Source organism: Saccharopolyspora sp. NPDC050642 (assembly GCF_040654735.1).
GTDB lineage: Bacteria > Actinomycetota > Actinomycetes > Mycobacteriales > Pseudonocardiaceae > Saccharopolyspora > Saccharopolyspora elongata.
In genome coordinates, this window is sequence record NZ_JBFAIN010000002.1 from 113,962 (window position 1) to 170,169 (window position 56,208).

The 56,208-nt window shown below is 70.5% G+C and carries 52 protein-coding genes and 1 tRNA gene (2 of these 53 cut by a window edge); 22 read left to right on the plus strand and 31 right to left on the minus strand.

The genetic code is table 11. The features are described 5' to 3' along the window. The 3 genes from AB0H93_RS04235 to AB0H93_RS04245 form a co-directional block, all read right to left on the minus strand. Window positions 1-262, minus strand: partial view of a PrsW family intramembrane metalloprotease gene (locus AB0H93_RS04235; RefSeq protein WP_358567188.1) — the 5' portion only. 1,022 nt of this gene lie to the left of the window's left edge; only the first 262 of its 1,284 coding nucleotides appear in the window; its start codon is at window positions 260-262; its stop codon lies beyond the left edge, outside the window. Between the two features lie 50 nt (window positions 263-312). After that, window positions 313-1,182, minus strand: a complete 870-nt coding sequence (locus AB0H93_RS04240; RefSeq protein WP_358567191.1) for a DUF6779 domain-containing protein — start codon at window positions 1,180-1,182, stop codon at window positions 313-315. A gap of 109 nt (window positions 1,183-1,291) precedes the next feature. Next, on the minus strand, window positions 1,292-1,777 hold the full coding sequence (locus AB0H93_RS04245; RefSeq protein WP_358567194.1) for a DUF3180 domain-containing protein: 486 nt from the start codon (window positions 1,775-1,777) through the stop codon (window positions 1,292-1,294). Window positions 1,778-1,868: 91 nt separating this feature from the next. Here AB0H93_RS04245 and AB0H93_RS04250 point away from each other — a divergent pair, with 91 nt between their 5' ends. Next, window positions 1,869-2,816 carry a MerR family transcriptional regulator gene (locus AB0H93_RS04250; protein WP_358567197.1) on the plus strand — a complete coding sequence of 316 codons (948 nt, stop codon included), beginning with the start codon at window positions 1,869-1,871 and terminating at the stop codon, window positions 2,814-2,816. 137 nt (window positions 2,817-2,953) lie between these two features. Here the strand turns inward: AB0H93_RS04250 and folK are convergent, their stop codons facing one another. From folK to dacB, 9 genes are all read right to left on the minus strand, one after another. Beyond that, window positions 2,954-3,448 carry a 2-amino-4-hydroxy-6-hydroxymethyldihydropteridine diphosphokinase gene (gene folK / locus AB0H93_RS04255; protein WP_358567200.1) on the minus strand — a complete coding sequence of 165 codons (495 nt, stop codon included), beginning with the start codon at window positions 3,446-3,448 and terminating at the stop codon, window positions 2,954-2,956. Between the two features lie 118 nt (window positions 3,449-3,566). Further along, on the minus strand, window positions 3,567-3,956 hold the full coding sequence (gene folB, locus AB0H93_RS04260; RefSeq protein WP_132484506.1) for a dihydroneopterin aldolase: 390 nt from the start codon (window positions 3,954-3,956) through the stop codon (window positions 3,567-3,569). Next, entirely contained in the window at window positions 3,949-4,797 is an 849-nt protein-coding gene (gene folP / locus AB0H93_RS04265) for a dihydropteroate synthase (protein WP_358567203.1), read from the minus strand. Before folP ends, folB begins: the two co-directional genes overlap by 8 nt. Next, window positions 4,797-5,369 carry a GTP cyclohydrolase I FolE gene (gene folE / locus AB0H93_RS04270; RefSeq protein ID WP_358568444.1) on the minus strand — a complete coding sequence of 191 codons (573 nt, stop codon included), beginning with the start codon at window positions 5,367-5,369 and terminating at the stop codon, window positions 4,797-4,799. Before folE ends, folP begins: the two co-directional genes overlap by 1 nt. Before the next feature lie 120 nt (window positions 5,370-5,489). Beyond that, complete coding sequence (gene ftsH / locus AB0H93_RS04275; RefSeq protein WP_358567206.1) at window positions 5,490-7,853, minus strand: ATP-dependent zinc metalloprotease FtsH; 2,364 nt, start codon at window positions 7,851-7,853, stop codon at window positions 5,490-5,492. A 229-nt stretch (window positions 7,854-8,082) separates the two neighbouring features. Continuing rightward, window positions 8,083-8,637, minus strand: a complete 555-nt coding sequence (hpt, locus tag AB0H93_RS04280; protein ID WP_132484498.1) for a hypoxanthine phosphoribosyltransferase — start codon at window positions 8,635-8,637, stop codon at window positions 8,083-8,085. A gap of 89 nt (window positions 8,638-8,726) precedes the next feature. Then, window positions 8,727-9,716: a tRNA lysidine(34) synthetase TilS gene (gene tilS, locus AB0H93_RS04285; protein ID WP_358567210.1), complete on the minus strand. Its 990-nt coding sequence runs from the start codon at window positions 9,714-9,716 to the stop codon at window positions 8,727-8,729. 62 nt (window positions 9,717-9,778) lie between these two features. Then, window positions 9,779-10,906 carry a zinc-dependent metalloprotease gene (locus AB0H93_RS04290; protein WP_358567213.1) on the minus strand — a complete coding sequence of 376 codons (1,128 nt, stop codon included), beginning with the start codon at window positions 10,904-10,906 and terminating at the stop codon, window positions 9,779-9,781. 212 nt (window positions 10,907-11,118) lie between these two features. Next, a complete protein-coding gene (dacB, locus tag AB0H93_RS04295; RefSeq protein ID WP_358567216.1) occupies window positions 11,119-14,874 on the minus strand; it encodes a D-alanyl-D-alanine carboxypeptidase/D-alanyl-D-alanine-endopeptidase in 3,756 nt (1,251 codons plus the stop codon). A 146-nt stretch (window positions 14,875-15,020) separates the two neighbouring features. On the opposite strand from dacB, the gene AB0H93_RS04300 reads away from it, so the two are divergent. Then, a complete protein-coding gene (locus tag AB0H93_RS04300; RefSeq protein ID WP_010308085.1) occupies window positions 15,021-15,509 on the plus strand; it encodes an inorganic diphosphatase in 489 nt (162 codons plus the stop codon). Window positions 15,510-15,781: 272 nt separating this feature from the next. Here the strand turns inward: AB0H93_RS04300 and AB0H93_RS04305 are convergent, their stop codons facing one another. Together AB0H93_RS04305 and AB0H93_RS04310 are read right to left on the minus strand one after the other, a co-directional pair. Beyond that, the gene (locus AB0H93_RS04305) at window positions 15,782-17,401 is read right to left on the minus strand and encodes an MDR family MFS transporter (protein ID WP_358567219.1); all 1,620 of its coding nucleotides are present in this window, start codon (window positions 17,399-17,401) and stop codon (window positions 15,782-15,784) included. 173 nt (window positions 17,402-17,574) lie between these two features. Beyond that, window positions 17,575-17,826 carry a hypothetical protein gene (locus AB0H93_RS04310; RefSeq protein ID WP_358567222.1) on the minus strand — a complete coding sequence of 84 codons (252 nt, stop codon included), beginning with the start codon at window positions 17,824-17,826 and terminating at the stop codon, window positions 17,575-17,577. Between the two features lie 157 nt (window positions 17,827-17,983). Between AB0H93_RS04310 and AB0H93_RS04315 the strand changes: the two genes are divergently transcribed. Continuing rightward, window positions 17,984-20,599, plus strand: a complete 2,616-nt coding sequence (locus AB0H93_RS04315) for a PEP/pyruvate-binding domain-containing protein (protein ID WP_358567225.1) — start codon at window positions 17,984-17,986, stop codon at window positions 20,597-20,599. 134 nt (window positions 20,600-20,733) lie between these two features. Here AB0H93_RS04315 and AB0H93_RS04320 read toward each other — a convergent pair whose 3' ends face one another. The 4 genes from AB0H93_RS04320 to AB0H93_RS04335 form a co-directional block, all read right to left on the minus strand. After that, window positions 20,734-21,423, minus strand: coding sequence for a hypothetical protein (locus AB0H93_RS04320; protein WP_358567228.1), 690 nt, complete (start codon window positions 21,421-21,423; stop codon window positions 20,734-20,736). A 162-nt stretch (window positions 21,424-21,585) separates the two neighbouring features. After that, the gene (locus tag AB0H93_RS04325; RefSeq protein ID WP_358567231.1) at window positions 21,586-22,398 is read right to left on the minus strand and encodes an SLATT domain-containing protein; all 813 of its coding nucleotides are present in this window, start codon (window positions 22,396-22,398) and stop codon (window positions 21,586-21,588) included. Between the two features lie 260 nt (window positions 22,399-22,658). Then, on the minus strand, window positions 22,659-23,246 hold the full coding sequence (locus tag AB0H93_RS04330) for a M23 family metallopeptidase (RefSeq protein WP_358567234.1): 588 nt from the start codon (window positions 23,244-23,246) through the stop codon (window positions 22,659-22,661). Between the two features lie 478 nt (window positions 23,247-23,724). Then, complete coding sequence (locus AB0H93_RS04335) at window positions 23,725-24,267, minus strand: YceI family protein (RefSeq protein ID WP_358567237.1); 543 nt, start codon at window positions 24,265-24,267, stop codon at window positions 23,725-23,727. A gap of 100 nt (window positions 24,268-24,367) precedes the next feature. Here AB0H93_RS04335 and AB0H93_RS04340 point away from each other — a divergent pair, with 100 nt between their 5' ends. Beyond that, window positions 24,368-25,222, plus strand: coding sequence for a helix-turn-helix transcriptional regulator (locus AB0H93_RS04340; protein ID WP_358567240.1), 855 nt, complete (start codon window positions 24,368-24,370; stop codon window positions 25,220-25,222). Between the two features lie 101 nt (window positions 25,223-25,323). On the opposite strand, the gene AB0H93_RS04345 is transcribed toward AB0H93_RS04340, so the two are convergent. Then, a complete protein-coding gene (locus AB0H93_RS04345) occupies window positions 25,324-25,968 on the minus strand; it encodes a TetR family transcriptional regulator (protein WP_358567243.1) in 645 nt (214 codons plus the stop codon). An 89-nt stretch (window positions 25,969-26,057) separates the two neighbouring features. On the opposite strand from AB0H93_RS04345, the gene AB0H93_RS04350 reads away from it, so the two are divergent. Beyond that, window positions 26,058-26,984: a zinc-binding dehydrogenase gene (locus AB0H93_RS04350; RefSeq protein ID WP_358567246.1), complete on the plus strand. Its 927-nt coding sequence runs from the start codon at window positions 26,058-26,060 to the stop codon at window positions 26,982-26,984. Window positions 26,985-27,005: 21 nt separating this feature from the next. Beyond that, window positions 27,006-28,184 (plus strand): FAD-binding oxidoreductase, encoded by a 1,179-nt coding sequence (locus AB0H93_RS04355; RefSeq protein WP_358567248.1) that lies wholly within the window; start codon window positions 27,006-27,008, stop codon window positions 28,182-28,184. 87 nt (window positions 28,185-28,271) lie between these two features. Here the strand turns inward: AB0H93_RS04355 and AB0H93_RS04360 are convergent, their stop codons facing one another. Continuing rightward, window positions 28,272-29,987, minus strand: a complete 1,716-nt coding sequence (locus AB0H93_RS04360) for a 2-isopropylmalate synthase (RefSeq protein ID WP_358567250.1) — start codon at window positions 29,985-29,987, stop codon at window positions 28,272-28,274. 175 nt (window positions 29,988-30,162) lie between these two features. Between AB0H93_RS04360 and AB0H93_RS04365 the strand changes: the two genes are divergently transcribed. Beyond that, window positions 30,163-30,846 carry a FadR/GntR family transcriptional regulator gene (locus AB0H93_RS04365; protein ID WP_358386428.1) on the plus strand — a complete coding sequence of 228 codons (684 nt, stop codon included), beginning with the start codon at window positions 30,163-30,165 and terminating at the stop codon, window positions 30,844-30,846. Between the two features lie 59 nt (window positions 30,847-30,905). Here the strand turns inward: AB0H93_RS04365 and AB0H93_RS04370 are convergent, their stop codons facing one another. From AB0H93_RS04370 to AB0H93_RS04385, 4 genes are all read right to left on the minus strand, one after another. Then, window positions 30,906-33,035 (minus strand): MMPL family transporter, encoded by a 2,130-nt coding sequence (locus AB0H93_RS04370; RefSeq protein ID WP_358567253.1) that lies wholly within the window; start codon window positions 33,033-33,035, stop codon window positions 30,906-30,908. A 193-nt stretch (window positions 33,036-33,228) separates the two neighbouring features. After that, window positions 33,229-33,462 (minus strand): hypothetical protein, encoded by a 234-nt coding sequence (locus AB0H93_RS04375; RefSeq protein WP_132484466.1) that lies wholly within the window; start codon window positions 33,460-33,462, stop codon window positions 33,229-33,231. Then, window positions 33,459-33,791, minus strand: coding sequence for an ArsR family transcriptional regulator (locus tag AB0H93_RS04380; RefSeq protein ID WP_358567257.1), 333 nt, complete (start codon window positions 33,789-33,791; stop codon window positions 33,459-33,461). The genes AB0H93_RS04375 and AB0H93_RS04380 overlap by 4 nt, the downstream gene beginning before the upstream one ends. A 134-nt stretch (window positions 33,792-33,925) precedes the next feature. Next, a complete protein-coding gene (locus AB0H93_RS04385; RefSeq protein ID WP_358567260.1) occupies window positions 33,926-35,095 on the minus strand; it encodes an MFS transporter in 1,170 nt (389 codons plus the stop codon). 87 nt (window positions 35,096-35,182) lie between these two features. Here AB0H93_RS04385 and AB0H93_RS04390 point away from each other — a divergent pair, with 87 nt between their 5' ends. From AB0H93_RS04390 to AB0H93_RS04400, 3 genes are all read left to right on the plus strand, one after another. Next, entirely contained in the window at window positions 35,183-36,067 is an 885-nt protein-coding gene (locus AB0H93_RS04390; RefSeq protein WP_358567263.1) for a LysR family transcriptional regulator, read from the plus strand. Window positions 36,068-36,421: 354 nt separating this feature from the next. After that, on the plus strand, window positions 36,422-38,590 hold the full coding sequence (locus AB0H93_RS04395) for an N-6 DNA methylase (protein ID WP_358567266.1): 2,169 nt from the start codon (window positions 36,422-36,424) through the stop codon (window positions 38,588-38,590). Beyond that, a complete protein-coding gene (locus AB0H93_RS04400; RefSeq protein WP_358567269.1) occupies window positions 38,590-38,793 on the plus strand; it encodes a hypothetical protein in 204 nt (67 codons plus the stop codon). Before AB0H93_RS04395 ends, AB0H93_RS04400 begins: the two co-directional genes overlap by 1 nt. 236 nt (window positions 38,794-39,029) lie before the next feature. Here the strand turns inward: AB0H93_RS04400 and AB0H93_RS04405 are convergent, their stop codons facing one another. Then, a complete protein-coding gene (locus AB0H93_RS04405; RefSeq protein WP_358567271.1) occupies window positions 39,030-39,929 on the minus strand; it encodes a LysR family transcriptional regulator in 900 nt (299 codons plus the stop codon). A gap of 123 nt (window positions 39,930-40,052) precedes the next feature. On the opposite strand from AB0H93_RS04405, the gene AB0H93_RS04410 reads away from it, so the two are divergent. Continuing rightward, window positions 40,053-41,420, plus strand: coding sequence for an MFS transporter (locus AB0H93_RS04410; RefSeq protein ID WP_358567274.1), 1,368 nt, complete (start codon window positions 40,053-40,055; stop codon window positions 41,418-41,420). Between the two features lie 143 nt (window positions 41,421-41,563). Further along, on the plus strand, window positions 41,564-42,481 hold the full coding sequence (locus AB0H93_RS04415; RefSeq protein WP_358567277.1) for a LysR family transcriptional regulator: 918 nt from the start codon (window positions 41,564-41,566) through the stop codon (window positions 42,479-42,481). A gap of 16 nt (window positions 42,482-42,497) precedes the next feature. Here AB0H93_RS04415 and AB0H93_RS04420 read toward each other — a convergent pair whose 3' ends face one another. Further along, entirely contained in the window at window positions 42,498-42,956 is a 459-nt protein-coding gene (locus AB0H93_RS04420) for a DinB family protein (RefSeq protein ID WP_358568447.1), read from the minus strand. A 163-nt stretch (window positions 42,957-43,119) separates the two neighbouring features. Between AB0H93_RS04420 and AB0H93_RS04425 the strand changes: the two genes are divergently transcribed. Both AB0H93_RS04425 and AB0H93_RS04430 read left to right on the plus strand, forming a co-directional pair. Beyond that, window positions 43,120-43,494 carry a VOC family protein gene (locus tag AB0H93_RS04425; protein ID WP_358567280.1) on the plus strand — a complete coding sequence of 125 codons (375 nt, stop codon included), beginning with the start codon at window positions 43,120-43,122 and terminating at the stop codon, window positions 43,492-43,494. Window positions 43,495-43,533: 39 nt separating this feature from the next. Then, window positions 43,534-43,794, plus strand: a complete 261-nt coding sequence (locus tag AB0H93_RS04430) for a hypothetical protein (protein ID WP_358567283.1) — start codon at window positions 43,534-43,536, stop codon at window positions 43,792-43,794. On the opposite strand, the gene AB0H93_RS04435 is transcribed toward AB0H93_RS04430, so the two are convergent. Then, window positions 43,743-44,663 (minus strand): SMP-30/gluconolactonase/LRE family protein, encoded by a 921-nt coding sequence (locus tag AB0H93_RS04435; protein ID WP_358567286.1) that lies wholly within the window; start codon window positions 44,661-44,663, stop codon window positions 43,743-43,745. The two genes, AB0H93_RS04430 and AB0H93_RS04435, sit on opposite strands and share 52 nt — an antisense overlap. A 25-nt stretch (window positions 44,664-44,688) precedes the next feature. Between AB0H93_RS04435 and AB0H93_RS04440 the strand changes: the two genes are divergently transcribed. The 3 genes from AB0H93_RS04440 (at window position 44,689) to AB0H93_RS04450 (ending at window position 47,367) form a co-directional block, all read left to right on the plus strand. Beyond that, a complete protein-coding gene (locus AB0H93_RS04440) occupies window positions 44,689-45,195 on the plus strand; it encodes an Lrp/AsnC family transcriptional regulator (RefSeq protein ID WP_358567289.1) in 507 nt (168 codons plus the stop codon). Between the two features lie 250 nt (window positions 45,196-45,445). Beyond that, the gene (locus AB0H93_RS04445; RefSeq protein WP_358567292.1) at window positions 45,446-46,861 is read left to right on the plus strand and encodes an MFS transporter; all 1,416 of its coding nucleotides are present in this window, start codon (window positions 45,446-45,448) and stop codon (window positions 46,859-46,861) included. A gap of 17 nt (window positions 46,862-46,878) precedes the next feature. Further along, window positions 46,879-47,367, plus strand: coding sequence for a pyridoxamine 5'-phosphate oxidase family protein (locus AB0H93_RS04450; protein WP_358567295.1), 489 nt, complete (start codon window positions 46,879-46,881; stop codon window positions 47,365-47,367). Between the two features lie 171 nt (window positions 47,368-47,538). Here AB0H93_RS04450 and AB0H93_RS04455 read toward each other — a convergent pair whose 3' ends face one another. Continuing rightward, complete coding sequence (locus tag AB0H93_RS04455; RefSeq protein ID WP_358567298.1) at window positions 47,539-48,072, minus strand: hypothetical protein; 534 nt, start codon at window positions 48,070-48,072, stop codon at window positions 47,539-47,541. 301 nt (window positions 48,073-48,373) lie between these two features. On the opposite strand from AB0H93_RS04455, the gene AB0H93_RS04460 reads away from it, so the two are divergent. Both AB0H93_RS04460 and AB0H93_RS04465 read left to right on the plus strand, forming a co-directional pair. Further along, window positions 48,374-48,811, plus strand: coding sequence for a methyltransferase domain-containing protein (locus AB0H93_RS04460; RefSeq protein WP_358567301.1), 438 nt, complete (start codon window positions 48,374-48,376; stop codon window positions 48,809-48,811). A gap of 256 nt (window positions 48,812-49,067) precedes the next feature. After that, complete coding sequence (locus AB0H93_RS04465) at window positions 49,068-49,577, plus strand: GNAT family N-acetyltransferase (protein WP_358567304.1); 510 nt, start codon at window positions 49,068-49,070, stop codon at window positions 49,575-49,577. A 374-nt stretch (window positions 49,578-49,951) separates the two neighbouring features. On the opposite strand, the gene AB0H93_RS04470 is transcribed toward AB0H93_RS04465, so the two are convergent. Continuing rightward, window positions 49,952-50,025, minus strand: a tRNA-Thr gene (locus AB0H93_RS04470). 231 nt (window positions 50,026-50,256) lie between these two features. Here AB0H93_RS04470 and AB0H93_RS04475 point away from each other — a divergent pair. Then, complete coding sequence (locus AB0H93_RS04475; RefSeq protein WP_358567307.1) at window positions 50,257-51,639, plus strand: hypothetical protein; 1,383 nt, start codon at window positions 50,257-50,259, stop codon at window positions 51,637-51,639. A 107-nt stretch (window positions 51,640-51,746) separates the two neighbouring features. Here the strand turns inward: AB0H93_RS04475 and AB0H93_RS04480 are convergent, their stop codons facing one another. Beyond that, on the minus strand, window positions 51,747-54,092 hold the full coding sequence (locus AB0H93_RS04480; protein WP_358567310.1) for a helix-turn-helix domain-containing protein: 2,346 nt from the start codon (window positions 54,090-54,092) through the stop codon (window positions 51,747-51,749). A 191-nt stretch (window positions 54,093-54,283) separates the two neighbouring features. Between AB0H93_RS04480 and AB0H93_RS04485 the strand changes: the two genes are divergently transcribed. Both AB0H93_RS04485 and AB0H93_RS04490 read left to right on the plus strand, forming a co-directional pair. Continuing rightward, window positions 54,284-55,360, plus strand: coding sequence for an alpha/beta hydrolase-fold protein (locus AB0H93_RS04485; RefSeq protein WP_358567313.1), 1,077 nt, complete (start codon window positions 54,284-54,286; stop codon window positions 55,358-55,360). Between the two features lie 81 nt (window positions 55,361-55,441). Next, complete coding sequence (locus tag AB0H93_RS04490) at window positions 55,442-55,681, plus strand: hypothetical protein (protein ID WP_358567316.1); 240 nt, start codon at window positions 55,442-55,444, stop codon at window positions 55,679-55,681. Between the two features lie 102 nt (window positions 55,682-55,783). On the opposite strand, the gene AB0H93_RS04495 is transcribed toward AB0H93_RS04490, so the two are convergent. Next, on the minus strand, window positions 55,784-56,208 hold the final stretch of the coding sequence (locus AB0H93_RS04495) for a DNA polymerase III subunit delta' (protein ID WP_358568450.1). 799 nt of this gene lie beyond the right edge of the window; 425 of the gene's 1,224 nt are visible here — the last part of the coding sequence; its start codon lies beyond the right edge, outside the window; it ends in the stop codon at window positions 55,784-55,786.

Sequence of the window (56,208 nt, forward strand, 5' to 3'; positions counted from 1 at the left end):
GCATCGGCGGCTCCGGCTCCCAGCGGTCGATCCAGATGATCGCGGCGAACACCACGCCCACCGGGAGCAGCGCGGCCACCGCGCCGACGAGCGCCGCCGCCACGCCGACCTTCGAGGTGGTGACGCCGACCATCACCAGCCCGCACATTCCGAGCACGATCAGGCCGGCGACGGGCCATCCGACGGCGTGGTTCTTGCGGGTCTGCAGCCTGCGCGCGCCGGAAAGATCGGCGGGCTGCCTCCGAAGGTCAGGACTCGACACGGACAAAACCCTAGAGAACGGCCTCAGGGCATGCCCGGATAGTCACCTTCTCAGGCGCGTCGGCGGCGCCGGCGCTGCGTGTCGGAGGGCCCTCCGTACGCGGCGAGCAGGTCATTCACCGAGGTCCCCTCGGCGTGCGCGCCCGCCGGGTCCGGCTCCGGCGGCGGTGCGGCGGCCGGTTCGGGCTTGGGCTTGGGCGGCGGCTCCGGCCGCTCGTACTGCGCCCGGTCGGGCCGCCGGGCCGCGGCCTGGCGGGCCGGATGGGCCTGCGTCGGCTGCTGCTTCGGCCGCTGGCGCGGCTTGGGCCGCCGCTCCGGCTGCTCCCCGGCCAGCTTCGTGATCAGTTCGGTGTTGGGTTGGACGACGTTCTGCGGCTGCGGTTGCGGCGGCGCGGCGGGCAGTTCGCGTCCGGTCGGCGGCTGCACGAGCTGACCCTCGACCTTGCCGCGTTCGGGCAGCGAGCGAACCCGGGTGGACTCGGCGCGCAGGGCGACCCGCTCGAACAGCACGTCGCCGCCGAGCACCTGCTCCAGGCTCTCGCGCAGCCGGCGCAGCTCGGCCTGCAGCTCCTTGATCTCGCCCTCGGACTCCTCGGCCGCCTGCCGACGCGCCTCTGCCTCCGCCTCCAGCTCGAACTCGTGCCGGGCCGCGATCTCCCGCTCCAGTTCGAGTTCGTAGATCCGCTGCCGGTCCGCGACGAGCTCCTCGCCCTGCACCACCCGGTGCCGCAGCTTGGCGACGGCGAACGCGCCGATCAGCGCCGACCACAGCGCGGCGACCAACCCGAGCCGCAGGTAGCGGACGTCGTTGCTGACCACCAGCACCGCCGTGGCGGCCGCGGCGAGCACCAGCGCTCCGACCCACAGGGCCGTCGATCGCCCCTTGCCGGATTCGGTCTCGGTGCCGCCGCGTTCGGACATGCCCACCACGGTACCGGGCGGTTATCAGTTCGAGATCTCAAGGCGAGCGACCCGACTCCACTTTGGGCGGTGTGGCGCAGCCCACCGACCGCCGAACGGCCGAGCGACGTCACTCGTCTTCGTAGGGTTCTTCCGGCTCATCGGGATTGCGCAAGCAGTTCTCCAACCAGAGCCCGGCGGCGATCAGCGCGCCGGCGCTGATCAACCCGACCACCGCGGAGGCCGTGTCGGCCCGGGCGGCCTCGACCCTGCCGTACAGCGGCAGCAGGTAGGCGATCAGCCCGATCCACACGCCGGCCATGATCGCGCCGGCCAGCGACGACGCCTTGGCCAGCGCGACGGCGCGCGCGGCGGTCAGCCCGTCGACCGGTTCGGTGCCGGGCTTGCGCTGCACCCGCGGCCGCATGTTCAGCGCCAGCAGCACGTCGACGAGCGCGATCAGCAGCAGCGTCGCCCCGGCCAGCACCGGCAGCTGCGGCAGCTCGCCGTACAGCAGCCGGGTGAGCAGGTAGACCACGACTGCCGCTGCCAGCCCGCCCGCGATGAGGTGCCGGGGCTTGGTGAAGGTCAAGTGCTCTGCCTGTCGCGGTGCCACGGTTCCAGCATGGCACCTCGCGGCACCGGCACCATCCGCGGGCGAAAATCATCTTGAGTCTCCCCTGACTGGAGGGTCCAAGGTGAATCGCGTGGACGACACCGCGCTCTACACGATCGGCGAGCTGGCCCGGCGCACCGGGCTGAGCGTGAAGACGATCCGGTTCTACTCCGACAGCGGTGTGGTGCCGCCCACCGACCGAACCGCGGCGGGCTACCGGCGTTACGACGTGACTGCCATCAGCCGGCTGGAACTGGTGCGCACCCTGCGCGAACTGGGCGCCGGGCTGGACGAGGTGCAGCGGGTGCTCGCCCGCGAGACCACGCTCTCGCACCTGGCCCGGACGCACCTGGAGCTGCTGGAGGAGCAGATGCGCCTGCTGCAGACCCGGCGCGCGGTGCTGCGGGCGGTCGTGAAGCTGGACCGTTCGACCGAGGAGGTAAGACTCATGCACAAGCTGGCGCAGATGTCCGACGAGGAGCGCAACCGGCTGATCGACGAGTTCTGGGACGAGGTCAGCGCGGACCTCAACATGACGCCGGGGTTCACCGAGTGGATGCGCTCGGCCAAGCCGAACCTGCCGGAGGACCCGACGGCGGAGCAGCTGGAGGCCTGGATCGAGCTGGCGGAACTGGTGCGGGACACCGACTTCCGGCGCGCGGTGCGGGCGCTCTCCCAGGAGCACTCGGACCGCCGCGACGCGGGCGAGTCGATGGCGGTGGCGAACCCCGAGGACGCGCGGAAGTGGTGGGCGATCACCGACGAGGCGCGGGTGTCGGTCGAGGCGGGCACGCCGCCGGAGAGCGCCGAAGCGCAGGCGCTGGTCGAGCGGATGGTGGCGATGGCCGCCGTGGATTGGGACCGGCCCGACTCCGCCGAGTTCCGCCACGAGCTGGCCGAGCACTACGACAACGACACGGACGAGCGGATGTCGCGCTACTGGGAACTGCTGGGGATCATCAACGGCTGGCCGACGCACCCGGTGACGGCGGCCAGCACCCGCTGGCTGGCCGCGGCGATCCGCGCGTCGATCAAGTAGCCGCCTTCCGTTGCGCCAGAGGCCTTTCGGGACGCCGATTTCGCGCGAAACCGGCGTTCTCCACGCCTGGCTGCGACGTTTTCGCGCGAAATCGTCGCAGCCGCCGGGCAGGGCTCGACCGCGGGGACTGATCGTCCTCAGTGGAGTTTCAGATCGGCCCGGAGGTGGACGTCGGCGATCTCGTTGGCGGGCAAGGCATCCAGCAGGTCGGCGACGCGGCCGTGCCCGGGCAGCTCGGCGCCCGGGTCGATCGCCAGCCACGGGATCAGCACCGTGGCCCGGCTCGGCGTGCCGGGGTGCGGCAGCAGCAGCTCCGGGTCGTCGCTGCGGACACCGTCCACTGCGACCACGTCGACGTCCAGGGTCCGCGGGCCCCACCGCTGTTCGCGGCGGCGCTCCGCCTCCTGCTCCAGCGCCTGGCCCCGGCGCAGCCAGCCCCACTCGTCGAGCTCGGGGGACTCCACGATGAGCACCGCGTTGAGGAAGTCCGGCTGGTCGGTGACGCCCCACGGCGCCGTCTCGTACACCGGGGACGCCGCGACCAGCACGTCCGACAGGCCGTCGACGGCGAGCCGGAGGTACGCCAACCGGTCGCCGAGGTTGGACCCCAGCGAAAGCACCGCCCTGCTCATCGCACCCTCCCGAACTCGCACGGCCCCGAGGGGGACGTCCGATTTTGCCTGGAACTGGGAACTCCCGCCCGCGACCGCGCGGCAGCGGGGTGCCCGATCTCGCCTGGAACCGGGCGTCTCACGCCGGGACGACGCTGCCGCGACCGCCTCGGCGGGAGCGGCGGATCGTCACCGCCACGTCCCCGAAGGTCAGTGGGATCGGCGCGCTCGGCTTGTGGATCGTGACCTCGGCGGCGTGCACCCGCTCGTCGGTCATGACGTCGTCCGCGATCTCGCCCGCCACGCTCTCGATCAGGTCGCGCGACGGCCCGGCGACGATCGCCGCCGCCCGCTCGGCGAGCTCGCCGTAGTGCAGCGTCTTCTGCAGGTCGTCGCTGGCGGCGGCCTCGCCCAGGTCGATCCACACCGTGATGTCGACGAAGAAGTCCTGGCCGTCGCGCTTCTCGTGGTCGAAGACGCCGTGGTTGCCGCGAACCTTCAGACCCGTCAACGTGATCCGGTCAGCCACCGAGTTCCCCTCCGCTGCGCCACGCCGCGGTCACCGCGACCGCGTCCAACGACTGCAAGACGTCGTGCACCCGCACGCCCCAGGCGCCGCGATCCGCCGCCAGCGCCGACACCACGGCCGTCGCCGTCTCCCGCCCGGCGGGCGGTCGCGGCTTGCCGTCCGCGTCGGCGAGCAGCCGGCCGAGGAACCGCTTGCGCGAGGCCCCGACCAGCACCGGGAAGCCCAGGTCGACGAAGACGTCGAGCCGCTGCAACAACTGCCAGTCGTGCGCGCCGGTCTTGGCGAACCCGAGCCCCGGGTCCAGCACGATCGCGCCCTCTGCCACGCCGGCGGCCAACGCCACGTCGACCTGCCGCAGCAGCTCGGCGCGCACCTCCGCGACGACGTCCTCGTAGACCGCGAGGCTGTTCATGTCCTTGCTGTGGCCGCGCCAGTGCATCAGCACCCACGGGAGCCCGGTGTCCGCGGCGACGTGCGCCATTTCCGGGTCTGCCAGGCCGCCCGACACGTCGTTGATCACCGCCGCGCCGGCCTCCGCCGTCACCGCCGCGACCTTGGCGCGGGTCGTGTCCACGCTCACCGGAACCCCGGCCGCGACCAGCTCCCGCACCACCGGCAGCACGCGCTCGATCTCGGTGGCCGCGTCGACCCGCTGCGAACCCGGCCGCGTCGACTCGCCGCCGACGTCGATGATGTCCGCGCCCAGCCGGTGCATCTCGACGCCGTGCGCGACGGCCGCCGCGCGGTCCAGGTAGCGCCCGCCGTCGGAGAACGAATCCGGCGTCACGTTGAGCACGCCCATCACCGCGCAGCGCTGCGGATGGGGCAGCAGCGAATGCATCAGCGTCCCCTGATCAGCGACAGCGCCTCGGAACGCGAGGACGCCGAGCTGCGGAAGATGCCGCGCACGGCGGACGTGGTGGTCGTCGAGCCCGCCTTGCGGACGCCGCGCATGCCCATGCACAGGTGCTCGGCGTCGATCACCACGATCACCCCGCGCGGGTCCAGCCGGCGCACCAGGGCGTCCGCGACCTGCGAGGTGAGCCGCTCCTGCACCTGCGGACGCTTGGCGTAGAGGTCGACCAGCCTGGCCAGCTTGGACAGCCCGGTGACCCGGCCCTGCTCGTTCGGGATGTAGCCGACGTGCGCGTTGCCGTGGAACGGCAGCAGGTGGTGCTCGCACTGCGAGTAGACCGGGATGTCGCGGACGAGGACCAGTTCCTCGTGCGCCTCGTCGAAGGTCCGGTCCAGGACCTCGTCGGGGTTCGTGTACAGGCCCGCGAACAGCTCGCGATAGGCGCGGGCGACACGGGCCGGGGTGTCCCGCAGGCCCTCCCGGTCCGGGTCTTCGCCTGCCGCGATCAGCAGTTCCCGGACGGCCGCTTCAGCGCGGGCGTGGTCGAACTGGGGAATGTGGAAAGAGCCGTCGGGACGGAAGTCGCCTTCCGCCCCGATCGGCTCGTCGACCGTGCTGGTCAATTGTCTTTCCTCCACCGGCTGAGGCGCCCGGAGGCGCCGAGTGCACCGGAGTGTTCAGCGGCTGGTGTTGCCGCTGCCGTTGTCCTGAGCCTGGTCCTGGCTCGGCTCGGGGTTGGACCGCTGGTCGTCCGCCTTCGGCTCGCCCGGCTGCGGTGCCGGGTGCTCGGCCGGGGTCTGCTGCCCGCGTTCCCAGGACGGCGTCCAGTTGTACTGGCCGCCACCACCCGGGTAGCTCGAACCGGACGGCGTGGTCGCCGGGGTCCACCCGGGCGGCGCGCCGTAGTTCGGCGGCACCGCCTGCGGCACCTGCCCGTGCTGACCCTGCTGCTGCGGCTGACCCTGGTTCGGGTTCTGGAACTGCACCGTGCCCTGGTGGGCACCGGCACCGGCACCGGCCGGGGTCGGCTGCTCGTGGTGCGGCGGGGCGCCGTTCTGACCGGCCGGCGAGGGCGCCGGAGCCGGCTCCGGCTCCTCCTTGACCGGGGGCCACGGCTCGCCGCGCTCCTTGGCCAGCTCGCCCCGGGTCTTGATCGGCGGCTTGTCCGACGGCGTCCGACCACCGAAGTCGTTGAACGCGGTGATGCGGGGCCGCTTCTCCACCCGGGCGAAGATCCGCTCCAGGTCCTTGCGGACCAGCGTCTCCTTGTCGATCAGCTCCAGCACCAGGTCGTCGAGGACGTCACGGTAGGTGTTCAGGATCTCCCACGCCTCGGTGTGCGCGGCCTCGATCAGCCGGCGCACCTCCTCGTCGATCTCGTGCGCGACCTCCAGCGAGTAGTTCGGCTGCTGACCGGCGGTGCGGCCGAGGAAGGGGTCGCCCTCTTCCTTGCCGTACTTGACCGCGCCCAGCCGGGCCGTCATGCCGTACTCGGTGACCATCGCGCGGGCGATCTTGGTCGCCTGCTCGATGTCGCTGGACGCGCCGGTGGTCGGCTCGTGGAAGACGAGCTCCTCGGCGGAGCGGCCGCCGAGCGCGAACACCAGGCGGGCGATCATCTCCGAGCGGGTCATCATGTCCTTGTCGTCCTCGGGGACGACTAGGGCGTGACCGCCGGTGCGACCGCGCGGCAGGATCGTCAGCTTGTACACCGGCTCCAGGTCGGGCATCGCCCAGGCGGCCAGCGCGTGCCCGCCCTCGTGGTAGGCGGTGATCTTCTTGTCGCGCTCCGAGATGATCTTGCTCTTCCGGCGCGGGCCGCCGATCACGCGGTCCACCGCTTCTTCCAACGCGGCGGCGGTGATCAGCTGGCCGTTCTCGCGGGCGGTGAGCAGCGCGGCCTCGTTGACCACGTTCTCCAGGTCCGCGCCGGAGAACCCGACGGTGCGCTTGGCGAGGCTGTCCAGGTCGGCGTCCTGCGCCAGCGGCTTGCCCTTGGAGTGCACGCCCAGGATCGCGCGGCGGCCGCGCATGTCCGGCGCGGACACCGGGATCTGCCGGTCGAACCGGCCCGGGCGCAGCAGCGCCGGGTCCAGGATGTCCGGCCGGTTGGTCGCGGCGATCAGGATGATGCCACCGCGCGAGTCGAAGCCGTCCATCTCGACCAGCAGCTGGTTGAGGGTCTGCTCGCGCTCGTCGTGCCCACCGCCGAGGCCGGCGCCGCGCTGGCGGCCGACCGCGTCGATCTCGTCGACGAAGATGATGCACGGCGCGTTCTGCTTGGCCTGCTCGAACAGGTCGCGGACGCGGGAGGCACCGACACCGACGAACATCTCGACGAAGTCGGAACCGGAGATCGAGTAGAACGGCACGCCGGCCTCACCGGCGACGGCTCGCGCGAGCAGCGTCTTACCGGTGCCGGGCGGGCCGTAGAGCAGGACGCCCTTCGGGATCTTGGCGCCGAGGGCCTGGTAGCGGCCGGGGTTCTGCAGGAAGTCCTTGATCTCGTGCAGTTCCTCGACGGCTTCGTCGGCACCCGCGACGTCGTTGAACATCGTCTTGGGCATGTCCTTGGTGAGCTGCTTGGCCTTGGACTTGCCGAAGTTCAGGACGCGGTTCCCGCCGCCCTGGACGTTGTTCATCATCCACATCAGCAGCAGCACGAGCAGGCCGATCGGAACCAGGTAGAACAGCATCTGCACCCAGAGCGAGTCCTGGGTGACCTTGGTGTTCCAGACCGGCACGTGCGCGTTGCGGATCTCGGTGACCATCGTGTCGGTGGCACCGGCCGGGTACTGCGCGATCAGCTGGTTGCTGCCCTGGAAGTTCTGGCCGTCGTTAAGGGTCAGCCGGACCCGCTGCTCCTTGTCCTCGATGGTCGCTTCCTTGACCTTGCCCTGGGCGATCTGCTCCAGGGCCTGCGAGGTGGAGACTTCGCGGTAGGAGCGAGTCTCGTCGAAGAGCACGCTGAAGGCCCAGATCAGCAGAAACGCTGTCAGGATCCACAGCAGCGGGTTGCGGAGCAGGCGCTTTCGGTCCATTCACTTGCGGCCGGCGGGCGGCCTCGACCCTCCCTGACTGTCACTTCGGGCAAACGGCTGTCGACAGACACAATTCGCCATCGCCGTCAACCCCTTCAGACCAGCGTACCGGCCGATGCGAGGACACGACCATGTCGAGCTCGACGCAGGACGCCCAGCGTACTCGGCCACCCGACCGCAATGGGGCGGGAGGGCCGAACCGGACACGCCTGCCCGGCCACTCCCAGGCTCACACCCCGGACGTGTAGACCTTCGGATCCAGCGTGCCGATGTAAGGCAGATCACGGTACCGCTCGGCGTAGTCCAGCCCGTACCCGACCACGAACTCGTTCGGGATGTCGAAGCCCACGTACTTCACCGGGACGTCCACCTGCACCGCGTCGGGCTTGCGCAGCAGGGTGCAGACCTCCAGCGACGCCGGGTTGCGCGAGCTCAGGTTCTTCAGCAGCCAGGACAGCGTCAGCCCGGAGTCGATGATGTCCTCGACGATCAGCACGTGCCGGCCCGCGATGTCCCGGTCGAGGTCCTTGAGGATGCGCACCACGCCGGACGACGAGGTGGACGAGCCGTACGAGCTGACCGCCATGAACTCCAGCTGAGCGGGCTGGGGCAGCGCTCGCGCGAAGTCGGTCATGAACATCACCGCGCCCTTGAGCACGCCGACCAGCAGCAGATCACCACCGACGTGCTGGTAGTCGTCGTCCACCTGCTTGGCGAGCTCGGTGACCTTGTCGTTGATCTGCTGCTCGGAGATGAGCACAGAAGCAATGTCGCCGTCGTACACGGCCCGGCTTCCCCTCTATCGAATCGACGCGAACACCGGTCCTCCGGCGCCGGTATCCCACCGCCCGAGCCGAACGCCTCGGCATCCCGTCAACCATCCGGCGGCTTGCGGCCCGCCGCTTCCACCAGAAGCGTGCCATGCGCCCGGCGCAGCACAAAGTCACCCGGCAAGGCCGGTCCGCCCTGACCCCGCCAATCCGCCACCAACGCGTCCGCGGCGCGCAGGTGCTCGTCGGTGATCTCCGGAACCCCGCGCGCCAGCAGCCACGCGCGCAACACCCGGCGCCGCAGCGAACCCGGAACTTCCCGCAACGCCAAGGCATCCAGCGTCCCGCCCGACTCGACGCGCCCGCGCACCCCGGCGGCCAACTCGTCCAACGCGTCGGCGTCCTCGCGCAGCTGCCGCGCGGTGCGCGCGAGCGCCTCGCGCACCCCGCCCTGCAACACATCTTCCAGCAGCGGAAGGACTTCTGTGCGCAACCGCACACGTGTGAAACGCGCATCCGAGTTGTGCGGGTCCTGCCACGGAACCAGCCCGAGCGCCGCGCAAGCGGCCTCCGTCGTCGCCCGGCGAACGCCCAGGAACGGTCGCGCCCACGGCGGATCCAGCGGCCGCATCCCGGCGATCGACCGGGACCCCGAACCCCGCCCGAGCCCGAGCAGCACGGTTTCGGCCTGATCGTCGAGGGTGTGCCCGAGCAGCACGAGCGAACCCGGCGGGCGCTCCGCGAGCAGCGCCGCGTAGCGCGCGCGCCGGGCAGCGGCCTCCAAACCACCACCGCGGCCGACCTCCACCGCGATCACCCTGGCGGAACACCCCAGCTCGCGGAGCTGATCGGCGGCCCGGGCGGCGACGCCGGCGGAGCCGGCCTGGAGCCCGTGATCCACCACCAGGCCGTGCACCGCGACGCCCTCGCGGCGAGCGGCGTGCGACGCGGCAGCGGCGAGCGCCAGCGAGTCCGCGCCGCCGGAGCACGCGACCGCCAGCGGAGCGCCCCGGAACGGGGCCGCCTCGGCGGAGCCGAGGAGGCGCCGGACGGCGGAGCGGACGGCGCTGACGGCGGGATCGGGCGGCGGCACGGCGTCATTCTCCCGTTCCGCGCTCGTGAGCGGTCGTGCCGGTGAGAACCGGCGTTCGCGGGTCAGCCGTGGACGCGGCGGATCCAGGCCTCCGGGTCGACGATCTCGGCGCGGGTCGGCAGGGTGTCCGGGGACGTCCAGATCGCGTTGAAGTCGGCCATCCCGATCGCGTCCACGACGTGCCGGGTGAACGCCGCGCCCTGCGCGTACTGGCGGATCTTCGCGTCCACCCCGAGCAGGCTGCGCAGCACGCGGTCCAGCAGACCGCCGCCCTTGCGCCGCTCGGTGAAGCGCTGGCGGATCGTCGCCACGCTCGGCACCACCCGCGGGCCCACCGCGTCCATCACGTGGTCGGCGTGGCCCTCCAGCAGCGTGGAGATCGCGATGATCCGGTCCAGCGCGGCCCGCTGGCTCGGCGTCTGCAGCAGCTCGATCACCCCGAGCATGCCGGGGCTGGAGTCACCGCTGCTGGAGCGCGCCGAACGGGCCTCCCGCAGCACCGCGGGCAGCCGGCCCAGCAGCTCGCCGGTGGTGCCCTCCATCTCGGCCAGCAGCGTGCCCAGGCTCTCCGCGAAGTGCTCGCGCAGCCACGGCACCGCGTTGAACTGCAGCCGGTGCGTCGACTCGTGCAGGCACACCCACATCCGGAAGTCGTCGCCCGGCACGCCCAGCGACTTCTGCGCCGCGACGATGTTCGGCGCCACCAGCAGCAACCGGCCGCGCTGCCCGGCCACGCGGGATTCGCCGTACGGGTCGAACTGGCCGAGCACCTTGCCGCCGAGGTAGGCGAGCACGACGCCGGCCTGCACCCCCGCGCTGCGCGCGCTGACGCCGCCGAGGAGGTCGTTGCCCCGCAGCACCTGCGAGTCCGCTGTGGACAGTGCGGCATCGGTGAGCTCGGCGAGGCCGTCCGCCGCGCCGCGCACCCAGGCCGGCCGGTCGACGACGTCGCCCTCGGCGATCGGCAGGTCCAGGCCGAGGCCCGTCTGCTCGCGGACGTGCGATTCGGCTTCGACGCTGAACCGCCGCAGCGAGCGCACCGCCTGCTCTGCCTCGGACCGCGGCACCTCGGGTCCCGGCTTCATCAACCGGACCGCGGTGGCGACGGCGACGTTCCAGTCCAGCGCCCGATGCTCCCCGGCGGCGCCCCGGTCCTGCGGCGTGGGCAGGGTGGAAGGTCGGGCGTTCACACGACTGACCGTACCCGCTCGTCACCCCGGCAGGTACCTCACTTTCGAGCGCCCACCGCCCGCGCTCCAGGACGTCCCCGGCGCCGCATCCGAAGCTCCGCGATGCGGAACTCCGGTACCGCCAAGGCCGATCTCGCCTGAGCCCGGACACCCGTTCCCGAGCGGGAAAGTTCCCGATTTTGCCGGAAATCGGGAACTCCTGACCGGCCTCGCTAGCAGCCGCAGGTGCTCAGGGCTCCGGCCAGCTTGTCCAGGGCCGGTCGGGCCGCCGCCGAACTCGTTCCGTTGGAGACCAGCGCGAACACCAGCAGGCGGCCGTCCTTCGTCACCACCGTTCCGGCCAGGCTGTTCGCGCCGTCCAGGGTGCCGGTCTTCGCCCGCACCCAGCCCTGTCCCACACCGTCCTGGTAGCGGCTGGCCAGGCTGCCGCTGCCGCCTGCGATCGGCAGGCCGGGCAGCAGCGCCCGCAGCTTCGCGGCCTGCGGCGGCAGCCCGCCCTCCGGGCTCGCCGGGGCGGTCGCCGACGCCAAGAGCTCGGCGAGCAGTTTCGGCGTGACCCGGTCCTCCAGCGACAACCCGCTGCCGTCGGCCATCGTCGATCCGCCCACGTCGAAGCCGTTCTGCCGGAGCACGTCGAACACCGCCTTGGTGCCGCCAGCGAACGACGGCTCGTTCCCGGTGGCGATGGCGACCTCGCGAGTCAGCGCCTCGGCGAGCATGTTGTCCGAGCGCTGCAGCGTGGTTTCGACCATGTCCTGCACGGTCGCCGACTGCACCTGCCCGAGCACCTGCGCGTTCGGCGGCGCCGTGCCCTCCGACACGTACGCCAACCCGAGGCCCAGCCGGGTCGCCAGCTCCTGCGCGGTCTCCATCGCCGGGGTCTGCGAGCGCGGGCTGGTGTCCCGCGCCGGGTCGGCCCGGCCGCCGTCGAGCATCGCCGACTGCATCGGCGAGTAGAACCCGGCCGCCACGTCCTGCGGCAGCCAGCCCCGGGCGACCTCCGGTCCGGTGTACCGGCTGGTGTCGACCTGCACGGACGTCACGTTCCCGCCGGTCGCGGCCATGACCTGAGCCGCCAGGTCGTCGAGCCGCGGCGCGCCGTCGTACACCGACTCCTCGCCCGCCGGGAGCTTCGACAGCGTCGGGTCGCCTCCGCCGACCAGCACGACGCTGCCCGGCGTGCTGCCGCGAACGACCTTGGTGGTGAAGCGGTGCTGGTGGTCGAGCGCGAGCAGCGCCGCGCTGGTGGTCAGCAGCTTGCCGGTGGACGCGGGCATGAGCGCCTGGCCCTGGTTCTGCTGCCACAGCACCGAGCCGGTCTGGGCGTCGAGCACGACGCCGCCGAGCGTGCCCAGGGATTGGGTGTCGGAGAGCGGACCCGCCAGCACCGAGCGGATGCCGGACTGCTGCGGCAGCTGCGCGTTCCGGTCGAGCGGCTTGATCGACGGGTCGAGCCGCACCGGTGCGGGCGGCTCCGCGATCTGCGTCTTCATCAGGGCGTCGACCAGCTGCGGGCCGAACGCGATGCCCGCCCCGAGCAGCACGACAACGGCCACGGCGACCGCGATCAGCGTCTTGCGCCGCCGCGGCGGCTCGGCCTTCGGCGGCTCCGCCCTCACCGGCGGCATGGGCGGCGGCCCGGGCGGCGGGATCCGCTGCGGCTGCGCCCGCGAGCCGGTCAGGCCCGCGAAGTCCTCGGGGGCTGCCGGTTGCGGCGCGGCGAGACCGGCGAAGTCCGCAGGCGTTGCGGACTGCGGCTCGATGCGCTGCGGCTGCGCCCGGGGCGGGGTCAGGCCCGCGAAGTCATCGGGAGACGCGGTCGGCCCGGGCGGCGGGAGCGACCGGCCGGTGGGCTTGGCGTGCGGCGCGGTCAGGCCCGCGAAGTCCGCCGCCGACGCGGCGCGCGGCGGCGGACCGTCGAAGTCGGGCCGGGCGAACTGCTGCGTCTGCTCGGCGGGGGCGACCGGCGGCACTGCCTTGATCTGCTGCGTCGCGGGCCCCGGGTCGGCGGCGCGCAGTGCTTCGAGGTCCTTGAGATCGATCCGGGTGGTCTTCTCGGACTCGGTCTCGGCCGGGATCCTCGCGATCTGCTGCGTCGACTCGATGGGCGCGGACTGCTCGGGCGCGTCGATCCGCGGGATCTGCTGCGTCTCGTGGACCTGCGGCTGCCCGGCGAGACCGGCGGCCTCGACCCGGCTGATCTGCTGCGTCTGCTCGACGCCGCTGGGCGGCGGTGCCGCCGGGGTGCCGCTCGGCGGCGGTGTCGCGTCGGTGATCGGCGAGAACTGCTGGGTCTGCTCGACCGGCGCGACCGGCGGCTCGACGACCCGAGCTTTTTCTTCGGTGCCGGCCGAGCGCTCGGATTCCGGCTCGGCGGAGTCTTCGCCGGGCGAAGCCGGCTCGGCGGCACCGGTCTCCGCCTCGGGCGTCGTCGCGGTTCCGGCATCCGCTTCGGCCTCGGCGGTCGCCGTGGTCTCCGCGTCGTCCGTTCCGGCTTCGGCCGCATCGGTTGCCGTGTCAGCGGCGGCTTCGGCCTCGGCGGCGTCTGCCGACTCGGTGTCCTGAGCAGCCTCTTCGGACTCGGTCGCCGAGGACGACTCGGTCTTGGTGTCGGCCTGCTCCGGGGCGGAGTCCGCAGTCGTCGCGGTAGCGGCCTCGGTGTCCGCAGATTCCGCATCGGGCTCGGAGTCGCTCGACTCGGCTTCCGCTTCTCCCTTGACCGGAGCACCGGATTCGGCGGGCGTCCCGGCCTCTTCCGACCCGTCGGCGGGCGAGCCGGATTCAGCAGCGGTTCCCGACTCCTCTTCGGCGTCGGTCGTCCCGCCCTCGGCTTCCGCCGCGGCTTCGGTACCGGTCGTCCCGACCTCGGGCTCCGCTTCGCCGGCGGATTCGGATTCGGCCTCGCCGGATTCAGCCTCGCCGGATTCAGCCTCGCCGGATTCGGCCTCGGGCTCACCAGCGGATTCAGCGCCGGATTCGGCTGCCTCGCCCGCATCCGCCGCCTCGTCGGGTTCGGCAGCGGGTTCATCGCCCGCCGGCTTCTCCGATTCGGCGGGTTCGGCTTCGGCCGCAGGTTCGTCGGGCGCGGAGTCGGCTTCTGCTTCGGCGTCGGTGCTGGGGAAGACCGGTTCGGCTTCGTCGCCGGGCTCGGCAGCACCGGATTCCGCGCCAACGGCACCTTCCTCGGCCGCCGGCTCTGGCTTCGCTCCGGGCTCGGCAGCCGGATCCTCGTCGGCTTCCGCCTCGTCGTCGGTCTGCGCTGCCGCATCCGACGCGGGTTCCTCGCCGAGGCTTCCGGCGACGCGCTTCGTCGAGCTCGCAGCCTCTTTCGCCGCCCCGCCAGCGGTGATCGGCATGGTCTCCTGGACCGCGCCATCCTCGGCGGCCTGCGAAGACGCATCAGCGGCGGCCGTCTTCAGCCGCGCGGTCTGCTGCACGCCGGCCTCGTCGTCGTCCGAAGCCTGGACCTGCGAGTCGCTGTCCGGCTCTTCGCGATCGACGGTCTTCAACCGCGCCGTCTCCGGCTCCGGAGAAGGCTGCTCCTCGCTCCCGGCGGCGGTCTTCAGCCGCGCGGTCTCCGGCTCTTCCGAAGGCTTCTCGTCGTCGACGGTCGACAGCCTCGCGGTCTCCGCCTCGGCGTCGTCCTCGTCAGGCTCTTCGAGGCTGCCCGCGACCCGCTTCGACGCGGTCGCCGACTGCTCGGCCGATGTGTCGTTGATCTCATCACCGGCGGATTCGCCGGAATGCTCGGAATCCGCGGCGTCCGACGAGGTCACGGCCTCGGTCGCCGGGTTCGGGTCGTTCCGGGGCGGGGTGCTCTTCGACGGCTCCGCGTCGTCGGCGGGCCGGTCCGGCGGCGTGCCGTCCTGGGACGACGCAGCGGTTCGGGTCGGGCTCTCGCTATCCGGTGTTGACGCGCGGACGTCGGTTTCGGCCACCTCACCCCCGGTGTTCTGGGGTTCGGGCACGTGCTCCTCCTCGACGGATCGCCAGCCTGCCAGATTGCGAGCTCCCACACTGCGGTGGGGCCCGGTGAGCCACCGTGGTCCACACTAGACGTGGTCGCGCGCGCGAGTGGGCGGCCGCATCCGACGCAAGACGAGTGAGGAACCGCGTGGACTTCGACGTCACGATCGAGATCCCCAAGGGGAACCGGAACAAGTACGAGGTGGACCACGAGACCGGACGCATCCGTCTCGACCGGACGCTGTTCACCGCCACCCAGTACCCGGCGGACTACGGGTTCGTCGAGGACACCCTGGGTGAGGACGGCGACCCGTTGGACGCGCTGGTCCTGGTGCAGGAGCCCACGTTCCCCGGCTGCCTGATCAAGTCCCGCGCCATCGGCATGTTCCGGATGCGCGACGAGAAGGGCGGCGACGACAAGGTCATCTGCGTGCCCTCGGATGACCCGCGGCAGGAGCACCTGCGCGACATCCACCACCTCGCCGAGTTCTACAGGCTGGAGATCCAGCACTTCTTCGAGGTGTACAAGGACCTGGAGCCGGGCAAGAGCGTGGAGGGCGCGACGTGGGTCGGCCGCACCGAGGCCGAAGCGGAGATCAAGCGCTCGTACGAGCGGGCCAAGGAACAGGGGCACTGAACCACCGCCCCGCAGGAGGGCCCCCACCGCGCTGGATGCGGTGAGGGCCCTTCGCATTTTCGGGGTGAACGTTTCCGCAGGTGATCGCCCGTGCGCGGTGGGGGCGCTATATCACCCCACCGCACTCACGGGCCCTGACCAGCGACTCGGCAAACTTATCCACAGGCTTGTGGATAACAGGGTTTTCTGTGGATAAGTCGCCGTCCTGTGGATAACTTGTGCAATTTCAATGGAAATCGACGGTCCGATTTCCATTGAAATTGCGGCGCCGGTCAGTCCAGGCGGATGTCGCGCAGGAACCAGGTGAGCGCGAAGGCCACCAGCACCACGCAGCCGCCGACGAAGAACACCGTGTCCATCGAGCTGGCGAAGCCCTCCAGGACCGGCCGCGCCAGGCGCGGGTCCAGGCCGTACAGGAACGACGTGTCGTTGATGTCGATCCCGGCCGCGCCACCCGACTGCAGCGCCTCGGCGAACCTCCGGTTCACCGGGTTCGCCAGCACCTCCGGGTCGCGCAGCGCGGCGGCGAACTCCGGCGTGGCGAACGCCGCGCGCGTCGAGTCCGCGATCCGCCCGCCGACCGTGCTGAACAGCACCGACAGGAATGCCGCCGCGCCGACGGTGCCGCCGGTCTGCCGGAACAGGTTCACCGACGCGGTCGCCACGCCCATGTCGCGCGGGGTGGCGCCGGTCTGCACGACGAGCGTCAGGGTCTGCATCAGCATGCCCAGGCCGCCGCCCATGACCACCGCCGTCAGCCCCACCTGGACCAGCGAGGTGTCCACGCCGATCAGGCTGAACAGGAACAGCGCGGTGGCCATGAACGCGGCGCCGACGATCGGGAACACCTTCAGCCGGCCGGTCTTGGAGATCAGCTTGCCGACGACGCCGGTCGACACCATGATCCCGGCGGTCATCGGCAGCAGCATCATCCCGGCCTCGGTCGGGTTCAGGCCCTTGACGATCTGCAGGTACAGCGGCACGGAGCTCAGCCCGCCGAACATGCCGATGCCGACCAGGAAGTTCAGCAGGTTGCCCATCCGGAACGACGGCTGCCGGAACATCCGCAGCGGCAGCAGTGCCTCGGCGCCCGCCCGGTTCTCGGCGAACACGAACAGCAGCAGCCCGACCGCCCCGATGCCGTACATGGTCAGCGAGGTCGACGACAGCCAGCCCCACTCGCGGCCCTGCTCGGCGACGGTCAGCAGCGGCACCAGCAGCACGACCAGCGCCGCTGCGCCCAGGTAGTCGATGCGGTGCCGGACCCGCTCGGTGGTCACGTTGAGCACCTTGGCGACGACGGCCAGCGCCGCCAGCCCGACCGGCAGGTTCACCAGGAACACCCAGCGCCAGCCGTCGATGCCGAGGAAGCTGTCCAGGCCGGCGAACAGGCCGCCGATCACCGGGCCGATCACGCTGGCGGTGCCGAACACCGCCATGAAGTAGCCCTGGTAGCGGCTGCGCTGCCGGGCGGGGACCATGTCGGCGATGATCGTCAGCGCCAGCGACATCAGCCCGCCGCCGCCGAGGCCCTGGATGGCGCGGAACGCGGCGAGCTCGTAGATCGAGTTCGCCATCCCGCACAGCAGCGAGCCGACCAGGAACAGCGAGATCGCGGTCAGGTAGAGGGGCTTGCGGCCGTAGATGTCGGAAAGCTTGCCGTACAACGGCGTGGTGATCGTGGCCGTGATCAGGTAGGCCGTGGTCACCCAGGCCTGCGCGGTCTGCCCGTGCAGCTGGTCGGCGATGACCCGGATCGCCGAGCCGACGATGGTCTGGTCGAGCGCGCCCAGGCCCATGCCCAGCATCAGGCCGGTGAGCACGGTCAGGATCTGGCGGTGGGTCAGTGCGGGTGCCGGGGCCTGCGCCGGGGGCACAGCCGTTTCCGACATGGCTTTCCCTTCCAGGGGTTGCTCCTCGGGATGGGCCGGCGTGCGAGGCCGGCGGGAGCGCTGCGGCACGAACATCCCCAGAAATTTGCTTGCAGCACTCAACTAGTTGGCGCGGTCAAGCATGACCTCGGATCAAATGCGAAGCAACTTCGTTTCCTGTGCCCTGGGCCACGTCAGCGCCGCCGCGACGAGCGGCCCATCCCCAGCGTCGTGCCGTCGGCCCGGCGGAGCACGACGACCGGAGCCGTCGCGGCGTGCTTGCCGCTGCCCGGCGTGAACCGCTCGCGCGGCGAACGCGGTTGGTAGAACCAGGCGAGCTCGGTCCGCGCCCGCGCCACCGCGCGCCGCCGGCGCAGCTGCCTGCAGATCGCCGGGGCGAGCACCGCCAGGCCGGACATCGTCGCTACCGCCATCCACCAATGCATCCCCGCTCCCTTCCTTGGGAGGAGGAATGGCGCTCGCCCCGGCTCGTGATGCGACGGCCATCGATACCCCCCGAATGGCCTAGCGAAAAATTCAACACATGTTGATTTCTTGGTCATCGGCGAGCTACCTTGCTCCCAACGGCGAGGGAGGTATGCGATGAGCACCCTGGAGACCCGAACCCTGCTCGACCTCGGCGAGATCGGCGCCGGCGACGGCGAGCTCGTCGGCGGCAAGGCCGCGAACCTGGGCGAGCTGTCGGCGGCCGGCTTCCGGGTGCCACCCGGCTTCTGCATCAGCACGCACGCCTACGACGAGGTCTGCCGGGAACCGGCCGAAGACCTGCTGGACCGGCTGCCCGGCTCGGCCGCCGAGATCCGCTCCCGCCTGGCCGGCGCCGAGCTCCCGGCCGGGCTGGCCGCCGCGATCGCCGCCGCCTACGCGGAACTCGGCCCGGACGCGCCGGTGGCGGTGCGCTCCTCCGCAACCGCCGAGGACCTGCCGCACGCCAGCTTCGCCGGCCAGCAGGACACCTACTTGAACGTCGTCGGCGAGGCCGCACTGCTGGACGCGGTGCGACACTGCTGGAGTTCGCTGTGGACGGACCGGGCCGTGGCCTACCGCGCCGCCAACGGCATCGACCACCGCACGGTGCGGCTGGCCGTCGTCGTGCAGCGCATGGTGAACGCGACCGCGGCAGGCGTGCTGTTCACCGCGAACCCGGTCACCGGGCGGCGGTCCGAGGCCGTGATCGACGCGAACACCGGGCTCGGCGAATCGGTGGTATCGGGCTCGGTCACCCCGGACCACTTCGTGGTGGAGTCCGGCCGGGTCACCGCGAAGCGGCTCGGTGACAAGCCCGCCAGCATCCGGCCGAAACCCGGCGGCGGTACGGAATCCGTTGTGCAGCAAGCCGATCTGCCGTCGATCACGGACGACCAGGCCGGGGCGCTCGCCGCGCTGGGCGCGGAGGTAGCGCGGCACTACGGCGCGCCGCAGGACATCGAGTGGGCCATCGACGGCGACGGCACCGTCTGGCTGACCCAGTCGCGGCCGGTCACCACGCTGTTCCCGCTGCCCGCCGAGCCGCTCGGCGGCCTGCACGTCTACCTGTCGATCAACGTGGTGCAGGGCGTCTACCGGCCGATCACGCCGCTGGGCGCGGCGACGCTGGCGCTGATGCTCACCAACCTGATGCGCAACATCGGCATCCCGGCCGACGGCCACCGCCCGAAGCTGTGGCGGCAGGCCGACGGCTGGCTGTTCGCCGACATCACCGGCATGACCCGCAGCAGGATCGGCCGCGCGATCGGCCCCCGGGTGTTCGCGGTGGCCGAAGCCCGCACCGGCAAGGTATTCGAATCGCTGCTCGACGATCCGCGACTTCCCCTGGACCCGAAGATCCCGTGGCCGCTGCTGCGCCGGATCGGCGGAATCCTGTTGCACACCAAGGCGCCCATCCACCTGGCACGCACGCTGCGCGATCCCTCGCGCGCCCGCGAGCAGCTCTTCGGCGTGGTGCCGGAGATCCGGGCGGCCCTCGCGAGCGACGAGCCGTCGTCCGCGCGCGAGCGGCTGGCGGCGGCGCGGCGGGGCATCGCGGAGGTCGCGGTCCCGCGCATCGCACAGATCCCGCCGCGGATGCTGCCCGTCCTCCTCCTCAGCCGGCTGCTGCCGAAGCTGGTCGGCCGGGCCGCCACCGCCGAGGAGGTGCAGATCGTGCTGCGCGGCATCCCGCACAACGTCACCACCGAGATGGACCTGGAGCTGTGGGGCATCGCGCAGCTCGCCCGCCGGGATCCCGGAACCGCCCGGCTGTTCGGCGAATCCTCCCCCGACGAGCTCGCCGCGCGCTACCGGGCCCGGGCGCTGCCCACTGATGTCCAAAGTGGACTCGATGACTTCCTGGCGCGCAACGGGCACCGGACGGTGGCGGAGATCGACGTCGGCGTGCCGCGCTGGTCGGAGGACCCGACGCACGTGCTCGGGCTCGTCGCGAACTACGTGCGGACGGGCCAGAGCGGGCACGATGCCGACGAGCAGTACCGGCGCGGCGTGGCCGAGGCGGAGCGGACGGCCGCCGAGATCGTGTCCCGGCTGCGGCGCCGGAACCCGCTGCGCGCACGGGTCGCCGGGTTCGTGGTGGACCGGGTGCGGCAGCTCGCCGGGCTCCGCGAACTGCCGAAGTACTGCATCGTGCTGGCGATCGCGAACGCCCGCCGCCACCTGCAGGCCGTGGGCGAGGAACTCGCCTCGAAGGGCCTCCTGGAACGCGCGGACGACGTGTTCTTCCTGGAATACGAGGAGATCGACGCGGCCATCTCCGGCGCCGACCACCGGGATCTGGTGGCCCGGCGCCGCGAAACGCACGAGAGGGAGCTGCGACGCCGGAACCCGCCGCGCGTGCTGCTCTCCGACGGCACCGAGCCCGAGGCGGCGCTGCCGGTGGCGACGGTCGACGGCCAGTTGACCGGGACTTCGGCTTCGGCGGGCACCGTGACCGGGACGGCGCGCGTGGTGCACGATCCGGTCCGCGCGCAGCTCGCGCCCGGCGAGATCCTGGTCGCGCCGTCCACCGATCCGGGCTGGACGCCGCTGTTCCTGACCGCGGGCGGCCTGGTGATGGAGATGGGCGGGCCGAACTCGCACGGCGCGACGGTGGCCCGGGAGTACGGAATCCCCGCGGTGGTGGGCGTTCCCGACGCCACCACCCGCATCGCCGACGGCCAGCGGATCACCGTGCACGGCTCGGCCGGGACCGTCGAGCTCGCCTGACGACGATGGCCCCCGCCGGTTCGGCGGGGGCCATCGAGTCGTCATCGGGGGCGCCGTCGGCGGAAGCGTCCGCCGGTGCAGCGGTGCAGTCGATCGCGTTCTTCTGTTGTCGACTTCCGGTGTGGCAGGCGCGGTCAGGCGCCGAGCTGGTTGACGCCGCCGAGCGGGCCGTGGCTGACCACGTCGTTGACCTTGTCCAGCGCCGTGGTCGGGTCGGTCTTGCCGACCGGGAGGTTGCCGGCCAGGCCGCCCAGCGGGCCCTGCGGGCCGGCGATGCCGCCGAGCGCGTCGCCGCTGCGGGACAGCGGCAGCTGGCTACCGGCGAGCGGGGTGCTGGACGCCACGCCGTGGACCGCCTCGCCGACCACGTCGACGTCCTGCTGCGCGGGCTTGGTCTGCGCCCCGCCCGGCAGCGCCGAGTCCGCGCCGATCGGCAGCAGGTCGTTGGTCGGGCCGCCGGTGCGGGCCACGGGCGAGGCCTGCAGGGCCGGGACGACGCCGCCGACCGGCGTCGCGCCGAGCACGTTGTTCGGGTCGAGGTTCTTGCCGCCGGTCACGCCGCCGAGCGCACCGGTGACGCCGCCGAGCGGGTCGCCGCCGCTGCGGCCGGCGAGGTGCTCCTCGACCGGGACGACGTCGCCCACGGTCTGCTGCGCGGAGTGCAGCGTGCCCCCGAAGTGGTACGCCGTCTGCGCGAGGTTGTTGTCCGTGGGCAGCTCCGCGGGCAGCTGCGGGGTCTCGGCCGCGTTCGCGGTAGCTGCGAAGCCGACCGCGCCGGCGCCGCCGACCAACACAGCGGCCGCTGCGGTAAGGGTGCGCTTCATCGCAATGCTCCTCTCTGCACAGGCCGATTCCTGTGCGCCGGGCCGGAGATTACGGAAGGATCACCCACCACCATTCAGCGATCACATAAGTGGGAAATGTGGACAGTCAGTAATCGTTTCCCGCTAAATAACTTCACTTTCGTGTACATGACGCGGAAGTGATTACTGGCCGATCCCCTCCGTCGATGCCGACGGCAACCGGCGCGCCCGCTCGGCCCGCAGCGACTCGACCGCGTCGGCGAACTCCGCGTAGGCCTCGCTCTCGCTGTCGAACCGCCGGTACCGGCCCACCCGCAGCTCCACCGACTCGTACTCGCGCTCCAGCGCGTCGCCGGCCTGCTGGCACGCGGCCGACCGGTCGCGGTACTTGGCGTGCCCGGCGAACGCCGCCGCCACCGCCACCAGCAGGCACAACGCCACCGCGACCCACCGGAAGTCCACAGCGGACATCGAGGCCGCCGTCGCGGTCGCGGCGACGATCGAGCCGCCGATGATCACCGTCTGCAGGACGTTGTCCTTCCAGCGGTCCCGCCGGGCCTCGCTCCGGTAGCGCTCGATGAGCTCCGGCAGCTGCGCCCGGTAGCGCTTGTGCGCCCCCAGCAGATCCCCAGGCCCCAGTTCGTCCAGCAGGTGCTCGCGGTGCGCGTACTCCAGCGCGCGGAGTTCTGATTCCACCGCGCGAACCTTAAAGTGCTGCTGGTAGAGGAATTTCGCCGACACCGCCAGCGAGGCCAGTGCCAGCGCGAACACGATCGCGGCCGGCAGTGCGGACGTCCATAACCACAGCGCGGCCGCGGCCGCGCCGATCAGCAACAGGTTGCCCGGCACCGCCCAGACCAGCAGCAGCCGCTGCACCAGCCGCGCCCGGTAGTGCTCCTCGGACCGCTCGGCGATCCGGCGTTCCCAGTCCGCCGGCCGACCGCCCCCGGCGAGCACTCCACCGCCGACGATCCCGGCCGCATCCACTCGCTCCATCACATCGATCCTTCCAGCGCGTTAGTGCGATCGAAGTAGCTCCCAGAGCACCACGACAATCGGCCAGGAGGGTGATGATCCATTCGGCCGATCGGTCCACTGCCGGATGTGCCGGGTGATCGTCGCTGAGTTCGCGCGACGCTGCACGATCGATAACGCGCAGTAATAACAGCGAATGCTGCCGCGTCCGACGCCGTGGGCGGTTTCCAGGGCCTGCCACTCTGACAGCGGCCACGGCGCGCCGGTCGGCCGGGGGCGCACTACCGGTGCGTCAGCTCGGCGTCCACGTCGCGGTAGAACTGCTCCGGATCCACCGGCTGCCCGGCAACCTCGATCTGGAAGTGCAGGTGCGGCCCGGTGGATTCGCCGCGATCGCCCATGGTCGCGATCTGCTCCCCGGCGCGCACCTGTTCCCCGACCTCGACGAAATCCTCGTCGATGTGGCCGTAAATCGAAACGACGTCGCCGCGGTGCGCAATTCTGATCCACATGCCGTATCCGGAGGCCGGGCCGGAATCGATGACGGTGCCCCGGGCGGCGGCGCGGATCGGCGTGCCGATGTCGTTGGCGATGTCCACGCCGTTGTGCATGGTGCCCCAGCGGCCGCCGAAGCCGCTGCTGATCTCGCCGTCCGCCGGCGACACCCACGAATCGTCGGACTCGTCCGCTGGCGCGGGCTTGCCGGGCGAGCGCGCGGCGAAGTGCGCGGCCAGGTCGGGTCCGGGCTTCGGGGGCTGCCGGTGGGCATCGTGCACAGCCGGGGCGGCAAGGGCTCCTGCGGTGCAAAAAGCGCCGCCGAGGAGCAAGCCGGTCAACACGGCGGCCGCGGTCTTCTCTCGCATTGCCATTGCGCTTTTCCACTCCTCCCGCCGCCGCGGTATTCACGCGGCGGCCGGGCCGAATTCCGCACCTGATCGCCGGTCATTCGAATCCGGCAGGCGAGCGGTTCCGGGCAAGATTGGAGCCGAACTGCGGCGAAAATGCATTGGGAACTGGCTCAATGGCATGAATTCCGGGCAATTCACGGTGTCCCGCACGCAGGTGTCCGCGAATCCACCACAAGGAATCGCCGCCGACACCGAGCGTCCACAGTGGTCACAAGTCCCGGTGAACGGCGCGCGGCCCGGACCCGAAGCCCCTTCACCCGACCACGGAGGGTGCCGGGCGCGTCCGTTCCTCCCGGTCACCTCCCCGGTCGGCACACCACCCGACCGGCAGTCACTCGATCGAGTTAGGAACGGGCCTGGGCGGCGGCGCGGGTAGCGGACCCGGCCGCCGGGTGCGCGACCGCGAGCCTCCCGGGCCGCCCGGGAGGCTCGCGCCCGGTCACTTCGGCTCGACGAACTGGACGTCGAGCTGGATCTTCACCACGTCGCCGAGCAGCGCCTCGCCGGGGCCGAAGTTGATGCCGTAGTCGCGGCGCCGGATCTCGCCGTTGGCCTCGAACCCGGCGTGCCGGCTGCCGTCGGGGAGGTCCTGCACTCCGCCGAACTCGACGTCGAAGGCGATCGGCCTGGTCACCTCGCCGATGGTCAGCTCCCCTTCGAGGGTCCAGTCCTCGCCTTCGCCGCTCAGCCGGGTGGAGCGGAAGGCCAGCGTCGGGCGCTTCTCGACGTCGAGCAGGTCGGGGGCCAGCACGTGGGCGTCGCGGTCGGCGTTGCCGGTGTCGATGGACGCGACGGCCACAGTGGCGTTGATCGCGCTGCCGTCGAGCGTCCCGCCGACCACCAGCTCGGCGTCGACCTCGGCGAAGCGGCCTCGCACCTTCGAAACCCCCAGGTGGCGGATCGCGAAGCCGACCGAGGAGTGCAGCGGGTCCAGCGCCCAGCGGCCGGTCTTGAGGGGCAGTGCGGTCGTTTCAGTCGTCATGGTTCGAACCTGCCCGGCTCGCCGCCGCGGAGGGAGACCGCGCTGAGACTGTCCCTCGCAGGGCCACCACCGGCGCGCCGCGGGCAGGTAGGTTCCGATCGTGCGCGACAACGAGTTCGGGGCCTTCCTGCGCGCCCGGCGGGAGGCCATCACCCCGGCCGAGGTGGGCCTGCCCACCGGGCCCCGCCGGCGGACGCCCGGGCTGCGGCGCGCCGAACTGGCCACGATCGCCGGGATCAGCGTCGAGTACCTCACCAGGCTGGAGCAGGGCCGGGACCGCCACCCGTCCCCCGAGGTGCTGGGCGCCATCGTCGACGCCCTGCGGCTGTCCACCGATGATCGCGAGCAGCTGTGGCTGATCCTCGGCCACGACAAGCCGGCCGCGCTGTGCCCGCGAGTGGCCGAGCCGCCCGGCCAGGCCGTGCGCCCGAGCGTGCAGGCGATCCTCGACCGGCTCGAACCCGGCCCGGCACTGGTGATCAACCGGGTCTGCGACGTGCTCGCGTGCACCGGCGGCTACCGGCGGCTGGCGGGGCCGCTCGGCGTCCTGGACGCCGATTCGCCGAACCTGCTGCGCTACGTGTTCACCGACGACCGCGCCCACGTCGCGCATCCCGAGTGGGCGCGCATCGCCGACGGCCTCGCCAACTTCCTGAAGCTCGGGTTCCGCCTCGACGACCCGCACTCCACGGGCCTCGCCGCGGAGCTGACCGATGCCGCCGGGGCGTCCTTCACCAGCCGGTTCGAGACGCCCGCCGCCGTGCTCCAACGCACCGGCGCGGAGCGCTGGGTGCATCCCGAGGTCGGCGAGCTGCTGCTGGGCTTCGAGATCGTGGAACTGCCGGACGTCGACCAGCGGATGATCATCTACCTGCCGGCCGACGAAGAGACCTCCGCGGCGCTCGACCGCCTCGACGGCCGCCAGCCCGGCGCCCTCCGGGCGGTCTCCGGCTGACCTGCTCGTGAGTGCCGAGTCCGGTTCTTACCGGACTGAGCGCTCACGACAGCGCGTCCCGGCTCGTGAGCGAAGGCTCCGGTTCTTACCGGACTGAGCGCTCACGAGCGCCACTCGCCCGGCGACAGCGTGAGGACGCCCGGGATCGCGGCGAAGGCACGCCGGGCGCAGTCGACCAGGTCGTCGCGGGTGTGCGAATCCTCCCGCGCCAGCCACATCTCCATCGCGCAGTGGAACGCGGCGACCAGCAGGTCCATCACCAGGCGGGCGCGCACGTCAGCCTGATCGGGCAGCCCGAAGCGGCGGTGCAGGGTCTCCATCGCGGAACGGGTGGTCCGGCCGCAGAACTGCAGGCCGTGCGCGTCCATCGACGGCGTCGCGGCGGCCAGCCGCCTGCTGAGCAGCACCCGCTCCGACCAGCCTTCGGCGGGCATCCGCTGCAGCGCCGCGAGCAACCCGTCCTGCGCGACCTCCAGCAGCGGGCGGTCGTCCGGCTCGCGGGTTTCGAGGTCGGCCAGGAACTCGGTCCAGAGGTCTTCGGTCGGTGCCAGCGCCACGTCTTCCTTACAGCCGAAGTAGCGGAAGAACGTGGTCTTGGAGACCTCGACCGCCTCGCACAGCTCGTCGACCGTCGTGGCGTCGAAGCCCTGCTCGGTGAACTTCGCCAGGGCGGTGTCGATCATCGCCTGCCGGGTGCGCAGCTTCTTGCGCTCGCGCAGCGAGACGGGGCGGGACGGGGCGCTCATCGCGGACAGATTACCCGAGCCCTAGTGCGACTCGGAAACTTATGGTACTCAGTTACATAAGCTACTGGATCACATTCATGCGAGGAATCATGCGCGCACTGCTCGTCGACCGCTCGGCACCCGGCGGCCTCCGCCTCGGCCAGGCCCCGGACCCCGTTCCCGCGCCGAACCAGGCGCTGGTGCGGGTCACGGCGACTTCCCTGAACTACGGCGAGGTGCGGCACGTCCTGGAGGAATCCCCGGACGGCAGCGTCCTCGGCTGGGATGCGGCGGGAGTCGTCGAGCACGCGGCGGCCGACGGCTCCGGCCCGGCCGAAGGCACGCCGGTCGTCACCCTGGCCCCGGACGGCGCGTGGGCCGAACTCCGAGCCGTCGACACCCACCTGATCGGCACCGTCCCGCAGGGCGCCGACCTCGGCGCGATCAGCACCATTCCGGTGGCCGGCGCGAGCGCACTGCGCGCGCTGCACCGGATCGGGCCGATCCTCGGCAAGCGGGTGCTGGTCACCGGCGCCACCGGCGGGACCGGGCGATATGCCGTGCAGCTGGCGCGGATGGGCGGCGCGCACGTCACCGCGTCCACCGGGAATCCGGCCGCGCACGGCGACGGGCTGCGCGCGCTCGGCGCGCACGAGGTGGTGTCCAACCCGGCCGAATCGGCCACAGTGGACGGTGTGGTCGACCTGGTCGGCGGTGAGCAACTGGTGGCCGCCCACGACCGGCTCGCCGAGGGCGGCACGCTGGTGGCGGTCGGGCACATCACCGGCAAGGGCGAGAACTTCCCGTTCGGCGCGCTCTTCGGCGCACCGGCCCGGCACGACCGCGCGATCGCCACGTTCTTCCTGCTCCGCTGCACCGGCCTGGCACCGGACCTGACCTGGCTGGCTGAGCGCATCGCGACCGGCGACTTGGACCCGCAGGTGTCCTGGCGCGGCGCCTGGGACCGCGCCCCGGAGGCGATCGAGGCGCTGCTCGGCCGGACCCTGCACGGCAAGGCGGTCCTCGAAATCTCTTGAGGACCACGTAGGTTCGTTGCCATGGCAAGGAAGACCGTGGTCATCGGGGCGGGCATCGTCGGGGCATCGATCGTGGCGCAGCTGCCCGAGGAGGTCTCGGTGACGGTGCTCGACCAGGGCCCGTCCGGCCGGCTGCGGGGTTCGACCGGGCATGCGCCCGGTTTCGTGGGCCTGCTCAACGAAGTACCGGTGTCGACGGAGCTGGCGCGGGCGAGCGCCGAGCTGTACGACGACCTCGAACTGGACGGCGTGCGGGGCTTCGACCGGGTCGGCGGCGTGGAGGTCGCCAGCACGCCGGAAACCGCCGCCAAGCTGGAAGAACGGGCGGAACTCGCGGCGCGGGCCGGACTTCCGCACCGGCTGCTCGACGCCGCCGGGACCGCGGCCCTGGCGCCGGAGCTGATCGATCCGGCGCATTGCCTCGGCGGCCTGCACTACGTCCAGGACGGCACCGCGCGTGCCGGTGTCATCACCGCGGCGCTGCGGAAGCGCAGCCGCGCCCGGTTCGTCGACGACGCCGCGGTCGTCGGCATCGAGCTCCGCGGCGCCCGCGTGTCGGCGGTGCGGACCGCGACGGAGTCGTTCCCGGCGGACGACGTCGTACTGGCCTCCGGCATCTGGGGGTCGCTGGTGGCATCGCTGGTGGACCAGCGGATTCCGCTCACGCCCGTCGCGCATCCGTACGTCTACGGCCCGAAGCGGGCGGAATCCGCGACGCGGACGCCGTTCGTGCGCTGGCCCGAGCAGCACGTCTACGCGCGCGACCACGGCGATCGCCTCGGCCTCGGCACCTACGACCACACCCCGCAGCCGGTCCCGCTCGACCGGCTCGGCCGGACCGCGGAACAGCCGTGGCCCGGCGAGCTGTTCGACGACGCCGTCGGACGCGCGATGGAGCTGCTGCCGGAGGCGAACCGCTTCCCCATCGCCGAGCGGCTCAACGGGGTGTTCTCGATGACGCCCGACAACCTCCCGTTCCTCGGCGCCTTCCCGGACATCACCGGTCTCTGGTCGGCGGTGGCGATCTGGGTGACCAGCGCCGGAGGCGCGGCGCGCGGGCTGGTGGAGCTCATGTGCGACAAGCCGTCGAGCTTCCCCGGCCTGGACAGCCTCCGCCCGGACCGCTTCGCCGGTCAGGACCCGGCGGACCTCGAAGCCCGGGCCCTGCGGCTGTACCGCGACATCTACGCCAGCCTGTGACCGATGGCCGTGAGCTCTCCGGGCAGCCGGAGGGCTCACGGCCTGTGCGCGTTTTCGGCGCTATAGAGCCGAAAACGCGCACTCATGTCAGCTAGCGGCGGCCAGCACGGCCCGCAGGCTCGACGTGACGACCGAGACGTCGATCCCGACCGCCCACGCAGTGCCCTCCGCCGTGCGGTACTCCAGGTACGTCGCGGCACGCGCCGCGCGTCCCGGCTCGATCGACTGCTGGACGAGGTTCACGATGTCCACCGTCCGATCGTGCTCCTCCAGCACCTGCACCAGCGCGGACACGGCACCTGCCGCGGTCACCTCGTGCGTCGTGGCCTCGCCGTCGACCGCCAGCGTCGCGGTCAGTCGGTCACCCGACGGCCCGTGGCCCACCGACCAGCCCGTCAACGCGATCGACTGGTCCGGATTCTCCAGATATGCCGCGGAGAACAGCTTCCACAGCGTGGCCGCGTCCGCCTCCGCGCCGGTCTCGTCGGTGTGCCGCTGGACCACCTGCGCGAATTCCGCCTGCAACCCGCGCGGCAGGTCCAGCCCGTGCTCGGTCTGCATGAGGTAGGCGATGCCGCCCTTGCCGGACTGGCTGTTCACCCGGATCACCGCCTCGTAGTCCCGGCCGACGTCGTGCGGATCGATCGGCAGGTACGGAACCTCCCAGCGCGCTTGGGATTCCGGGACGTCGCTCTCCCGCGCGCCCAGCGCATGCCGCTGGAACCCCTTCCGGATCGCGTCCTGGTGCGTCCCCGAGAACGCGGTGTAGACGTACTCGCCGACGTACGGGTGCCGTTCGTGGACGCCGATCCGGTTGCAGTGCACGACGGTGTCCCGGACCGAATCGATGTCCGACAGGTCGATCATCGGGTCTACGCCCTGCGAGTACAGGTTCAACGCGAGCGTGATCAGGTCGACGTTCCCGGTCCGCTCGCCGTTGCCGAACAGGCAGCCCTCGACGCGCTGCGCACCGGCGAGCACCGCCAGCTCCGCGCACGCGACCCCGGTGCCCCGGTCGTTGTGCGGGTGCACCGACAAGATCACGTCTTCGCGCCGGTCGAGGTTGCGGCTCAGGTACTCGATCTGGTCGGCGTACACGTTCGGCGTCGCTACCTCGACCGTCGCGGGCAGGTTGATGATCACCGGGCGGTCGGCGCTCGCGTCCCACAGGTCGATCATCATGTTGCAGACCTCGATCGCGAAGTCCGGTTCGGTCAGGTTGAAGACCTCCGGGGAGAACTCGTACCGGATCCCCGGCCGGTCCCCACCGCAGCGGAGCACGTCCTCGCCGGCCTTCCGGATCAGCTCGCGCAGGTCGTCCCGGCCGGCGCGCAGCACCGCGTCCCGCCACAGCGGCGCGGTCGGGGTGTACATGTGGACGACGACCCGGTCCAGGCCGGCGATCGATTCGAAGGTGCGCTCGATCAGATCCCGGCGGGCCGGGGTGAACACCGCGACGGTGACGTCGTCCGGCACCAGGTCCGCTTCCGCCAGCAGCCGGACGAAATCGAAGTCGGTCTGGGACGCGGACGGATATCCGACCTCGATCTCCTTGTACCCGATCGAGAGCATCATCTCGTAGAAGCGCCGCTTGCGCGCCGGATCCATCGGTTCGGCCAGCGCCTGGTTGCCGTCGCGCAGGTCGACGGGGACCCACAGCGGCGCCTGCGTGATGCGGTTCCGCGGCCAGGTCCGGTCGACCTCGGGGACGGTGACGCGGTCGAACGCGCTCCGGTAGCGGTGGTGCGGCATTCCCGACGGCTGCTGCGGGTTCCAGCGCGCGGGGATGTGTTGGGAGGTCATGTCTGCCTTCCGGGTTCGGACGGTCTCCACCGGCGCGCGGCAACACCCCGCGACAGGGGGCGCTGGTCCGGTCAGCCCCTGTCGCGGCCGCTAAGGCCGCGAGCTCCCAACCACATGGCAGGCAACGTACAATACGTCAGGTCCTCAGACAACCTGATAACTCGGGAGGCTGTTCGTGTCGCTGCGTCGATACCCGCTGTCGGAGCAGGCCACCGAGGCGATGTTGCGGCGCATCGGTTCCGGCGACTGGCCGGTCGGCGAGAAGATCCCCAGCGAGACCTCCCTCGCCACCGAGTTCGGAGTTGGCCGGTCGACGGTCCGGGAGGCGGTCCGCGAGCTCGCCGGCCGCGGGCTGCTCGAATCCCGCCACGGCTCCGGCGTCTACGTCATCCGGACCGATCCCGTCGAGGACTGGGCGACGACCGTCCGCAAGGCGGTGATCTCGGACGTGGCGGAGGGCCGCATCGCGGTCGAAGTGGAGGCCGCCCGCCTCGCGGCCGCGAAGCGCACCGACGAGGACCTCGCCGCGATCACGGCGGCGGCCACCCGGCGCGAGGCGCTCCAGCACGCCACGCCGGAGGAGTTCGTGGACGCCGACCTCGCGTTCCACCGCGCGATCGCCGAGGCAGCGCACAACACGATCATCACCGGCCTGTTCGATTCCCTGGCCGAGCGCGTCCGCGAGGCGATGCTCGACATGCTGGGCCTGATGCGGGAATCCGACGCGCAACGACCGGTGGACCAGCACGAGCACCAGGAGATCGCCGATGCGATCCGGGCCGGCGACCCCGAGGCCGCGGGCCGGGCCGCCCGGAACCACCTCGCGAAGATCCTCTCCTACGTCCGCCCGGAACCGTGAGCACCGGCCCGTGAGCACTTTGGAGCGTTATAGCGATCCAGAGTGCTCAGGAGCGTTCGTCAGCCGACCGGATCGGCCTGCCGGACCGGGATCGGGGTGGTTTCCGGTTCGGTGCGGTGCACCAGGCGGGACGGCCACCAGGTCGCCCGGCCCAGGAGGGTCAGGGCGGCCGGGAGGATCAGGACCCGGATCACGAAGGCGTCCAGCAGGACCGCCACCGCCAGGCTGAAGCCGATCTGCTTCATCTCCGCCAGGTGCAGGAACATGAAGGTGGCGAACACCGTGACCATCACGATCGCCGCGCTGGTCACGACCTTCGCCGACTGCCCGACGCCCTGCAGGACCGCCTGCCGGGCCGGGACGCCGCGCAGCGCGGCCTCCCTGATCCGGCTCACCACGAACATCTGGTAGTCCATCGACAGCCCGAAGAGGATGACGAACAGGAACAGCGGTACCCGCGAACCGATCGCGCTGGTGGCGCTGGGATCGAAGCCGAACAGCGCCGAGGCCAGCCCGTACTGGAAGAAGATCACCAGCAGCCCCATCGACGCCGCCGCGGACAGCAGGTTCAGCGCGACCCCGACCAGCCCGATCACCACCGAGCGGAAGACGACCACCGACACCACGAACGTCAGCACCAGCAACGCGATGATCACCAGCGGCAGCTTGCCGTTCTGGTGGGCCAGGTAGTCGACGTCGTGCGCGACGTCCCCGCTGACCGCCACCTCGACGCCGGGCAGCGCGCGGAAGGCCGCGGGCACGTAGTCGGACCGGAGGTGCGTCAACGACCGGGCCGCCTCCGCCGAGCTCGTCTTGAACGGCACCGGGAGCTGCAACATGCTCACCCGCCCGTCCCACGAGGTCTGCGGCGGCGCGGACGCCATGAACAGCGGATCGCCCTGGACGCGCCGGCCGAGATCCACCAGCGCGGCGCGCACCGCCTCGGCTTCGGCCGGTTCGGCGCGGACGACGATGTCGTGCCGGGTCCGCAACTCGGGGAAGGCGGCCGTCATCCGGTCGAAGGTCCGCATCGCGGGGATCTCCCGGGAGTGGCTGTCCTGGTTGAGCACCCGCATCTGCATGCCGAGCACCGGTAGCGAGAGCAGCAGCAGGATCCCCACCGAAACGCACAGCGTGAGCACCGGGCGCTTCGCCGCCGGTCGCAGCATCGCGTCCCAGACCGGTCCACTTCGGACCTTCTTGGGCTTCGCGGGCTTGGCGCGGCGCTCGGCGCGCCGACCGAGGACCACCAGCAGCGCGGGCAGCGCGGTGACCGAGCTGACCACCGCGACCAGCACGACGGTGATCGTGCCGGTGGCCAGCGACGAGAAGATCACGTCGGCGGCCAGGTAGAGCGTCGCTGTGGAGACGATCACCGCGATGCCGGAGACGACCACCGTCCGACCGGCGGTCTCGGCCGCCAGCCCGACGATCGCGGCCGAATCCAGCCGGCCGTCCGCCCGCTCCCGCTCCTCCCGCTCCCGCTTGAGGTAGAACAGCGCGTAGTCGACGCCGACCGCCATGCCGATCAGCAGGATGATGTTGTTGCCCACGCCCACGTCCGGCACCACGTGCGACACCAACATCGACAGCCCCATGGCCGCCGCGATCGATGAAAGGGCGAGCAGCAGCGGCACCCCGGCCATCAGGACCGAGCCGAAGACGACCAGCAGTGTGATCAGCGTGACCGGCAGAGTGATCGCCTCGGACAGCGCCAGGTCGTCGCCGCGCTGCTGATCGACTCCCGCGCTGGTGGAGACGTTGCCGGTCTCGGCCACCAGCAACGCCGGGTGGCGCTGCTGCACCTGCTCGGTCAGCGCGAGCAGCGAACCGATCTGCTTGTCGGCCTCCTCGTCGGGCCCCTTCATGGTCACTTCGACCCGGAGCATCGCGCCGTCCGCCGAACGCACCGGCGGCGCAACGGTTTCCACCGCGGGCAACACCCGCATCAGGCTCGCCACCTCGGCGGCCACCGCCTCGGCGCGGCCCTGGTCCAGCGGGCCGGAGCGGGCGGCGATGGTGATCTGCTCGATCGGCTTGCGCTGCAGGCCACCGGATGCGGACATCGCGTCGGCGCGCCCCGCCTCGCCGACCCAGTGGTCGGCCACCGTCGCGCTGTTCGTGCCGGCCAGCGCGCCCGCGCCGAGGCAGAGTCCGACGAACACGAACCAGCCGATCAGGGCGCGCACCGGATGCTCCGCGCTCCACCTCGCCACCCTGACGGTCCTCGACTTCCCCACTCGCCCCAGCTCCTCGAATCCTTACGCATGTAAGATCAGGCTTACAGGTGGAAGATCGCGAGGTCAAGCGGGCCGATCCGAACCGGGGACAGCAAAAAGCGGGAGAGCCGAAAACGGCCCTCCCGCCGGGAAAAGCTGCGCGTCAGCCGACGCTGCGCAGCAGCGACTCGACCTCCTTGAGCCGGCCGTGCATCTCGGCGATCTCCCGGCGCAGCTCCTCCTGCTCGGCGGTCGCCCGCGCCGCGAACTCGCGGTACTCGGCCATCGCCTCGGCGTCGGCCCGGTGCCGCAGCATCCGGAAGTAGGCGATGAAGCCGATCGTGATGCCGGCGACGATGATCAGGACGATCGCGATGCCGACCACGGCATTGGTCATTTCCGGGTCCCCTTCCCGTCGTTCGAGCCCGCTTCGTCGCCCGACTCCCGCACCGCCGCGCGGATGGTGGCCACGTCGAGGCGGAGTTCGAAGGGACGCAGTTCGAAGTACTTGAGCGCCTTGCCGTCGGCGGACAGCTCCAGGTGTCCCGCGACGAGATCGGCCTTCTCCAGGCGCTCCAGGTGCATGTAGAGCAGCGGCCGGGACATGCCGAGCCGACGCGCGAGCTCGCTCACGTACAGCCGCCCGTCGGCGAGCTCGGCGATGATCCGCAGGCGCTGCGCATGCCCCACGGCACCGAGGAACGCCAGCAGCTCCTCGCTGTCCATCAACCCACCCCGATCCGTCAGCCGATACTTTCGCATGACATGTCGGACTGTCATGCAACCAGGGCCGGGTCGATGCCGTCCGGCGAGTCGCCCTGCACTCCGAAGTGCTCCTCGACCCGGCCAGGCAGAACCGGTCACCGGGACGTGCGCCCGGCGGCGGCCACGAGCAGCGCGGCCAGGGCCAGGGCCGCGGCGAGGAAGAAGGCGCTGGATGGGGAGATCGCGTCGACCATCCGGCCGCCCAGCAGGGCGCCCAGGGCGATCGCGACGTTGAAGACCGCCACGAACAGCGACGATGCCGCTTCCCTGGCGTGCGGCGCCGCGGCGAGCAGCCAGTTCTGCGTGCTCACCGAGACACCGCCGTAGGCGACGCCCCAGACCAGCAGCGCCGCTGTCGCACCGGCGACGCCGAGCGGCAGGCCGAGCGCGAACACAGCCGCCGCGAGCACTGCCGAGATCAGCAACAGGGTGCGGCGCGGATCGCGGGCCGACGCCGCGCCACCTGCGAAATTCCCAGCCACCCCGGCCAATCCGTACGCCAGCAGGAGCACGCCGATCAATCCGGCGTCTACAGAGGACACTTGTTCCAGCACTGGCCGCACGTAGGTGTAGGCCGCGAAATGCCCGCACACCAGCAGCAAGATGACGAACAGCCCGACCCGCACCGCGCCGCTGCGCAACAACTGCGGCACGACGCTGAAGCGCATCGGCTCCTCGGCGGGCAACGGCGGCAGCAGTACCGCGAGCGCGACCGCCACCACCAGCGACACAACGCCCATGACGGCGAACGACGCGCGCCAGCCGCCGAGCTCGCCGATGAACGTCCCCGCCGGAACGCCGAGCACCGAGGCCACCGCGATCCCGCTGAAGATCAGCGACGTCGCAGCGCCGACCGACCCCTCCGGCACCAGCCGCACGGCCGAGCTCGCCGCGATCGCCCACACCCCGCCGATGGACACGCCGACGAGCACCCGCAGCGCGACGAGCAGCGGCAGGTTCGGCGTCACCGCCGAGAGCAGGTTCGCCGAGGCCAGCAAGGCCATCAGCGCGACCAGCACCCAGCGCCGGTCCAGCCGCCCGGCGCCGACGGTGAGCAGCGGCGCGGCGAACGCCGCGATCAGGCCGGGCACCGTCATCGTCAGGCCCGCCACGCCTTCCGGCGCGCGGAGCTCCGCGGCGAGCGACGTGAGCAGGCCGACCGGCAGCATCTCGGTGGTGACCACGGAGAACGTCGCCGCGGCGACCGCCGCGACGGCGGGCCAGCCCCGCGCCACGGGCGGGGTCGAGGTGTCGGTCGTTGTCATGGTCACAGCCTCGGCGGCCCGCCTACCGGGAACAACGCCGAAGTCCTCATCCTTGGATCAGCTGTGCTCATCGAGCGGAGGAGGGACATGGGCGGCCTGGAGGTTCGGGAGCTGGAGTGCTTCCTGGTGCTCGCCGAGGAACTGCACTTCGGCCGCGCCGGCGAACGCCTGTACGTGTCGCAGAGCCGGGTCAGCCAGCTGCTGCGCTCGCTGGAGAGCCGGCTCGGCGCGCGGCTGATCGACCGCACCAACCGCAGGGTCCGCCTCACCGCGCTCGGCGAGCGCTTCCTCGCCGAGCTCCGCCCGGCTTACGACGGCCTCAAGGACGTCGTCGAACGGACCCGCGCGGAGGCGCGAGGCGTGCGGGGCGTGCTGCGCCTCGGCTTCCAGGGGCAGGTCTCCGAGCCCGTGATGGCCCGGATCGACGCCTTCCAGTCGCGTTTTCCCGACTGCGCCACCGAGATCTCCGAGATCCCGCTGAGCGATCCGTTCGGCGCGCTGCGCCGCGGCGAGGTCGACGCGGCGATCGTGCTGCTGCCGGTGCAGGAGCCGGATCTCGTGGTGGGGCCGACGTTCTCCCGCCAGCAGCCGAACATCGCGGTCTCGCTGCGGCATCGCTTCGCCGCCCTGGATTCGGTTCCCGCCGAAGAACTCGCCGACTCCGAGCTGATCGCGCCCGCCGAACCGGCGCCGCCCTACTGGCGCGACGCCCAAACGCCGCCGCGCACGCCGAGCGGCCGCCCGATCCCGCGCGCGAGCACGATCACCACCCTGCAGGAAGGCATAACCCGCGCCGCCGCCAACCGCGGCGCGATGCTGCTCTGCCGCCCCTGCGCGATCTCCCACGCCCGCCGCGACATCGCGTTCGTCCCGGTCACCGGCCTGCCGGACTCCGTCCTCGGCCTGGTCTGGCCGCGCGCCGCGGCGACCACCCGCGTCCTGGCGTTCGCCGAAGTCCTCGCCGACGCCTGATCACTCGAGCACCACCAACCGCACACAGGTCACTGATGTACGATGATCAAATGTCTTGTACACAAACTCAAGAGACCGTGCATCCATCCGGTTCTCGCATCAGTATGCCGTTGACCAGTAAATTTAGCCGACTCTTCCGACTCGTCCGACATCTTTAGACCATTACGCGGCAACTAATCTACGCACGCGCATCCTGATGCGCAGTTGCTGCTCACAGGTACTTCTCACTACCTTGACGCTCGTTCCGAATGCACCCGACCAGGAGGGGTACGCGCCGTGTCGAGAAGCTCTCTTCCGCAGAAGCGGATTCGGCAGGCAGAGATTGCTCAGCTGTTCGACGTAGGACGAGCAGCGGTGAAGAACTGGATCGACCGGCACGATTCTTTCCCGCCGCCGATCCGCTCCGACGGCACCGACTACTACCAACTCGCCGAGGTACTTGCCTGGGGCGACTCGCGGACGATCCGCTCTAACGCGCGCAATCCGGACGAACCTCCCGGCACCACATACGGCGCGCGGGCACGAGCCAAGCTGAAGGCCGAGGCACAACCCCGGAGCGCTGGCGTACTCGCCGTCGACGATGAGGAGGCAGCACAGTCGCTCGTCGCCGAGTTGACGGGCCAACTCGGCAAGCGTGTGGGCGGTACGTCGCAGGTGGCCTACCTGGAGCTGCTCTTCTGCAGCACACTCCTCAAGACCTGCCTATCGCCGTCGAAGTGGGACGGACTCGTCAGCGCCGCACGGGAAAGCTCCGTTAACGCCATTCTCCAGCACATCGGCCGCACCACCGATGATCTGTTGAAGAACAACGGCTTCATACCCGGCTTCGCCAAGGCGATCACATCGTTGCGCCCGGACCCGAAAGCATTGGTCGATGTCCTCGACCGGGTACCCGAGTTGGGCCGAGCCGGTTTCCAGCTCCTCCTCGACAAGTACCAGGACATGGCCAGCCTGAACAGCACGAACTTCTTCACGCCGCACAGCGTGACCACCCTGGCCGCGGAGTTGCTCATCGACGGGGCGACTACCCACCAGACGATCTATGACCCCTATGCCCGCAGCGGCGAAATGCTCATCGCAGCCGCAGCAGCACTCCCGCGCGGTGGTACGACGTTGCACGGCGCGAGCCCGGACAACAGCACCATGCGTTTAGCAGGCTTGCGCCTGATGCTGCACGGCATCACAGCCACCCTGTCCAGCGGGCGTAGCACACCGTGGGATGAGACTGAAAAGCTTTCACGAAACGCCGATTTGATCCTGACTAACCCGCCATTCAACCAGCCTGCGCACATCTTGACCGGTACGTGGCCGTTCGGCGCCCCCCCTAAAGGGAACAACAACTTTGCTTGGCTCCAGCACTGCTTCAACTCGCTGGAACGCGACGGCAGAGCTGCCGTCGTACTGCCGAACATCGCGAGCACTTCAGCCGATCCGCGCGAACTAGCTATCCGTAAAGCGTTGGCTGAGAGAGGGGCGCTGGAAGCCGTCGTCGCACTGTCTCCGAAGCAATTCCGACGGACTCCCATCGCTGTCTGCATCTGGCTCCTGCGCCGCAACACCAACCCAGGCGCCCCAGTGCTGTTCATCGACGCGAGTACGGGTGGCCGCAACGGACGTAGCCAACGGATGTTCGGCGACGAAACCCGAAACCAGGTTCTGGCAGCGTACCGCGCATGGCGCACGGGTCGCGCCATCGACCAACCCGGGGCAGCCCCTGCCAAGTCTGTGCAGCTCGCCGAGATCGAGCGCGAGAACTTCTCGTTCTACCCGCCCAACTACGTCACAACCACGAACTGGCAGCAGGCAACGGTTGAGCACCTGGACATCGAGTTGGCGAAAGTGGCGCGCCAGCGCGATGCAGTGCGACGAGCAATCGTGACGGAAGTGCCGTCAACCGCGAAACCTGCGAGTGGCAAGTTGGAGCAATGGTCCCTGGATTCCCTGTGCCGGGTCCAGGCAGGTCCTTCCAATTCGTTGCTGAAGCCGGCGAACCGAGCGCCCGGCCACGCGATTCCCCTAGTTCTACCCAAACATCTGGCCGACCGCAGGATCACGGGCCAAGACGAGGTCCGCCTGAAAAGCTCGCTAGGCGCTTTCAAGCTCGCCGAGGACGACATCCTCTGTGTTCGATCCGGCTCTATCGGACAGGTGGCCCTGGTGACGGATCAGCAGAAGGGCTTGTATTTTCACACCAACCTGCTGAGGCTGGATGAGTTCAAACGCGACCTCGTCGACCCGCACTACCTTCTTGGTTACCTGTCGCTGCCGCATGTCCGGGACTGGCTCCAACGGATGTCGAAGGCCAGCACGGCCATCCCGACCATCAACGCCCCCACACTGCGCCAACTGACGATCGACCTACCTCCGCTGTCCGAACAACGACGCATCGGCCGATCTCTCCGCGAACTCGACGATCAGCTCGCCGCAGTCCGACAGCTCACGAACGTGGTGGAGGACTACCGCAGCATCCTCGCCGCGCATCTGATGCACGCCAAAATCCCCAACAACGGAGTGGAAGCCTGATGTCCAAGCCTGTCCATGCCAGCACCAAGCTCCCTTGGCTTCTGGTCCTGTTCTTGACTTGTCTGGTCGCCGCCCTGGCCGCCGGAATGATCAAGAGCGCCGCCGGTGCTTCGTTGCCAGAGGTTGTGCTCTTCAGTGGCGGCGTTTTCCTCTCCGCACTCGGCGTGCTCGCAACCCTGATCGGAGCGGTACGCCGCCGATAGCACAGGGGACGAGGGCCAGCTGTAGCAACATCTGGCCCTCGTTCCTCGAAGCCATCGGCAGCCCGAGCTTCTTAGAAGCCAAGACCACTCCTGAACACTCTGGTCAAGCGAATCGGCAGCGATTTCCTCTGGTACGAAGGGGTTCGCGGGCAAGGCTGCTCGCTGGTCTTCACCGAGATTCTGAGTACGTCGCCATCCGGATTCCGCAGACCAATCCGTTCGGTCGGCACTGGGACCTAGCGGCTCGCCAGCTCTCGCGCGACCGCGTTGGCGGTGCGGGCGAAGGCTTGCACCGCGCCGTTGCTGTCGGCCGATCGCCAGACGAGGCCGTATCCGACCGGCTCGGCGTCCATGAACCGCACGTACGAGACGCCGGGCCTGGCGAAGTAGGTGGCGGTGTGCGCCGCGCACAGCAAGGCGCCCTTGCCCGCCGCGACGAGCATCAGCGCTTCCTGCATGTTGGTGACCGCCGGGCCGCGGCCGATCGGCTGGCCGCTCGGCGTGTGCGTCGGCACGTGGTGTTCCAGCAGGTAGTCCGGCAGCGCACCGTCGATGGTCAGCAGCGGCACCTCGACGAGGTCTTCCACCGACACCGCGTCCTTGTCGGCCAGCGGGTGATCGGCCGCGATCGCCAGCGTGCGCGGCTCCGTGAACAGGCCCGGGCTCCCGCTGAGATCGTCCTCGCGCACCGGGAACTCCGTCAGCTGCACGTCGAACTCGCCCCGGCGCAGCTGGCCGTACGGGTCCGCCATCGGCACCTCGCAGATCTCCACGGCCAGCTCCGGGTGCTCGGTGTGCATCGCCTCCGCCGCCTTCAACACGATCTCGCCGGCCAGCGGGTTGGAGAAGCCGACGTGGAGCACGCCGTTGATGCTCCGCGCGTTCGACACGGCACGCGCCAGGGCGGCGTCGATCGCGCGGTGGTGCGGTTCGAGGTCGTCGCGGAGCTGGCGGCCGAGCGGGGTGAGCGCGACGCGGCGGCTCGTCCGGGCGAACAGCGGCGCGCCGACGCGGCGTTCGAGGCGCTGCACGAGCTGGCTCACCCTGGCCCGCGACAGGCGCATCCGGTCGGCGGTCCGACCGAAGTGCAGCTCTTCGGCGAGGATCAGGAAGCACTCCAGTTCATCGCGCTCCATGCGCCGCCCTCCTTATCGGTAAGCCTGGTTGAACGAACGTCGAGACCTTCGCCGTTGTTCCCGGCGGGCGGTGGCTCGAGGCTGGTGTCATCAGAAATTCCCCACACCTTTGAGGAATCGCAGATGACTGCGCGCAACTGGGGCGTGCTGATGGTCCTGTGCGGGGCGATCTTCTTGGAAGGCATCGACGTGGCGATGCTCAACGTCGCGCTGCCCGCCATCCGCGCCGAACTCGGCATGTCCACCGGCGAACTGCAGTGGGTGATGAGCGCCTACGTCCTCGGCTACGGCGGGTTCATGCTGGGGGGAGGCCGGGCTGCGGACCTGTTCGGCCGCCGCCGGATGTTCATCGGCTGGCTGGCCGTCTTCCTGGTCTTCTCCGGCCTGGGCGGGCTCGCCTCCGAAGGCTGGATGCTGATCGTCGCCCGTTTCGTGACCGGTGTCGCCGCCGCCTTCATGACGCCTGCCGGGCTATCCATCATCACCACGAGCTTCGAGGAAGGCCCGGAGCGCAACAAGGCCCTGCTCGTCTACTCCGGCACGGCGGCGGGCGGCTTCTCGATCGGGCTGGTCGTCGGCGGCCTGCTCACCGCGATCGGCTGGCGGTGGGTGTTCTTCGCGCCGGTCGCGATGTCGTTCCTCATCCTCGTCGGCGCGCTCGCCCTGGTGCCCGAGTCATCGGAGCCGGAGCGTCGCGCCGGGCGCGTCGACGTGGCCGGTGGCGTCGCGATCACCGCCGCCATCGTGCTGCTCGTGCTCGGCGTCGAACGCGCCACGCACACCAGCATCGAGTGGACGCTGATCACGTTCGCGACAGGCGGCGCCCTGCTGGCCGCGTTCGTCGCCATCGAACGCCGCGCCGCCGCGCCACTGGTTCGGCTGGGCATCTTCCGCAGCGCTCCCCTGCTGCGCACCAACGCCATCGGGCTGCTGCTGTTCAGCGGATTCTTCGGCTTCCAGTTCCTGGTGGTGCTGTACCTGCAGGAGCTGCGCGGCTGGTCGACGCTGCAGACCAGCTTCGCGCTGATCGCTCTCGGCCTCGACGCGGTGCTCGCGCCCACGCTCACGCCCTGGCTGGTCCGGCGGTTCGGCAACGCCCGGCTGATCTTCGGCGGCCTGCTGCTCTCCGCGCTCGGGTACGCGCTGTTCCTGCCGCTCGGCGCCGACTGGATGTACGCCGCGATGGCCCCGGGCCTGGTGATACTCGGCGTGGGGTTCGCGCTGATGTACGGCCCGCTGACCATCGTCGCGACCGACGGCGTCGAGGACTCCGAACAGGGCCTCGCCGGCGGCCTGCTCTACACGTCGTTCCAGTTCGGCGCGGCGCTCGGCCTCGCCGGCGCCGCCGCGGTCAACGTCGCCGCGCCCGGAACGCCGCTCGACGGCTTCCGCGCGGCGCTCGCCGTCCCCTTCGCCGCGGCCCTGATCGCCACCGCGATCGGCGCCTTCAGCCTCCGGACCGGCAAGCGCCGGGAGCCGGTCCCGGCGTGACGAGCAGCGGCGCCCCGGTCGGTGGTATCCGACCGGGGCGCCCGCACCTTTCCCCCAGTGGCAGGTGGAGTCTTTCGCGGGCGAGGCCGTCCGCGAAAGGGATCTTCGATGCGGCTTCGCGGCGGATTGATAGCCTCGCGGCTATGGCGAAGCTGGGCGGTTCGGGGAACCCGAGCATCCAGCAGATCCGGTTGTTCCTGCTCCTGGCCGAAGAACTGCACTTCGGCCGCGCCGCGGCACGCGCGTTCATGGCCCAGCCCACGTTCTCCCGCCACATCAAGTCGCTGGAGCGCGACCTCGGGGTGGCGCTGGTCGACCGGACCTCCCGCCGAGTGGCGCTGAGCGCCGCCGGCGAGGCGCTGCAGACGCGGATGCGGGCGGTGGTGCACGCGATGCAGGAGCTGCGCCGCGAGGCCGACGCGCAGGCCGGCTCCGGACGGATCGTCATCGGCTCGTTCGAGGCGATCAGCTCCCTGCCGCCGATTCCGGCGATCCTGGACGAACTCCGGCGCCTCCTGCCGCAGCTGGACGTCCAGGTGTTGCGCACCGGATTCGACGCCACCGAAGCCGTTTCGCGCGGCGACGTGGACGCGGCGTTCCTGTTCCTGCCGATCCCGAACGGCATCCGGGCGCTTCCGCTGGACAGCGGCCCGCGGTGCGCGGCGATGCCCGCCGACGACCCGCTGGCCGCCGAGGGCCCGCTGGCGCTGGCCGACCTCGCCGACCGGGAGCACATCGGCTGGTCGGACCGGGTTCCCAAGGTCTACCAGGACTTCTGGGCCGTCGACCCGCGTCCGGGCGGCCGTCCCGCCCGGTACAGCCCGCACGCGATGGGCGACTTCGAGAGCGGCCTGCAGTTGATCGCCATGGGCGGCGGGCTGCTCTTCCCGCCGACGGTCGGCCGGGAGCTGTACCCGCGACCAGGGGTGTCCTATGTGGACGTCACCGACCTGGAGCCGTGGACGTCCGCGCTGGCCTGGCTGCCCGCCAACCACGACAAACCGTTCGTCGCCGCTCTGCGGAAGGCGGCGCGGACGGTCCTGTCCCGCACGTGCGGCTGACGGTTCCCGGGCGCGCTCAGGCCCCGACGACCCCGTCGATGCCCTCCCGCAGGAAATCCGCGTGGCCGTTGTGCCGGGCGTACTCGTGGATGAGGTGCAGCATCACCAGCCGCAGCGACACGTCCTTGCCCCACCTCGGCTGGGGCGCGGTCACGTCGAGCGACTCGGCGGCGGCTTCGATCCGGCGCGAGTGCTCGACCTCCGCCTGCCAGGCGCCGAACGCCTCGGCGCGGGTGGACGCGCTCGCGTCGTAGGAGACCTGGAAGTCACCGTCGTCCGACCACACCAGCGGAATGTCCTCCCGGTTGATCACCCGCCGGAACCAGGTGCGCTCCACCTCGGCCATGTGCCGCACCAGGCCGAGCAGCGAGAGCGTCGACGGCGGCATCGACCGCCGCCGAAGGTCGGCGTCGGACAGCCCCTCGCACTTCATGGCCAGAGTGGCCCGGTGGAAGTCGAGGTAGGCCCGCAACATCTCCCGCTCGCCCCCGACCACGGGCGGATCGATCCGCTCAACCACAGCAATCCCCTTCGCTCGACGAACGCCCACAGTGTTCCGGCCCCGGCAAGGCCGAGTCGAACCATTAACCGGTCGAGTTCTGGACTAATACCGTGATCGGCCGACTACGGTGGGCGCCATGATCCTTCGCCATGTCTCCATCGATTGCGCCGATCCCTACGGGCTGGCGACGTTCTGGAGCAAGGTGACCGGATGGCCGATCTCCGGCGAAGACCGGCCCGGCGACCCCGAGGTGCTGCTGGAGGCACCATCTCCCGTGCCAGGACTGCTCTTCCTCCGCGTCCCCGAGGGAAAAGCGGTCAAGAACCGGATCCACTTCGACTGGATGCCCACCGAGCGACTCCGCGATGAGGAAGTGGAGCGCATCCTCGGCCTCGGCGCAACGCTCTACGAAGACCACCGAACCGCTGACGGCCTCGGCTGGGTCACCCTGCTGGACCCGGAATCCAACGAGTTCTGCGTGGAACGCAGCAGCACCGAACGCGGCGGCTGAACCCACACCGAGCTGTTCGAGCAGGGCGGACTGTCCGCAATGGACACCGCGAACGTGCACGTCTACGTGTGCAAGGACGGCCCGGAAGGCCTGATCGACGACAAGATCAGCACGCAGCGGCAGAACATCAGGAAGTACGACCAGGGCGAGGACGGAGCGCCTGGTTCGACCGGCCGTGTTCCCACTGCCGGTAACGCCGGAAGCCGCGGGCCACGCGCAGCCTGCGGCTTCCGGCTCCTTGCTCCCGGTTACGCGCCCGGCAGCGGCGGGGTGCCGGTGACGGACATGACGACGGAGTAGAGCGCGGTGTCGGCGGCGATGAACATGCGGTTCCGCTTGGCCCCGCCGAAGCGGATGTTGGCGACGACGTCGGGGACCAGGAGGCGGCCGAGGAGCGTGCCGTCCGGGTCGTAGCAGTGCACGCCGCCGTCCATCGCTGCGGCCCAGAGCCGGCCGGCGTCGTCAAAGCGGATGTTGTCGAAGTTGCCGATCGCGCACTCGGTGAAGACGTCGCCGCCGGTGAGGGTGCCGTTGTCCTGGACGTCGAAGCCCCGGATGTGGTTGGCCCGGCTGTCCGAGACGAGCAGCCGGCTCTCGTCGGGCGAGAAGACCAGGCCGTTGGGGCCGCGGAAGCCGTCGGCGACCATGCGCACCTCGCCGCTCACGGGGTCCGCGCGGTAGATGTTGCACGCGCCGATCTCGCTCTCGGCGCGATGCCCCTCGTAGTCGGTGATGATCCCGAAGTCGGGGTCGGAGAACCAGATCGAACCGTCGGACCGCACGGCGGCGTCGTTCGGGCTGTTGAACCGCTTGTCCTGGAAGCGGTCGGCGATCACGGTGATCGAACCGTCGTGCTCGGTGCGGGTGACGCGGCGGTTGCCCTGCTCGCAGGTGATGAGGCGGCCCTCGCCGTCCAAGGTGTTGCCGTTGGGGTGACCGGCGGGCGAGCGGAAGACGCCGACTTCGCCGGTGGTCTCATCCCAGCGGAGCAGGCGATCGTTGGGGATGTCGCTCCACACCAGGTATCGCCCGGCCGGGACGTAGACGGGCCCCTCGGCCCAGCGGCAGCCTTCGAAGAGGGTCTCCAGCTTCGAGTCGCCCGCGTGGCACCTGCCCGTGCGGAACCGGTCATCGAGGATCTCGTACAACTGCGGTCGCTCGCCGAGCATGCCGCCGCCCCCATCATCGAGCCGAATGCTGATCTGGCTGACCCAAACTATGCAGAATGAGGTTCGGCAGATCAAGATGTTCACTGAAGGAGATACGTTGGACGACGTCGATCGGCAGTTGCTCGCCATCCTCCAGCAGGACGCCACGCGGCCGTATGCCGAGCTGGGGCAGGCAGTCGGGCTGTCCGCTGGGGCAACGCACGACCGCGTGCGCAAGCTCCGCGAGCGAGGCGTCATTCGCCGGACCGTCGTCGAAGTCGACCCCGCGGCGATCGGACGGGGCGTGCTCGCCTTCGTCATGGTGGACTCGACGAAGTGGGTGGGCGACTCCGGCGACCAGTTCGCGGCCATTCCGGAGATCCAAGAAGCGCACGTCATCGCAGGCAGCGCTTCGATCCTGGTCAAGGTCAGGACTTCGACGACGGAGCAACTCCAGGACGTGCTGCGCCGCATGTACGCGATCGAAGGTGTCAGCGGCACGCAGGCCACCGTCGTGCTGGAGACCTTCTTCGAGCGCCCGGTCGCTCCGTAGCACCCGGGTTCCCGAAAGCTCTTTGCGTGAACGGCTCGGCGCGGCCGACCTCCACCCGCACCACGTTCGGCAGCCGCTTCAGAGCGTCCAGTGCACATGTTCGCCGCATGCCAGGAACCGAAGTGATGTCCCCGGCGGGAGACCGGTAAGCCTGGCTGAACGAATGTCGAGATCTTCGCCGTTGTTCGCCCGCACGCCTCGACAGATCGTGGTGGTACCAGGTTTTTTCCAACGAGAACGAGGAATTCAGATGCGTGCGCGCGACTGGGGAGTGCTCTTCGCCATGTGCGGAGCGATCTTCCTGGAAGGCATCGACGTGGCGATGCTCAACGTGGCCCTCCCCGCCATCAGGGCCGAACTAGGTATGTCCACCGGCGAACTGCAGTGGGTGATGAGCGCCTACGTCCTCGGCTACGGCGGATTCATGCTGGTCGGCGGCCGGGCCGCCGACCTCTTCGGACGGCGCCGGATGTTCGTCTGCTGGCTGGCCGTCTTCCTGCTCTTCTCCGGTCTCGGCGGGCTCGCCTCCGAAGGCTGGATGCTGATCGTCGCCCGGTTCGTCACCGGCGTCGCCGCCGCCTTCATGACCCCGGCCGGACTTTCGATCATCACCACCAGCTTCGAAGAAGGCCCGCAGCGCAACAAGGCCCTGCTGATCTACTCCGGCACGGCGGCCGGTGGCTTCTCGATCGGGCTGGTCGTCGGCGGCCTGCTCACCTCCATCCACTGGCGGTGGGTGTTCTTCGCGCCGGTCGCGATGTCGTTGCTCATCCTGGTCGCCGCGCTCGCCCTGGTGCCCAAGCCACCGCGCCCCGAACGGACCGGCCAGCGCATCGACCTGGCCGGCGGCATCACCATCACCGCCGCCATCGTGCTGCTCGTCCTCGGCGTCGAGCGCGCCACGCACACCGGAATCGGCTGGACGCTGGGCACGTTCGCCGCGGGGTTGGCCTTCCTCGCCGCCTTCATCGCCATCGAACGCCGAGCCGCCGCGCCGCTCGTCCGGCTGGGCATCTTCCGCTCCGGGGCGGTGGTCCGCGCCAACGCCATCGGGGTGCTCTTCGTCGGCGCGTTCTTCGGATTCCAGTTCCTCGTGGTGCTGTACCTGCAGGAACTGCGCGGCTGGTCGACGCTGCAGACCAGCTTCGCGATGATCGTGATCGGCCTCGACGCCGTCCTCTCGCCCACGCTCACCCCCAAGCTGGTCAACCGGTTCGGCAATGCCCGGGTGATCTTCGGCGGGCTGCTGCTCGCCGCGCTGGCGTACGCGCTGTTCCTGCCGGTCGGCGCGGACTGGGCGTACCTGATGATGCTCCCCAGCCTGATCCTGCTCAGCCTCGCGTTCTCGCTGGTGTACGGGCCGCTCACCATCGTCACCATCGTCGCCACCGACGGGATCGACGAGGCCGACCAAGGCCTGGCGGGCGGTCTCCTCTACACGTCGTTCCAGTTCGGTGCCGCGCTCGGGCTGTCGACGGTCACGGCCGTCAACATCGCCGCCACGGCCTCCGAAACCCCGGCCGCGATGCTCGACGGCTACCACGCAGCCCTCGTCGTTCCGCTCGCCGCCGCGCTGATCGCCGGCCTCATCAGCGCGTTCGGGCTGCGGCCCCGCAAGAGCCCGGCGATCGAGCGGGGCGACGCCAAGATCCTCACCACGCACTGACCGCACAGGAGCCCGGCATGACCACCAGGACGACCGACTTCGCGGACATCCAGGACACGTTCAACAGCTACATCCGCGACATCAAGTACGCCACGATGATCACCGTCGACAGCCGGCACCGCCCCCGGGCCAGGGTCCTGCTCCCGGTCTGGGAAGTCGTCGACGGACAACCGGTCGGCTGGCTCGCGGCCTACAAGACGCCGATCAAGACGGCACACCTCGCCAACAACCCGCACACGACGTACTCGTACTGGAACCCGCGCCAGAACGCGGTCTTCGTGGACAGCACCTCGGCCTGGGCGGACGACGAGGAGTCCAAGCGCCACGCCTGGAACGTGTACGTCGAAGGAGGCCCGCGAGGAGTGGGCTACGACCCGATCCACTACTGGCGCGGAGGCCCGGAAGACCCGGAGTACGCGGTGATCCGAATAACCCCCTGGCGAATCCAACTGGTCCGAGGAACGGACCTCCGAACCACGATCTGGCAACCAGAAAGAACCAGCTGAACCAGGCGCCCAAGCACGGTCGGCTCGCCCGAACCCGGATAGCCGACCACTCACGTCGGCTATCCGGTCCGCCCGACCAAAGAGATTCAGTGCGCTTCTTGACCGGAAACCGCCCTCAGGCGTCGTCCGCCGGACCGTTCGGAGGCACGAACTCGCTGCGATGGGACTGGGTCAGGGCTGGTACCGCGCGGCGATCTTGATGACCTGGCCGCTCTCATCGAACCAGATCTTGGCCGACTGGTTGTTCTGCTGGATGAAGTCGTCCAAGGTGATCGGCACTACCCCCAGTCCCTCCGAGTCGAGCTGGGGCTCGGCGGTCGGCGTGGCGCCTTCGAACGGGCTCAGCAACTCGACATCCGGAGCGAGCGCGACCACCTGAGTCGGTCCGCCTGCGCTGACCGGGTGGGGAGCCGCCATGGAGGAGTCGTCCCACTTGCCTTCGACGTAGAAGACCATCCAGTCCCCGTTGTCCTTGGCGAACTCCAGATCGACGGCAATGTCGACGGTGTACCTGTTCGAGGCCACGACGTCTGCCCCGGCGCCCGTCTCCGAACTGGCCGTACCCCCGGCACTCGCGACGCCTGCCGCCGGTCCGGGCGGGGTCGATGCCGACTGCCCGGCCAGGGACGTGCACCCGCTCACGAACACCGCCGCGGCCAGCAACCCACCGGGGATCAGAACGGCCATACGACTGATCTTGCGCATCTGTCTCTCCTGCAACCGGGTTGTTTTCCGACTCTTCGATCAAACAGACGTGCCGGGACCACGGCGGTTGTCCGCAGTCGGCAAAAACGATCACCACTTCGGTTCCACTGCCCGAACGGGCATCGCGGATGCCTGGAGAGTCAGGATCGTGGGGAACGGCTGGCCAATGAGCCTCCCCGATCGCGCGGGGCGGCTTGGCGCGTCCCGCGCGCCGACCTACACCCCGCCGGATTCGGCGGCCGAACCCGGCCTCGAAGACCGGTCGCCTTCCCGTTCACTGATTTCGCCCTAGGCTCGGCCTATGCCAAGAGATCTCTCGCCTCGTCTCGGCGAGATCGTGGACGCGCTGCCGCTTACGCCGCAGGCGCGAGTTCTGGAGATCGGGTGCGGACCGGGCGCCGCCGCGCGCGCCGTGGCGGCGCGGTTGACTTCGGGGCACATCCTCGCGATCGACCGTTCTGCCAAGGCGATCGCTCAAGCCAAGACGGCCTCGGCCCAGGAGATCGCCTCGGGCCACATGAGCGTCCGGCAGATCACGGCGGAAGATTTCGCGCTGGAACCCGGTGAGGCTCCCTTCGACATCGTCTTCGCGGTACGCGTGGGCGCACTCGATGGCCGCCATCCAGAAGCGGGGCGACGCGCGCTGGAGCGCATAGCCGCCGCATTGGTACCCGGTGGCCGGCTGTTCGTCGACGGCGGTCAACCGTTGCGCGAAATCCCGATGCCACCCCAGCGATAACCGACGACGAGATCAAACGCCGAGGCCGGGGCGCCACCCAAGCCTCATCGAAGGCTTCCGCACCGGGCCGATGCACTGCACGACGAACACGTGCCGACCAGCTCTGCCATGCCTGCGGGCTCGTTATCCCTGGAGAATTTCTTCCAGAAACTCTTTTTTACGAGTTTGGTCAATCGAGCATCCATGCACGATAGCTCAATTTAGGGCCTGTCCCCGTGGCCCTCTGCGCACGCCTCTGCCGCATACGATCATGGCCATGCCTGCTCTTCCGTTAGACGATGCTCTGGCCGAGGTTCTGCCCGGGGCGGTTACGAGCCTGTTCGCTCCGCAGGACCTGGCCGAGCTGGTCGTGTTGCAGCGCTGCTGCTGGGTCTCAGAGGCCATCGGGAACAACACGCTGGATGTGCCCGCTCTGCATGAGACCCACGACCAGGTCCTTGCCTGGGCACAGTCCTGGACGACCCTCGTCGTGCGTCGAGGCGGACGTCTGGTCGCCGCCGTGCGTGGACGGATGGAAGGCGAGCAGGACTGGCAGGTCGGCCGTCTCATGGTCGCCCCCGACCTGGCGGGCAACGGCATCGGGTCCGCGCTGCTGGCCCTGATCGAAGCCCAGGCCCCAACGTCGGTGCGCCGGTTCGTGCTGTTCACTGGCGGCACAAGCCAGCGCAACATCCGCACCTACCAGCGGGCCGGCTACCAACTGACGCCAGCCCCGCACGTGCCCGGCCACATCGCAGGGGCCGTGTTCATGACCAAGCCCCGTTGAGACCCGGCTGCGGCAGTTGGGTTCGCGGCGCAAGTGCTCGGCCTTGAACGCGATGGCCGGGCCATGTTCATGACTACTTCCTGTCGGCGAGTACGAGTTGGTAGGTGTCGACCAGTTGCAGCCGTGCCCACGGCCCGGCCTCACGCGTACGCGCGTAGGGGCTGGCGTCCGGTCGCTACCCGGCTCATGCGCGCTGATCTGATTGAGCTGAAAGTGATCCGGACGGGTTGCGACAGCGATCCGACTGGTTCCACGGACGCGCACCGGTACCGATGGGCACGCATAGACGTTCGCGGGGAAGCTGCGCACGCCACCTCGCCCAGGGCAAAAGAAAAACCGCAGGTCACCTGAGTGATCCTGCGGTCTTCCGAGCGAGCCGCCTAAGGGAATCGAACCCTTGACCTACGCATTACGAGTGCGTCGCTCTAGCCGACTGAGCTAAGGCGGCGTTGCGTGGTCAAGTGTAGCTGGCCCGGACCCGAGGTCGTTCTCGGCCCCCGCCGCTCCACACCCTCCCGGTTTTCCCTGGTCAGGAGCCCGGCCAGGGAACTCCCACACTCCGACTCCCGGCGGGATCCCACCTCTTGCCGGGGGCTCTCGTCAACTTCTTCCGTCACCTCCCGGGCTTGGGCTCGTTGGATCGGCAGTGATTCCTGTCACGCGATCGGGAGGTCGCCGGATGCGGGCTCTTCGCCGCTTCAGCACGTGTTCCGCCGTGGGGCTGGCCCTCGCCGGGTTGTCGTTGCCCGCCGCCTTCGCGCAGAGCACGCCGCCGACCACGCCCATCCCCGCGCCCGAGAACCCCGGGCAGCCTCCGGCGTCCGTGCCGACCTCGGCTCCCGGTCCGATCGTCGCCGATGCCGGCACCATGGTCGGGATCGTGCGCATCCTGCCGGACACCGTGCCGACCGACTCCGTCATCGACGATCCCGAGTTCGAGGAGCAGTTGCCCAAGCAGTCCGCGGCCGAGGCCGGGATGGGCCGGGCGATCGCGCAGGCGAACTCCACCGCATTCTTCGCCCACGAGCGGGCCATCGCCGAAGCCTCGCCGTTCGGCGTGGCGCTGTTGGGCAAGACGCCGCAGATGCCGACCGGGCTGGCGCAGACCGCGCTGCCCGATCACGCCGCGCCGACCAGCGGCGGTCTCCCCGTGCCCGCGTCGCCGGCCGATCAGCTGGTCAAGCTCAACGGCTTGGACGGCAGCGTGCATGCGCGCTGGGACGAGCAGGCCGGGCCGTGCGTGTCACCGATCGCCGATGCCCGGATGTCGCTGGGCAGCGCTTCGGCGGTCAACGCGCTGCCCGGCGGGCTGTCGCTGGACGGGCTCCTGAGCGGGGCACCCACCGCGGACGGCACCGGGTCCTTGCTGCACGTGCCGGATGTCGTCAACGCGCATTCCAACGTGCAGCTGGTTTCCGTCGCCGGGCAGACCGGCAAGGCCGTGCAGTCGACCTCGACCCTGCAGGTTGCGAGCGTTCGGCTGTTCGCCGGGACCTCGCAGGAGATCCGCGTCGACGTCGTCGGCGAGCCCCGGCTGGTCGCCACGGCCACCGGCGCCCCCTCGACGTCCACTGTGGACTACAAGGCGCCGGTGCTGCGGGTCAGCCAGGGCGGCGAGGAACTCGGCGTGCTCGATGCGGCGCATCCGGACCTGGACCTGCCGCTGCCCGGGCTGGACCAGCGGATCGCGGACGCCGGTGTGCTGCGGATGAGCGTCGGGGAACTCCGGCACGACGTCGTCGGCACCGAGGTCCGGGCGGCGGCGAAGCTCTTCGACCTGCAGCTGCTGCGCGGCCACCCGGTGGGGCTCCCGACTTCGCTGGTGCAGATCACCTTCGGCGAGCAGATCGTCCGCGCCGGGGCTCCGGCCGGCGGCGTGGACTGCGACGGCTCGGCGGCGGTCGCGCCGCCGGCGGGGACCGGCCCGTCGGCCCACTTCCCGGACGCTCCGCCGCTCGCCCTGACCAGCAGCTCGTACTACGTGATCCCGCTGTTCTGGACCGGCACGGCGCTGCTGCTCCTGGGCTCGATCCTCATCGCCGCCCTCCCCCGCCGCAGCTGAGCAGTTCCCGGTTCCAGGCAAAATCGGAATCCCGGTTCAGGGGCCGCTCCAGAACGGGACGGCCTGACCGCGCCGAAATCGCCACCCAGTCCGGCCCGGCGAACGGTTCAGGTGGCGGCGGGGTGGTTCGTCCGGGTGGCGGGGTCGAGCCGGGCCGGAGTGGCGTGCTGGGCTCGGTAGGCGCGGCCGAGGTGGGCTTGGAGCCGGGCGTGCCGGAACTGGTGGACGGCACCGGCCTGGCGCAGCACTCCGCGGTCGTACGCGTCGTCCAGGAAAGCGATCACCTGCCAGGGAAGCCGGCCCGTCAGCGGCAGCCAGACACGTGCCAGGAGAACCCACTGCCCCCAGGCGGTGAACGCCGCCGCGTAGGCGATCGCTCCGCTCGTCCCGCCCACTGCGCCGATGACGAGCCCGTCGAGCAGCGGCCAGTTGAGCGGGCCCAGCGAACCCTGGAAGAGATCGACGACGAGCCGCCCGCCGATGGCGATCAGGAGCATCGCCAGGGGCGCGAACAACGCGGTCTGGCGCACCACCGCCGATCGGTTCGCGGCCAGCATGCCGATCGGGGTGGCGGCGGAGTTGATGTCGAGGGGCGTCTCCAGCACGGACACGAGCGCGAGTCCCGTCCCGAGCGCCAGGCCGAAGATGAGCCCGAACACGAGGAAGTTGACGAGCGTCAGCTCGATCGCCAAATCATCCGGGATCGGGGTCTCGCTGAGCATCGTGCGCATGAACGTGCTCACCGGCGCGTATCCGAGCGCCACCACGAACCCGCCCAGCAGCCCGGCGCCGAACCTGGTGGCGGCGGTGCGGGCGCGGCGGCCGGTTCTCCTGCCCTTGCCCAGCAAGCGCACCCGCATGCGGGACGGCTCGAACTCGACACCCCCGTACACGACCAGAAGCCCGTACAGCAGCCCGAAGGCCAGCCCGAGCTCGGTGCCGGTCATCAAACCGTCCAGCAGGGCCAACCCGATGCCGAACCCGATCCCGTGCTGGATCGCGTAGGAGGGCAGGAAGACGAGCGCATCGACGACGGCGGTGACGAACGCGGACGCCAGCACGACGGCGAGGATGCGCGACGAGCGGCGCAGCGAGCCGCCGACCAGCCACCACTTGAGATCGCCGGTGCCGAGCCGGTCCAGGTTGTCGGCGAGGTAGCCCAGCCAGTGCCGGGCCCGGTCCGGATCCCAGTTCCGTCGCCCGGCGGACGGCCGCGGGCGGTAGACGGCGGGCACGAAACTGCTCAGCAGGTGGTCTTCGAGGGCCGCCGGCGTCGGGAAGCGGTCGGTGTCCAGCAGGTCGGCCGGGTCCTCGCCGGTTTCGCCGTAGACGGTCCGGACGAGGCCGACCATCAGCGGCGTGCTCAGCACCGCGGCGAGGTTGGCGCTCGCCTCGCTGTCCGGGCGTTCGCGCAACTCGTCCAGGACGGAATCCCAGGCGGTGCCCCGGCGCGCGGTGCGCGGCAGGTAGTTGATCAGGTCGGCGCGGCCGAGTTCGACCAGCTCGACACCGGCGGCGCCGGCCAGGGCGGTCGCCTCGACGGCCGCGGCGTACTCGCCGGGTCGACTGGTCAGCAACAGCGGTAGTGCCGTGGTGTTGAGCGCTTCCACCGCGCTGCGGTGCAAGCCGTGGGCGATCTCGTCGAACCCGTCGAGAACCGGCAGCACGCGGCCGGTTTCGACCAGCGCGGCGGCCAGCGTCGACCCGTTGGGGGCGCTCGCGACCAGACCCGGGTAGTCGCGGGAGAGCTGGTCGATCAGCCAGTCCCGCAGCGCGGTGGCCGTCGGGTCCCACGATCCGACGCTGAAGATCACCGGCACCGGGTCGGTGGCGGCGCGGGTCCGCAGGTGGTCCAGGGTGAAGCGCAGCGCCAGGATCGTCTTCCCGGATCCGGCGCGCCCCAGCACCGCCAGCCGGCCGGACGGGATGCGCCGGTAGACGTCCGCGATCTCGGTGAGGTCGCCGGTCAGGTCCAGCGGATCCGCCGTGGATCCGGGCGGAACGCGGTGGATGTTGTCCGGGTGGTCGGTCAGGTCCGCGGACACCGGCTGCCACCGCACCGGCAGCGGGAACGGGTCGTGGATCCGGCGCTGCTCCGCCTCGCGCTGCCAGCGGGCGGCGACCGCTTGCGCGAGTTGATCCGCGGCTTCGGTCAGCGCATCCCGCGGCGCGAGGGGCGGATCGACGTCCGGCGCTGCCTCGGGGACCTCGACGGCGGGTTCCTCGGCAGGCGCACTGCCGACTTCGGCCAGCAGTTCCCGGTGCTCGTCCGGCGAGAGGTCCAGCGCGTCCGCCAACAGCTTCACCGTCCCGATCCGGGGATCGGTGGGCGAGTTGTTCTCCAGCCGGCGGATGGTGCGCACGCCGACCCCGGACCGCTCCGCCAGCTGCTCCTGCGTCATTCCCGCCCGACGTCGCAGCTGACGCAGTAGCGGACCGAACCGGCTCGTCACTTCGGCGCCTCTCGATGCGGCGTGTCCTGGCTCCGGGACCTTAGCGCGAGGAACGCGAGGACCGGCCGTATTTGGCCGGTTCGTGCCCTGGCCCGCTGACCAGCGCGAACAACATCATCTTCGGTACCGGCCAGCACCCGGCGGCCGGCGCTCGCCGAGGCGGCGAGGTCAGCCTTCGACAGGGGAACCGCATGACCCGTTTCCGGAAATCACTGTGGCGGGCGGTCGCGATGGCGGCCGGCCTGACCGTCGCTTCGACTCTCGTCGCCACCGCCGCGACCGCCGAAACCGAGCCGCCGCGCCTCGGCGACGGCTTCGGCCTGACCGTGGTCCGCCAGCCCGAGTGGGTCGACGACGCCCACCGGACGTTCGTCTTCTCCGTGGCCTCCGACCAGGTTCCGAATCCCACGCTGCTGCCGGGCCAGACCGCGGGGCAGCACGACATCATGGTCACCCTGCCCGAGGGCTACACCGGCAACGCCGACCGCTACCCGGTGCTGTACTCGCTGCACGGCAATCCCGACCGCGCGAACACCCAGGTCAACCAGCAGATCACCGAGCAGGCGACCAAGGACGCGCCGCTGATCACGGTGCACCCCAACGGGGTTCGCAGCTGGTACTCGAACTGGGTGAACCCCGGCGGGCTGGGGCCGCAGAACTGGGAGAACTTCCACCTCGACCAGGTCATCCCGCTGATCGACGCGAACCTGCGGACCATCCCCACCAGGGAAGGCCGGGCCATCGTCGGCCATTCGATGGGCGGGTTCGGGGCGTTCCACTACGCCGAGCGCCGGCCGGAGCTGTTCAGCTACGTCGGCAGCTTCTCCGGCGGCCTCGACCTGCTCAACCAGGCGCAGCGGGCGGCGGTGATCGGCACCGAGCTGCTGCCGGAGTCGGGCACGCCGACCGTCGCGGTCGATGCGATCTTCGGCTCGCCGGTCTTGCCCCTCGACGGGGTGTGGAACGCGCAGAGCCCCGCTCAGCACGTCGAGTCGCTGCGCGGCATGGGCGTGGCCATGTACACCGGCAACGGCGGCGACCTGACCGTCAACCCGCCCCAGGCAGTCGTCGAGAGCGTGGCCAGGGACACCAACCTGGTGACCGCGGCGAACCTGAACGCCGCCGGAATCCCGCACTACTTCGCGGATTACGGCGACGGCAGCACGTGGGCGCCGGGCTGCACCGGGAAGCACGCCTCGGTGCCGTGCCTGCAGAAGGACATGGAGCACTACGTCTCGCTGATCATGCAGCGCCTCCAGCACCCCTGATCTGCCGCAACCGGGGGCCTGGTCGGTCGGGCGTGGGAAGCGCCCGACCGGCCGGGACGGCACCGCGCTGGGAGAAACGGCATGGCCGATGAGAAGTTCCGGTACTGGTGCGGGGAATGCGACTACCGGACGCCCTGGCGCACCGAATCGGCGGGAGCCGAGGAGCAGATCGAGCACTACGACCGCCGTCATCCGGGCACGCCGCCCGGCGGCCGCGTCGAGCTCCGCGTGAAGAAGACCGACGGTGTCGGATGCCTTGTGCTCCTGGGGGTCCTGTTCCTGCTCCTGCTGGCGGCGTTCACGTTCCGGTACTGGTCGTGACGGCCATGCATCGCTGATGGACGACGTGCTGTTCTCCGCGCTCTGCAGCTGAATTCCCGGTGTTCAGGGCCTCCTCGGAGGCCCTGAACGTCCACTGTGGAGTCAGCCGGTGTAGAGGATGGCGAGCATGGCCTCCACCGCGATGATGGGCTTCACGTTCTGGGTCAGCGCGAGCCGGCATTCCAGGACCGCGTCGAGGCGGCGCAGCGCCGATTCCGACGTCCACTCCCCGGCCGCCTTCGCCACCGAACGCTCGAAATCCGGGTGGTTGAGCGGCGCCGTCGAACCCGTGCGCATCACCAGCACGTCCCGGTAGAAGCCCGCCAGGTCGACCAGCGCCAGGTCCAGCGCGTCGCGCTGGGAACGGGTGGCGCGGGATTTCTGGCGCTTCTCAAGCTCTTTCAGCGCCGCGTTCGCGCCGCGGGTCGCCGACGCCGTGCCCTTGCCGGTGCCGCCCGCGCCCATCGCGGTCTTCAGCTCTTCCTTCTCGGCCTCGTTGCGGTCCTCGTTCGCGGTGACCGCTTCCG

Coding starts and splice junctions, on each gene's coding strand:
- AB0H93_RS04345 (WP_358567243.1), bottom strand. CDS start 25,968: ATGAGCGCCCCGTCCCGCCCCGTCTCGCTGCGCGAGCGCAAGAAGCTG.
- AB0H93_RS04305 (WP_358567219.1), bottom strand. CDS start 17,401: ATGTCGGAAACGGCTGTGCCCCCGGCGCAGGCCCCGGCACCCGCACTG.
- AB0H93_RS04435 (WP_358567286.1), bottom strand. CDS start 44,663: ATGCTCGGCGAGCGACCGCAGTTGTACGAGATCCTCGATGACCGGTTC.
- AB0H93_RS04375 (WP_132484466.1), bottom strand. CDS start 33,462: ATGACCAATGCCGTGGTCGGCATCGCGATCGTCCTGATCATCGTCGCC.
- AB0H93_RS04430 (WP_358567283.1), top strand. CDS start 43,534: ATGGACACCGCGAACGTGCACGTCTACGTGTGCAAGGACGGCCCGGAA.
- AB0H93_RS04330 (WP_358567234.1), bottom strand. CDS start 23,246: ATGGCAATGCGAGAGAAGACCGCGGCCGCCGTGTTGACCGGCTTGCTC.
- AB0H93_RS04385 (WP_358567260.1), bottom strand. CDS start 35,095: ATGACAACGACCGACACCTCGACCCCGCCCGTGGCGCGGGGCTGGCCC.
- AB0H93_RS04240 (WP_358567191.1), bottom strand. CDS start 1,182: ATGTCCGAACGCGGCGGCACCGAGACCGAATCCGGCAAGGGGCGATCG.
- AB0H93_RS04420 (WP_358568447.1), bottom strand. CDS start 42,956: ATGTTGCGGGCCTACCTCGACTTCCACCGGGCCACTCTGGCCATGAAG.
- AB0H93_RS04405 (WP_358567271.1), bottom strand. CDS start 39,929: ATGGAGCGCGATGAACTGGAGTGCTTCCTGATCCTCGCCGAAGAGCTG.
- AB0H93_RS04350 (WP_358567246.1), top strand. CDS start 26,058: ATGCGCGCACTGCTCGTCGACCGCTCGGCACCCGGCGGCCTCCGCCTC.
- AB0H93_RS04335 (WP_358567237.1), bottom strand. CDS start 24,267: ATGACGACTGAAACGACCGCACTGCCCCTCAAGACCGGCCGCTGGGCG.
- AB0H93_RS04425 (WP_358567280.1), top strand. CDS start 43,120: ATGATCCTTCGCCATGTCTCCATCGATTGCGCCGATCCCTACGGGCTG.
- AB0H93_RS04390 (WP_358567263.1), top strand. CDS start 35,183: ATGGGCGGCCTGGAGGTTCGGGAGCTGGAGTGCTTCCTGGTGCTCGCC.
- AB0H93_RS04485 (WP_358567313.1), top strand. CDS start 54,284: ATGACCCGTTTCCGGAAATCACTGTGGCGGGCGGTCGCGATGGCGGCC.
- AB0H93_RS04380 (WP_358567257.1), bottom strand. CDS start 33,791: ATGGACAGCGAGGAGCTGCTGGCGTTCCTCGGTGCCGTGGGGCATGCG.
- AB0H93_RS04450 (WP_358567295.1), top strand. CDS start 46,879: ATGACCACCAGGACGACCGACTTCGCGGACATCCAGGACACGTTCAAC.
- folK (WP_358567200.1), bottom strand. CDS start 3,448: ATGAGCAGGGCGGTGCTTTCGCTGGGGTCCAACCTCGGCGACCGGTTG.
- AB0H93_RS04440 (WP_358567289.1), top strand. CDS start 44,689: ATGCTGATCTGGCTGACCCAAACTATGCAGAATGAGGTTCGGCAGATC.
- AB0H93_RS04415 (WP_358567277.1), top strand. CDS start 41,564: ATGGCGAAGCTGGGCGGTTCGGGGAACCCGAGCATCCAGCAGATCCGG.
- AB0H93_RS04475 (WP_358567307.1), top strand. CDS start 50,257: ATGCGGGCTCTTCGCCGCTTCAGCACGTGTTCCGCCGTGGGGCTGGCC.
- AB0H93_RS04310 (WP_358567222.1), bottom strand. CDS start 17,826: ATGCATTGGTGGATGGCGGTAGCGACGATGTCCGGCCTGGCGGTGCTC.
- AB0H93_RS04465 (WP_358567304.1), top strand. CDS start 49,068: ATGCCTGCTCTTCCGTTAGACGATGCTCTGGCCGAGGTTCTGCCCGGG.
- folP (WP_358567203.1), bottom strand. CDS start 4,797: ATGCATTCGCTGCTGCCCCATCCGCAGCGCTGCGCGGTGATGGGCGTG.
- ftsH (WP_358567206.1), bottom strand. CDS start 7,853: ATGGACCGAAAGCGCCTGCTCCGCAACCCGCTGCTGTGGATCCTGACA.
- AB0H93_RS04360 (WP_358567250.1), bottom strand. CDS start 29,987: ATGACCTCCCAACACATCCCCGCGCGCTGGAACCCGCAGCAGCCGTCG.
- AB0H93_RS04325 (WP_358567231.1), bottom strand. CDS start 22,398: ATGGAGCGAGTGGATGCGGCCGGGATCGTCGGCGGTGGAGTGCTCGCC.
- AB0H93_RS04320 (WP_358567228.1), bottom strand. CDS start 21,423: ATGAAGCGCACCCTTACCGCAGCGGCCGCTGTGTTGGTCGGCGGCGCC.
- AB0H93_RS04400 (WP_358567269.1), top strand. CDS start 38,590: ATGTCCAAGCCTGTCCATGCCAGCACCAAGCTCCCTTGGCTTCTGGTC.
- AB0H93_RS04455 (WP_358567298.1), bottom strand. CDS start 48,072: ATGCGCAAGATCAGTCGTATGGCCGTTCTGATCCCCGGTGGGTTGCTG.
- AB0H93_RS04460 (WP_358567301.1), top strand. CDS start 48,374: ATGCCAAGAGATCTCTCGCCTCGTCTCGGCGAGATCGTGGACGCGCTG.
- AB0H93_RS04490 (WP_358567316.1), top strand. CDS start 55,442: ATGGCCGATGAGAAGTTCCGGTACTGGTGCGGGGAATGCGACTACCGG.
- AB0H93_RS04315 (WP_358567225.1), top strand. CDS start 17,984: ATGAGCACCCTGGAGACCCGAACCCTGCTCGACCTCGGCGAGATCGGC.
- AB0H93_RS04355 (WP_358567248.1), top strand. CDS start 27,006: ATGGCAAGGAAGACCGTGGTCATCGGGGCGGGCATCGTCGGGGCATCG.
- AB0H93_RS04410 (WP_358567274.1), top strand. CDS start 40,053: ATGACTGCGCGCAACTGGGGCGTGCTGATGGTCCTGTGCGGGGCGATC.
- AB0H93_RS04445 (WP_358567292.1), top strand. CDS start 45,446: ATGCGTGCGCGCGACTGGGGAGTGCTCTTCGCCATGTGCGGAGCGATC.